32 protein-coding genes, 4 tRNA genes and 6 rRNA genes (1 of these 42 running past the window's edge) are annotated in these 57,671 nt (G+C 40.4%); 20 read left to right on the top strand and 22 right to left on the bottom strand.

All coding sequences use genetic code 11. The annotated features are described in order from the left end of the window. Positions 1-260: 260 nt before the first annotated feature. The 3 genes from P0077_RS12325 (at position 261) to P0077_RS12315 (ending at position 8,669) form a co-directional block, all read left to right on the top strand. Entirely contained in the window at positions 261-3,461 is a 3,201-nt protein-coding gene (locus tag P0077_RS12325; protein ID WP_276165539.1) for a PVC-type heme-binding CxxCH protein, read from the top strand. A gap of 508 nt (positions 3,462-3,969) precedes the next feature. Beyond that, positions 3,970-7,140: a SusC/RagA family TonB-linked outer membrane protein gene (locus tag P0077_RS12320; protein ID WP_276165538.1), complete on the top strand. Its 3,171-nt coding sequence runs from the start codon at positions 3,970-3,972 to the stop codon at positions 7,138-7,140. A gap of 20 nt (positions 7,141-7,160) precedes the next feature. Further along, on the top strand, positions 7,161-8,669 hold the full coding sequence (locus tag P0077_RS12315) for a RagB/SusD family nutrient uptake outer membrane protein (RefSeq protein ID WP_276165537.1): 1,509 nt from the start codon (positions 7,161-7,163) through the stop codon (positions 8,667-8,669). 393 nt (positions 8,670-9,062) lie between these two features. Here the strand turns inward: P0077_RS12315 and rrf (P0077_RS12310) are convergent. The 11 genes from rrf (P0077_RS12310) to P0077_RS12260 form a co-directional block, all read right to left on the bottom strand. Further along, positions 9,063-9,172: ribosomal RNA gene (rrf, locus tag P0077_RS12310) — 5S ribosomal RNA — on the bottom strand. A 138-nt stretch (positions 9,173-9,310) separates the two neighbouring features. Beyond that, positions 9,311-12,143: ribosomal RNA gene (locus P0077_RS12305) — 23S ribosomal RNA — on the bottom strand. Between the two features lie 205 nt (positions 12,144-12,348). Next, positions 12,349-12,425: transfer RNA gene (locus tag P0077_RS12300), tRNA-Ala, on the bottom strand. Positions 12,426-12,580: 155 nt separating this feature from the next. Further along, positions 12,581-12,654, bottom strand: a tRNA-Ile gene (locus tag P0077_RS12295). A gap of 142 nt (positions 12,655-12,796) precedes the next feature. Beyond that, positions 12,797-14,324, bottom strand: a 16S ribosomal RNA gene (locus P0077_RS12290). A 1,344-nt stretch (positions 14,325-15,668) separates the two neighbouring features. Beyond that, positions 15,669-15,778, bottom strand: a 5S ribosomal RNA gene (gene rrf / locus P0077_RS12285). Between the two features lie 138 nt (positions 15,779-15,916). Continuing rightward, positions 15,917-18,749 (bottom strand): 23S ribosomal RNA (locus P0077_RS12280). Between the two features lie 205 nt (positions 18,750-18,954). Beyond that, positions 18,955-19,031, bottom strand: a tRNA-Ala gene (locus P0077_RS12275). Positions 19,032-19,186: 155 nt separating this feature from the next. Further along, positions 19,187-19,260: transfer RNA gene (locus P0077_RS12270), tRNA-Ile, on the bottom strand. A gap of 142 nt (positions 19,261-19,402) precedes the next feature. Then, positions 19,403-20,930, bottom strand: a 16S ribosomal RNA gene (locus tag P0077_RS12265). The 16S, 23S and 5S rRNA genes sit together here with 4 tRNA genes alongside, the layout of an rRNA operon. A gap of 750 nt (positions 20,931-21,680) precedes the next feature. Then, positions 21,681-23,678 carry a putative porin gene (locus P0077_RS12260; protein WP_276165536.1) on the bottom strand — a complete coding sequence of 666 codons (1,998 nt, stop codon included), beginning with the start codon at positions 23,676-23,678 and terminating at the stop codon, positions 21,681-21,683. A 225-nt stretch (positions 23,679-23,903) separates the two neighbouring features. Here P0077_RS12260 and rnhB point away from each other — a divergent pair, with 225 nt between their 5' ends. The 5 genes from rnhB (at position 23,904) to P0077_RS12235 (ending at position 30,977) form a co-directional block, all read left to right on the top strand. Further along, entirely contained in the window at positions 23,904-24,503 is a 600-nt protein-coding gene (gene rnhB, locus P0077_RS12255) for a ribonuclease HII (protein WP_276165535.1), read from the top strand. A gap of 186 nt (positions 24,504-24,689) precedes the next feature. Beyond that, positions 24,690-26,033, top strand: coding sequence for an OmpA family protein (locus P0077_RS12250; RefSeq protein WP_276165534.1), 1,344 nt, complete (start codon positions 24,690-24,692; stop codon positions 26,031-26,033). A gap of 20 nt (positions 26,034-26,053) precedes the next feature. Next, positions 26,054-26,752, top strand: coding sequence for a TapB family protein (locus tag P0077_RS12245; protein WP_276165533.1), 699 nt, complete (start codon positions 26,054-26,056; stop codon positions 26,750-26,752). Positions 26,753-26,821: 69 nt separating this feature from the next. Continuing rightward, on the top strand, positions 26,822-28,129 hold the full coding sequence (locus P0077_RS12240) for a S8 family serine peptidase (RefSeq protein WP_276165532.1): 1,308 nt from the start codon (positions 26,822-26,824) through the stop codon (positions 28,127-28,129). A 115-nt stretch (positions 28,130-28,244) separates the two neighbouring features. Then, the gene (locus P0077_RS12235) at positions 28,245-30,977 is read left to right on the top strand and encodes a CHAT domain-containing protein (RefSeq protein ID WP_276165531.1); all 2,733 of its coding nucleotides are present in this window, start codon (positions 28,245-28,247) and stop codon (positions 30,975-30,977) included. An 11-nt stretch (positions 30,978-30,988) separates the two neighbouring features. Here the strand turns inward: P0077_RS12235 and P0077_RS12230 are convergent, their stop codons facing one another. Both P0077_RS12230 and P0077_RS12225 read right to left on the bottom strand, forming a co-directional pair. Beyond that, complete coding sequence (locus P0077_RS12230) at positions 30,989-31,729, bottom strand: tetratricopeptide repeat protein (RefSeq protein ID WP_276165529.1); 741 nt, start codon at positions 31,727-31,729, stop codon at positions 30,989-30,991. Between the two features lie 2 nt (positions 31,730-31,731). Continuing rightward, positions 31,732-32,301, bottom strand: a complete 570-nt coding sequence (locus P0077_RS12225) for an RNA polymerase sigma factor (RefSeq protein ID WP_276165528.1) — start codon at positions 32,299-32,301, stop codon at positions 31,732-31,734. Between the two features lie 606 nt (positions 32,302-32,907). Here P0077_RS12225 and P0077_RS12220 point away from each other — a divergent pair. From P0077_RS12220 to P0077_RS12195, 6 genes are all read left to right on the top strand, one after another. Further along, positions 32,908-34,005: a YncE family protein gene (locus tag P0077_RS12220; RefSeq protein ID WP_276165527.1), complete on the top strand. Its 1,098-nt coding sequence runs from the start codon at positions 32,908-32,910 to the stop codon at positions 34,003-34,005. A gap of 116 nt (positions 34,006-34,121) precedes the next feature. Next, entirely contained in the window at positions 34,122-35,306 is a 1,185-nt protein-coding gene (locus tag P0077_RS12215) for a PQQ-binding-like beta-propeller repeat protein (protein WP_276165526.1), read from the top strand. Between the two features lie 198 nt (positions 35,307-35,504). Beyond that, on the top strand, positions 35,505-36,827 hold the full coding sequence (locus P0077_RS12210; RefSeq protein WP_276165525.1) for a Kelch repeat-containing protein: 1,323 nt from the start codon (positions 35,505-35,507) through the stop codon (positions 36,825-36,827). Between the two features lie 122 nt (positions 36,828-36,949). Next, on the top strand, positions 36,950-37,588 hold the full coding sequence (locus P0077_RS12205) for a hypothetical protein (RefSeq protein ID WP_276165524.1): 639 nt from the start codon (positions 36,950-36,952) through the stop codon (positions 37,586-37,588). 106 nt (positions 37,589-37,694) lie between these two features. After that, entirely contained in the window at positions 37,695-38,060 is a 366-nt protein-coding gene (locus P0077_RS12200; RefSeq protein ID WP_276165523.1) for a hypothetical protein, read from the top strand. A gap of 253 nt (positions 38,061-38,313) precedes the next feature. Next, on the top strand, positions 38,314-38,874 hold the full coding sequence (locus P0077_RS12195) for a hypothetical protein (protein WP_276165522.1): 561 nt from the start codon (positions 38,314-38,316) through the stop codon (positions 38,872-38,874). 146 nt (positions 38,875-39,020) lie between these two features. Here the strand turns inward: P0077_RS12195 and P0077_RS12190 are convergent, their stop codons facing one another. The 9 genes from P0077_RS12190 to P0077_RS12150 form a co-directional block, all read right to left on the bottom strand. Then, on the bottom strand, positions 39,021-40,568 hold the full coding sequence (locus P0077_RS12190) for a carboxypeptidase-like regulatory domain-containing protein (protein WP_276165521.1): 1,548 nt from the start codon (positions 40,566-40,568) through the stop codon (positions 39,021-39,023). Next, positions 40,565-41,950 carry a CsgG/HfaB family protein gene (locus P0077_RS12185; RefSeq protein WP_276165520.1) on the bottom strand — a complete coding sequence of 462 codons (1,386 nt, stop codon included), beginning with the start codon at positions 41,948-41,950 and terminating at the stop codon, positions 40,565-40,567. Before P0077_RS12185 ends, P0077_RS12190 begins: the two co-directional genes overlap by 4 nt. Before the next feature lie 6 nt (positions 41,951-41,956). Beyond that, a complete protein-coding gene (locus tag P0077_RS12180) occupies positions 41,957-42,352 on the bottom strand; it encodes a curli assembly protein CsgF (protein ID WP_276165519.1) in 396 nt (131 codons plus the stop codon). Between the two features lies 1 nt (position 42,353). Then, entirely contained in the window at positions 42,354-43,121 is a 768-nt protein-coding gene (locus P0077_RS12175) for a CsgE family curli-type amyloid fiber assembly protein (protein ID WP_276165518.1), read from the bottom strand. Between the two features lie 16 nt (positions 43,122-43,137). Further along, the gene (locus P0077_RS12170) at positions 43,138-43,653 is read right to left on the bottom strand and encodes a hypothetical protein (RefSeq protein WP_276165517.1); all 516 of its coding nucleotides are present in this window, start codon (positions 43,651-43,653) and stop codon (positions 43,138-43,140) included. A 190-nt stretch (positions 43,654-43,843) separates the two neighbouring features. Continuing rightward, positions 43,844-45,382, bottom strand: coding sequence for a hypothetical protein (locus P0077_RS12165; protein ID WP_276165516.1), 1,539 nt, complete (start codon positions 45,380-45,382; stop codon positions 43,844-43,846). A gap of 476 nt (positions 45,383-45,858) precedes the next feature. Continuing rightward, positions 45,859-46,557, bottom strand: coding sequence for a lipoyl(octanoyl) transferase LipB (lipB, locus tag P0077_RS12160; RefSeq protein ID WP_276169200.1), 699 nt, complete (start codon positions 46,555-46,557; stop codon positions 45,859-45,861). Between the two features lie 26 nt (positions 46,558-46,583). Then, positions 46,584-47,321, bottom strand: a complete 738-nt coding sequence (locus P0077_RS12155; RefSeq protein WP_276165515.1) for a hypothetical protein — start codon at positions 47,319-47,321, stop codon at positions 46,584-46,586. 11 nt (positions 47,322-47,332) lie between these two features. Beyond that, positions 47,333-47,488: a YqaE/Pmp3 family membrane protein gene (locus tag P0077_RS12150; protein ID WP_194526048.1), complete on the bottom strand. Its 156-nt coding sequence runs from the start codon at positions 47,486-47,488 to the stop codon at positions 47,333-47,335. A gap of 218 nt (positions 47,489-47,706) precedes the next feature. Here P0077_RS12150 and lysS point away from each other — a divergent pair, with 218 nt between their 5' ends. From lysS to P0077_RS12120, 6 genes are all read left to right on the top strand, one after another. Continuing rightward, complete coding sequence (gene lysS / locus P0077_RS12145) at positions 47,707-49,398, top strand: lysine--tRNA ligase (protein WP_276165514.1); 1,692 nt, start codon at positions 47,707-47,709, stop codon at positions 49,396-49,398. A 424-nt stretch (positions 49,399-49,822) separates the two neighbouring features. After that, positions 49,823-52,561: a PSD1 and planctomycete cytochrome C domain-containing protein gene (locus P0077_RS12140; protein WP_276165513.1), complete on the top strand. Its 2,739-nt coding sequence runs from the start codon at positions 49,823-49,825 to the stop codon at positions 52,559-52,561. Between the two features lie 3 nt (positions 52,562-52,564). Beyond that, complete coding sequence (locus tag P0077_RS12135; RefSeq protein WP_276165512.1) at positions 52,565-54,076, top strand: DUF1501 domain-containing protein; 1,512 nt, start codon at positions 52,565-52,567, stop codon at positions 54,074-54,076. A 43-nt stretch (positions 54,077-54,119) separates the two neighbouring features. Beyond that, positions 54,120-54,992, top strand: coding sequence for a sugar phosphate isomerase/epimerase family protein (locus tag P0077_RS12130; RefSeq protein ID WP_276165511.1), 873 nt, complete (start codon positions 54,120-54,122; stop codon positions 54,990-54,992). A 4-nt stretch (positions 54,993-54,996) separates the two neighbouring features. Continuing rightward, entirely contained in the window at positions 54,997-56,388 is a 1,392-nt protein-coding gene (locus P0077_RS12125; protein ID WP_276165510.1) for a c-type cytochrome domain-containing protein, read from the top strand. Positions 56,389-56,438: 50 nt separating this feature from the next. Next, a protein-coding gene (locus P0077_RS12120; protein WP_276165509.1) for an SLC13 family permease crosses the window boundary here: on the top strand, positions 56,439-57,671 show its 5' portion. The gene runs 198 nt beyond the window's last position; the window shows 1,233 of its 1,431 coding nt (coding positions 1-1,233); the start codon lies at positions 56,439-56,441; its stop codon lies beyond the right edge, outside the window.

Genomic DNA, 57,671 nt, shown 5'->3' with positions numbered 1-57,671 from the left:
AAAAGTACCAACTTTTAGTAAGATACAGGATAATTTAATTCAAAATGTATCATAGTTTTGTCTACACTCGCACTAACATTCTAACTTTATTCGCATTTTTTTAAAAATAGCTCAGCTAATGTGGATACAAATTCCGATATTAACAAGTGTAAAAAGTACAATAATAACTTAAACTTATTAATTTCACAGCATTCAACCAAATATTACCATAAACCAAATCAACATTAACTCAATTCTCAAAACAATTTATTCAGCATATTATGAAAATAATTAAAAAATTAAGCATAGGGAGGCTCTTCACTACCTGTGCTGTTGCAATTTTCTTTTTGGCATGCAGCGAGAAGGAAAACAATACCCTTGCAATAGAAAAAAATTCCAGGATTGTTTTAGTTGGAAACAACTTAGGCTCAAGAATGATGGAATTTGGGCATTTTGAAACTGAGATGCAGCTAAGATACCCCAACGACTCATTATATATCAGAAATATGGCCGATGGTGGAAACACACCCGCTTTTAGACCTCATGCAGCAAGAAAATCGCCATGGGCTTTTCCCGGTGCAGACAAATTTGAGCATGACCCTGGAAGTAAAATACATTTTATTGAAGATGATGGGGGCCATCAATCCGGTAGTGTAGGTCACTTCCCCACTCCTGACGAATGGATTACCAGCTTAAAACCGGATATCATAATTGCATTTTTTGGTTATATAGAATCATTTGAAGGTCAAGAAGGATTATCAAATTATAAGGAAGAATTGCGTGCATTCATAAAACATACGTTGAGCACTAAGTATAACGGTCAAGCACCCCCTCAACTAGCAATTGTTTCTCCAATTGCCTTTGAAAATCTATCCGATAAGATGGATTTACCGGATGGTACTAAGGAAAATAAAAATTTAGCGCTATATACCCAGGCCATGAAAGAAGTATCTACCGAAGAGGGCGTTCTTTTTGTTAATGCTTTTGATGCTACTAAAAACTGGTACGAAACTGAAAGTGAAAATCTGACTCAAGAAGGATTTCAACTTACGGACTCAGGTTATAAAAAATTCGGAAAGCTATTGGCCGATGACATTTTTGGAAAGAAACAGGCAGATGAGACCAATCGGCAATTAGTACATGATGCGGTTCAAGAAAAGAACTGGTTCTGGCTCAACGATTTTAAAATACCTAATAGTGTACACGTATACGGAAGAAGGTACGACCCTTACGGCCCTGAAAACTACCCGTTTGAAATAGCCAAAATTCGTGAAATGACTGCCATTCGTGATACTGCTATTTGGAAAGCCAACCATGGCGAAAAAATGGATTTGGCCGCTGCCGATGCTAAAACTAAAAAACTTCCTGAAGTAAAAACCAATTATAAGGCGAGTGAAAAAAATGGAAATCCAGAATACCTCTATGGCGAAGAAGCACTGGCACAAATTAAAACAGCTCCGGGCTATAAAGTAGAACTTTTTGCTTCGGAGGAACAGTTTCCAGATTTGGCAAACCCAGTACAAATGTCCTTTGATAATGAAGGAAGACTTTGGGTTGCCGTGATGCCCAGCTATCCGCATTACAAAGCGGGCGACAGTAAACCAAATGACAAGCTTCTTATTTTTGAAGATACGGATGGTGATAACAAAGCCGACAAACAAACTGTTTTTGCAGATGGCCTTCATCTTACTATTGGTTTTGAATTTGCACCAGAGGGAGTTTATATGTCCCAAGGAACCAATCTCATATTATTAAAGGACACCGATGGTGACGACAAGGCAGACAAGAAAGAAATAATTTTAAGTGGTTTTGACGACCATGACACTCACCATGCCATTAGCGCCTTTACAACAGACCCATCAGGGGCTATATATATGGGTGAAGGAACTTTTCTTCATTCTAATGTGGAGACAGCTTATGGAAGTATTAGAGGTTCCAATGGAGGATTTTACAGATACAGCCCCCAAAGACATCACTTGGAACGCACCGCTCAATTAGCTATACCAAACCCTTGGGGAATTGCTTTTGACGATTGGGGCCAACCATTCTTTGAACATACTTCCGGACCTGCCGCTACTTGGATGATGCCAGGAACCATTGTTCCTCGTTACGGTGTAAGTTCACCTATACCCGCTAACCTTATCGAAAAAGAACATTTAGTGAGACCAACTTCCGGATTGGAATTTATTTCTAGCAGTCATTTCCCAGATAATGTGCAAGGGGATATGTTAATCAACAACACCATAGGTTTTAGAGGAACGAAACAACACAAAATGGTAGATGACCCAGAAACTGCAGGATATATAAGCGAGCACAGAAAAGACCTGATTTTTTCTGATGATAAAAACTTTAGACCGGTTGACATGGAGTTTGCCCCAGATGGTTCACTTTACTTTTTAGACTGGAGCAATGTATTGATCGGTCATATGCAACACAACGCACGTGATCCCTTAAGAGACCATGTACACGGTAGAATATATAGGGTTACTTATCCTTCAAGACCTTTGGTTAAACCTGCTAAAGTTGCGGACGCCACTATTGAAGAGTTATTGAATAACTTAAAACTACAAGAATACAGAACTCGCTATCGTACCAAAAGGGAACTTAGAGCACGTGATGCAGAAGAGGTTCTATCAAAATTAGACACGTGGGTCGCTAGTTTAGATAAAAACGACCCTCGTTATGAACATCATTTATTAGAAGGACTATGGGTTACTTGGGGATTAAACCAAATTGACAAGGACCTATTGACCCAACTATTGCAAGCTAAAGATTTTAGAGCACGTGCTGCTGCAGTAAACGTTCTTAGATATACCGGTCACCAAATAGATAATCAAGCTGATTTGTTGATGCAAGCCGCTAAAGATGACAACCCACGTGTGCGTTTGGAAGCATTGGTTGCAGCATCTAGACTTGGTAAAGACATTGGTATTCCAATCATTACAGAAGCTGGTAAAAAAGGTCTGGATAAATGGATGGAACGCCCTTACGAAGCTGCTCTTGCACATTTAAACGGACATAGAGCTGGTGAAAAAGCAAAAGATGTTATTGAAACAGATTTAAAAGGAAAAGATTTAGAACTTTTAATGGCAGGACAAGAAATTTATGAGCGTGATGGGTATTGCGCCACTTGTCACCAATCTGATGGAGAAGGATTAAGTGCTGCCGGTTTCCCTCCCCTAGCAGGATCTAAATGGGTAACGGGTAGTGAAGAAAGATTAATAAAGCTTACTACAAACGGAATCATGGGTCCTATTGAAGTAAAAGGCAAAAAATATCCCGGCCAAGTACCTATGACCCCATTTGGAAAATTATTGAATGAAGAGGAAACAGCCGCCGTATTAACTTATGTAAGAAATACATTCGGTAATAAAGCTTCCCCAATATCTGTTGAAAAAGTTAAAGAAGTACGTGAGCAAATTAAAGACAAGGAAGGTTTCTATTCTCCGGAAGAACTTCTACAGGAACATCCAATGAAATAAATCACATTTAATTTTTCTCTAAAAAAAAAGCTCATCCAATTAAATGGAAGAGCTTTTTTAGTTTTATTCAAATTCCTACTATTTTATCCTTTCTATCAAACACCTATTCTTGGAAAAATAATAGGTGTTTTATAAAATCACATCTATTCTAGATATAAAATAGAATACGTTTCTCTTGCTTAACATCAAGACTTAAATTAGTTACCCTTCTTTGTTATCTGCACTTCGCCTCTGTTATTTACAACGTTTTTTGATTAACATCCACAAACACAAAATTCATCTGAGGTCATAAAAAAATGAGTATTTAGTATTAAAATTTCCAAAACCATAATTAGCCGTATATAAATATGTGCTATTCCTAAAAAGGATAGCCGTAAAATATCAATGCCATACAAAATGACAAAAAAGTACCAATAATTGTATTTTTTCAGGTGTACCTGCATCAATCATACGATTACATTTGAAATAAAATCCCCCTAACTGATTCATCAACCTAAACAACTAGACTATGATCTCAACATCATCACCCTTTAAGATCAAACAACTTTGCTTCTTACTGGGTATTCAAATTGTATGTCTCCAGACTGCTTTTGGAGCAAGTTTATCTATCGATAATTTCGATAGATATTCAAATGAAAATGACATTCTTCGATATACTTTATCGAATGAACAGGACAACGTAATTACGGGTACAATTAATGACCAGGGCAATCAACCTTTACCCGGTGCAAGTATTATTGAAAAAGGTACAACAAACGGTGTCACCACAGATTTTGATGGGAATTTTTCCATTGAAGTCAGTAGCGAAAATGCCGTGCTTGTCATATCCTACATAGGATATACCACTACAGAAATACCGGTCAATGGCCAAAACAATATAACCGTTAGCCTGGAAGAAAGTGCAGCGGCCTTAGATGAAGTGGTTCTCATTGGTTATGGTACCCAGAAAAAAAGCGACCTTACCGGAGCGGTAGGCTCGGTAAAAGCTGAGGAATTGGCCGAAAGACCAGCGGCCTCAATGAACCAAGCTATAGCTGGTAAAGTTTCGGGGGTCAATATAACCTCTGGATCAGGTAGACCAGGAGGTAGAACAGTGGTAAGAATTAGAGGTAATACTTCGGTTAGTATTGCCAACACCCCTCTTTACGTAATTGACGGGGTTATTCTTAGTGCAGCCAATCTACCGAACGGAAGTACACCTATAGATTACATGAACCCTAATGATATTGAATCTATTGAGGTGCTTAAAGATGCTTCTGCAACAGCAATTTATGGAGCAAGAGGTGCTAATGGTGTTATTTTGGTAAGTACAAAAAGAGGAAATACCAGTGGAGGTGGTCGTCTTAATTACGATGTTGATTTTAGCATTGGAACACTTCCAAAAAAACTTGATCTTTTAAATTCCGAGGAATTTCTTCAAGTAGAAGAAACAGCATATGCAAACGCTGAAAAATTTGACCCAGACGGATGGGCCGGCGGCAGATACACAGACCCAAGACTAAAAAGAACCGATCCAAGACTTTTTGATTCTGAGGGTAATCCCCTATATGATACCGATTGGCAAGACGAAGCCATAAGAACATCTTTTACCCAAAACCATCAACTATCCTTTACCGGAGGAACTCAAAAAGGTAACTATGGTCTTTTTATGGGCTTCCGTGATGAGCAAGGTCTCATCATAGAATCTTGGCTAAAGCGATATTCCGCTAGATTCACAATGGACTCAGACATTACAGATTGGCTTAGAGTGGGCGGTAGTTTAGGCTACAATGATCAAAACGAAAAACAAGTAGACCAACTTGGTGGAGGTGGCATTACCACAATGCGCCAAGTATTTGAAGCGCTGCCTATAATTCCCGTAACCTATGAAGATGGGAGTTGGGGTTCTAACTTAGACTACCCTGGAATGGAAGGTGGTGGAAGCCCTGTTGCAGTGGCTAACGATAGAAGGTACTTTCTAAAAACACAAACCCTTTTGGGTAATTTTTATAGCAACATCGCCCTCCATAAGAACTTACAACTGCGAACTACTGTTGGCGCCAATGTAATCAATCAAAGAAACGATTATTATGGTGGTAAAGATTTACGATATATTGCTCAACCAGATGGTAATGCGTATGTTGAAAATGGGCGTTACAATTCCTGGCAATTTGAAAATTACCTAACATATACCAAAGATTTTGAGAATGAAAATTCATTGACCGCCATGGTAGGACTATCTTGGCAACATATAGATGAGTTTGAATCAAAAGCTGAGACAAGGGGGTTTGCAGATGATTTTTATGGCTTCAACAATCTTGCAGCTGGATCTAACCCGCAAACACCAACTTCTAGTCGCATAGCCTACGGACTAAACTCTTATTTTGGTCGGGTAAATTATAACCACCAAAATAAATACTTGTTAACCTTAACAGGGCGAGCAGATGGTTCATCAAAATTTGGTCCTGAGAATCAATTTGCTTTCTTCCCTTCGGCAGCACTGGCTTGGAGAGTTTCTAATGAAGACTTTTTATCCCAAAGTGAAACCATCTCTAATTTAAAAATTAGAGCCAGTTATGGAGCAACGGGAAATTCTGAAATTCCAGCATATAGATATTTAGCCGGACTAGAAAGCGGAACAGTAATATTTGCCGGTGACCGTGCATCTTTTAATATTCCGGAACGTATGGCCAATCCTGATTTAAAATGGGAAAAAACGGAACAAGTAGATGCAGGAATCGAAATAGGTCTTTTAAATAACCGAATTGCTCTTGAGATAGATGCATACCGTAAGTTAACTACAGACATGCTTCTTGAAGCGCCAGTTCCTTCCACTAGCGGTTTCACAAATGTATTCCAAAATGTAGGCAGTATGGAAAACAAGGGTATTGAAATCACCTTAAACACTACCAATGTTAATAATAAGATTTTTGGTTGGGATACTAATTTTAATATTTCAATCAACAAAAATAAGGTCGTAGCATTATCCGGAGGTTCGGATATTTTCTTAGGCTCAACTCTTATTCGTGAAGGAGAACCTGTTGGAACGTTCTTCGGGTATATTGATGAAGGTACATGGAACACTGATGAAGCTGCCGAAGCGGCAATCTATGACAGACTCCCCGGTGATATAAAATATAGAGATTTAAATGATGACGGAGCTATCAATAGTGATGACAGAGCAATCCTAGGAAAAGGGATAGCAGATGGGTTTGGAACTTTTTCTAACACTTTTAGATATGGCAACCTAGAACTACTTGTTGACCTTCAATTCCAATACGGAAACAGTGTAATGTATCGTGATGAACATTCGGCAGAAGATCGCCAGACTATAGCAAATAGTTTTTCAACAGTACTTAATGCATGGACACCGGACAATCAGGATACGGATATTGCACAAATAAGACCTATTGCTGCAGGTTACGATACTAATAATGACTCTGGTAAATTAAAAGATGCCTCTTTTCTAAGAGGACGTAACTTAATGCTTTCATACGTTTTTAAGCCAGAACTAGTAGAGCGTTTACACCTAAACAGGTTAAGAATTTACACTTCTGTACAGAACTTTTTTGTCTCAACCAAGTATCCTGGATACGACCCGGAAAGTTCTAATGGTAGTCAAGCCTTTGATCAAGGTTACTCACTATATGATTACCCAAGACCACGCACATTTATGATTGGCCTTAACGTTGGACTGTAATAATATAAAAAGATAAAAAAATGAAAACCTATAAAAATTTTATACGAACTGTTGTGGTCTTATCCGCTATATCACTTACATCTGCATGTAGTGATTTTTTAGACGAAGAAGACGAATCCAACTTTACTACTGACACTTATTTCACCAAAGCAGAACACGCCGAAAGTGCTGTTAATGGTATTTATGAACCGCTGGTTCCTATTACTAATAGTGGTTTTGGTGGCGGAACTTGGTTAATGCTAGAATTCGCTACCGGATTAGCCAATACCTCACTTGGCCAAGCCACCAATATCTATCTGGTTAAAGATTTAATCAACAATTCAGATAATGGATATGGAAATAGTTTCTGGACAGAATATTACACTGGTATATCTAGAGCGAATTTGGCCATTGAAAAAATTCCGGAAATCAATATGGATGAAACGGAAAAACAGAATTATTTGGCAGAGGCCAAATTCTTTAGAGCCTATTATTATTTTGGGTTGGTACGGATGTTCGGTAATATTCCAATAATAACCAATTCGGTAGATTTGGGCTCAGAACAACTTTATCCAGAGCAAGCTTCACCAGAGGCCGTTTACGACTTGATCATTAGTGATTTGACCGAAGCAGAAAGTTCAAGCTTACCATGGAGAGATGAGTCGGGTCGTGTATCATTAGGGGCCATAAAAACTTTATTGGCAGATGTATATTTGACCATGGCAGGTTATCCCCTTCAGAAAACAGAAAATTACCAGCTTGCAGCAAACAAAGCCAAAGAAGTGATTGATTCTGCTCAATATACCATATTTGACTCTTACGATGACCTGCATGACCCAGCAACCAAAAACACTGGTGAATACATTTTTATGACTCAGTTCGCGGCCAATATCCAGTCAGCTAACTGGCAACCGGCCATCTTACCTTACAACCTAGGTATATCAGCCTACTCCGCACAGACCGGGGGAATTTTCTCAACAAATGAGTTTGCCAATTCCTATGAAACAGATGATAAGCGAGCACAAGAAAAACAATTCTATTTTACGAGTTATTCGTTAGAAGCTGATAGAAGTGATAGTATCAATCTAGGCGCTCCTTATATATTCAAGCACTTTGATATACAAGCCAACGAAGAAAGTGCACAATCAGATTTAAACTGGTGTATTTATAGATATTCGGATGTTTTATTGATGTACGCAGAGGCCGCAAATGAAGCTGAAGGAACACCTTCAACCGAAGCTTACAATGCCATTAATCAAATTAGGCAGCGTGCTGAAATTCCAGATTTAACAGGCCTATCTCAAGATGAATTTAGAGAAGCGGTCCGCATAGAAAGGATACATGAACTAAGTTTTGAAAATAAAACTTGGTATGACATGGCCCGATGGAGAAAAGCGTACAATCCAGAAACAAATCAACTCGAAGATTTCGTCGGTCACAATTTCTCTTATTTACCTAATAAAGCATTGACGGAACGAGAACTTTTGTTTCCTATTCCTACGTCAGAAATGCAAAACAACCCTAATCTAGTCCAAAATTCGGGTTACTAATTTAAACGATACATTAAGATTATCTTTTTTTGATAGTTAGTTGATAGTGAAGATAGCCCTTGGTTTTACCAAGGGTTATTTTTTTATACCGATTAGAGCTATTTCCTATGAGTTAAGTCAACAAACACATCCTGAACTATACTGTGCACAATTAAACTCTTCAATCCATTTGGCACAAAACAGATTCTAATGAATGGCCCTAACATTAGAAGTATAACCTATATCATATTACCGCTTTAGAACCTATTAAATAAGGTAAAGGAAAATGTAAGGTCATTCTAAACATCTAGTGCGATGTATTTAATCAAAGACTTTGGTTCGGCTTCGTCACCCTCATTTCGTTATGGTCCAAAAAAAAAGGTCCCGACCAGTAAAACTGATCGGGACCTCGAAGCAAGGCGGCTTCCTACTCTCCCACCTATTGGCAGTACCATCGGCGCTGACGGGCTTAACTTCCCTGTTCGGAATGGAAAGGGGTGGGCCCCGCCGCCATGGCCACCTAAATTTTGAATATTATAATGACATAAAAATAATGGGACAGTTTAAGAAGAAAAAGAAGAACTATCGTTCCTTTTTAAGTGAAAAGGACGGATGTTATAGAGAAAAGGTTGTCGCCCTCCCCCGAAGGGAAGGGACTTACGTTGCGCAAGCCGTACGGACAATTAGTACTACTCGGCTACGGACATTACTGCCCTTGCACCTATAGCCTATCGACGTGGTCATCTCCCACGGTCCTTTAAAGAAATCTCATCTTGCGGTTGGTTTCGCGCTTATATGCTTTCAGCGCTTATCCAATCCCGACATAGCTACCCGGCAATGCCCCTGGCGGGACAACCGGTGCACCAGCGGTCGGTCCGGCCCGGTCCTCTCGTACTAGGGCCAGGTCCGCTCGAATTTCTAACGCCCGCAGTAGATAGAGACCGAACTGTCTCACGACGTTCTGAACCCAGCTCGCGTGCCACTTTAATGGGCGAACAGCCCAACCCTTGGGACCTTCTCCAGCCCCAGGATGTGACGAGCCGACATCGAGGTGCCAAACCCCCCCGTCGATATGAGCTCTTGGGGGAGATCAGCCTGTTATCCCCGGCGTACCTTTTATCCTTTGAGCGATGGCCCTTCCATGCGGAACCACCGGATCACTATGCTCTTGTTTCCAACCTGTTCGACCTGTATGTCTCACAGTCAAGCGCCCTTGTGCCATTGCACTCTACGTACGATTGCCGACCGTACTGAGGGCACCTTTAGAAGCCTCCGTTACTCTTTTGGAGGCGACCACCCCAGTCAAACTACCCACCACGCACTGTTCCCTCTTGGAGGGTTAGGCCCCGGACAAGCAAAGGCTGGTATTTCAACGGTGACTCCAACACACCTGGCGGTGCGCCTTCAAAGTCTCCCAGCTATCCTACACATTGCTTGACCAAGGTCAATACGAAGCTATAGTAAAGGTGCACGGGGTCTTTTCGTCCCACTGCGGGTAACCGGCATCTTCACCGATACTACAATTTCACCGAGCTCATGGCCGAGACAGTGTCCAGATCGTTGCACCATTCGTGCAGGTCGGAACTTACCCGACAAGGAATTTCGCTACCTTAGGACCGTTATAGTTACGGCCGCCGTTTACTGGGGCTTCAGTTCAATGCTTCCTCCCGAAGGATTCACATCTCCCCTTAACCTTCCAGCACCGGGCAGGTGTCAGGCCCTATACTTCATCTCTCGATTTTGCAGAGCCCTGTGTTTTTGATAAACAGTCGCCTGGACCTCTTCACTGCGGCCCATCTAAAAGATGGGCGACCCTTCTCCCGAAGTTACGGGTCTATTTTGCCTAGTTCCTTAGCCATGAATCTCTCGAGCGCCTTAGAATACTCATCCCAACCACCTGTGTCGGTTTACGGTACGGGCCGCACATCTCGCTTTTCTTGGAAGTCGATACATTGGATTATCACCTTGGCCGTAGCCTCGGTGTACTATCGGGGCGTTACCGCTCCCTTCAACGTGCAATTCCGTCTGCACGCACCAACTTCTCGCCTCCGTCGCTTTCAATGATGTGCGGGTAGCGGAATATTAACCGCTTGTCCATCCACTTCCCCCTTCGGGTCTGCGTTAGGTCCCGACTGACCCCCAGCTGATTAGCATAGCTGGGGAAACCTTGGTCTTTCGGCGTGCGGGTTTCTCGCCCGCATTATCGTTACTTATGCCTACATTTTCGTTTGTAGCTCCTCCAGCATCCCTCGCAGGTACACCTTCAACGGCACTACAATGCTCCCCTACCCCTTGTATAAATACAAAGCCATGGCTTCGGTAATATGCTTATGCCCGATCATTATCCATGCGGAACCGCTCGACCAGTGAGCTGTTACGCACTCTTTAAATGAATGGCTGCTTCCAAGCCAACATCCTGGCTGTCAATGCAGTTCCACCGCGTTTTTTCAACTTAGCATATATTTTGGGACCTTAGCCGATGGTCTGGGTTCTTTCCCTCTCGGACATGGACCTTAGCACCCATGCCCTCACTGCGCAGAAACGTTTTATAGCATTCGGAGTTTGTCAGGAATTGGTAGGCGGTGAAGCCCCCGCATCCAATCAGTAGCTCTACCTCTATAAAACTATCTACACGCTGCACCTAAATGCATTTCGGGGAGTACGAGCTATTTCCGAGCTTGATTGGCCTTTCACCCCTACCCACAGGTCATCCCAAGACTTTTCAACGTCAACGGGTTCGGTCCTCCACTATGTGTTACCACAGCTTCAACCTGCCCATGGGTAGATCGCACGGTTTCGCGTCTACTACTACTAACTATGGCGCCCTGTTCAGACTCGCTTTCGCTACGGCTCCGGACCTGAAGTCCTTAACCTTGCTAGTAAAAGTAACTCGTAGGCTCATTATGCAAAAGGCACGCCGTCACCCCGAAGGGCTCCGACCGCTTGTAAGCGTATGGTTTCAGGATCTTTTTCACTCCGTTGTTCACGGTTCTTTTCACCTTTCCCTCACGGTACTGGTTCACTATCGGTCTCTCAGGAGTATTTAGTCTTGGCGGATGGTCCCGCCGGTTTCACACAGGGTTTCACGTGCCCCGCGCTACTCAGGATACCACTATCTTGCAGGTCTTTACCTGTACCGGGCTATCACCGTCTATGGCCAAGCTTTCCAACTTGTTCCAGTTCATTACTGTTCGAATATCGTGGTCCTACAACCCCGCACATGCCGGAACATGTACGGTTTGGACTAATCCGGTTTCGCTCGCCGCTACTCCCGGAATCACTTTTGTTTTCTCCTCCTCCGGCTACTTAGATGTTTCAGTTCACCGGGTTTGCCTCCTTGCGGATACTATACCTTCAGTATAGTGGGTTGCCCCATTCGGATACCTGCGGATCATATTGTATGTGCCAATCCCCGCAGCTTTTCGCAGCTTATCGCGTCCTTCGTCGCCTCTGAGAGCCTAGGCATTCCCCATACGCCCTTATCTAGCTTGTCGCCAGACCTTTTGTTCTATTCGTATTCGTACTCTTTACTTAAAAAAATTCGTGTTTTTCTTTTTCTTCAGTCCACACACCCCTAAAGATGTATGTCCTGTCCCAATATGTCAATGAACTTGTGGCGAGCCGCCACGGACAATTAAAAATCACCCTGTGGCCACTCATGCAATACATGGGAACAAATCAATCGTCCCCGGGCATCGCCTGGTGGAGAATATCGGAGTCGAACCGATGACCTCCTGCGTGCAAGGCAGGCGCTCTAGCCAGCTGAGCTAATCCCCCATATACTAGTAGTTAGTATATAGTAGTCAGTAGTCAGTACTTCCAACTACTACTCAACTTCTAGAATTTCCTATTCAATATTATTCTCAATGAACGTTCCAAAGCCATTAAACCATAAAATATCACTACTCCATAATTTAACCGACCTTAGGTTGTAGTCCCAGGCAGACTCGAACTGCCGACCTCTACATTATCAGTGTAGCGCTCTAACCAGCTGAGCTATGGGACTGTCCCTACCACTCTTAGTACTCCGTACCAAAAGAAGTATTTATATTATTAATGTGGAGACTTTTCTTGTTGCACTACAGACCTAGATCATATTTAGAACGAGGTGTCGGGGCCTTTTGGAACTTTGGCGATCGACGCTCTAGAAAGGAGGTGTTCCAGCCGCACCTTCCGGTACGGCTACCTTGTTACGACTTAGCCCTAGTTACCGATCTTGCCCTAGGCCGCTCCTTGCGGTGACGGACTTCAGGCACTCCCGGCTTCCATGGCTTGACGGGCGGTGTGTACAAGGCCCGGGAACGTATTCACCGGATCATGGCTGATATCCGATTACTAGCGATTCCAGCTTCACGGGGTCGAGTTGCAGACCCCGATCCGAACTGTGACCGGTTTTGTGGATCCGCTCTGCGTTACCGCATGGCTTCCCGCTGTACCGGCCATTGTAGCACGTGTGTGGCCCAGGACGTAAGGGCCGTGATGATTTGACGTCGTCCCCACCTTCCTCACGGTTTGCACCGGCAGTCCCGTTAGAGTCCCCGACATGACTCGCTGGCAACTAACGGTAGGGGTTGCGCTCGTTATAGGACTTAACCTGACACCTCACGGCACGAGCTGACGACAACCATGCAGCACCTTGCAAATTGCCCGAAGGAAAAGGTATCTCTACCCCTGTCAATATGCATTTAAGCCCTGGTAAGGTTCCTCGCGTATCATCGAATTAAACCACATGCTCCACCGCTTGTGCGGGCCCCCGTCAATTCCTTTGAGTTTCATTCTTGCGAACGTACTCCCCAGGTGGGATACTTATCACTTTCGCTTGGCCGCCCAGGTCTCAAGGACCCGGACAGCTAGTATCCATCGTTTACGGCGTGGACTACCAGGGTATCTAATCCTGTTCGCTCCCCACGCTTTCGTCCATCAGCGTCAGTCGATAGTTAGTCAGCTGCCTTCGCAATCGGTGTTCTATGTAATATCTATGCATTTCACCGCTACACTACATATTCCGCCAACTTCACTATAACTCAAGACCGACAGTATCAAAGGCAGTTCTACCGTTGAGCGGCAGACTTTCACCCCTGACTTATCGGCCCGCCTACGGACCCTTTAAACCCAATAATTCCGGATAACGCTCGGACCCTCCGTATTACCGCGGCTGCTGGCACGGAGTTAGCCGGTCCTTATTCTTACGGTACCGTCAGTGGGCTACACGTAGCCCTTTTTCTTCCCGTATAAAAGCAGTTTACTACCCATAGGGCATTCTTCCTGCACGCGGCATGGCTGGATCAGGCTCCCGCCCATTGTCCAATATTCCTCACTGCTGCCTCCCGTAGGAGTCTGGTCCGTGTCTCAGTACCAGTGTGGGGGATCCCCCTCTCAGGGCCCCTACCCATCGCGGTCTTGGTGAGCCGTTACCTCGCCAACTAACTAATGGGACGCATACTCATCCCCTACCGTAACCTTTAACCATTAATACGATGCCGTAAAATGGTACCATGTGGTGTTAATCCAAATTTCTCTGGGCTATCCCACAGTAGGGGGCAGATTGTATACGCGTTGCGCACCCGTGCGCCGGTCGTCGGCAAAGGAGCAAGCTCCTTCCCGTTACCCCTCGACTTGCATGTGTTAGGCCTGCCGCTAGCGTTCATCCTGAGCCAGGATCAAACTCTTCATCGTTGTTTCATTATATGTTATAAGTCTATCAACCACCAAAAACCTTCCCGGCCCCGACTCTCATCCTAAAATAAAAATCTTAAACTCTAATCTGTATGTTGTCTTACGTAATTCGATCGGAACAGAAAAGTTTCCCTTTCCGCCCCTTCTTACGTTGTCTCCACAATATGTCAAATGAACTTCTATATCCTTCCCGGTCTCCCGGAACCCCTTGGAAAACATCTTACTGTTTGTCTAAGCGGCTGCAAATATACAACTGTTTTTCTAACCGGCAACTTTCTTTTGAAAAAAAATCGAAATCTTTTTCCCGTCCGGCAAAAACAACATTTACAAAGAACCTTTACTCTTTAATAACCCACGCTTAACAAACATCTTCATACCTGTTTTGCGGGCTGCAAATGTAAGACCCTTTTTCGTTTCAACAACAATTTTTTAAAGGAAATTTTTAGTTTTTTTTCCAGGAACGCACATTGACCTGATTCTCAACACGAAACGAAACGGACCTTTTTCAAGTCCTCTCCGCTTTCCCCGTTATTTACCGTAAAAACCAACACAGCCCTAAGACCGTCCTTACCTTTAGCATTGCCCCGCCCCTCCCCTTTAATCAAATTATAAAGATCTATCCATACCCAAATGTGACACCGGAACAAGAAAAAATAATTAAAATCAACGCAATCCTATTGGGTGCACCCAAATATCAATTTACATTTTCACTAAAAAAATTGTAAAAATCTAATAAAAACTCAAAATACGAAAAATCAGAAATTCAATATCCAGTCACCTTATAAGGATAACTTGACAGATTCACTCTTTAATATCAATTAAAAAAAACAAAAACTAGATATACCTCCCCCTCTGAATAAGATGTTTTAATCTGATTAAACATTATCACGTACACCCCATTGTACAATTCCTCATTATTCAAAAGATCCCATTTTGACCTAAATAACATACAGCAGCTCTGAGCGTATTCACTAGATGATTATAATACCATGATAAAAACCCTTACTCAAAAACTCATTTACTTTATAAAGAAGTATTAATGGATACTTAAACTTACAACAGGTATGGGTATGGGCACACATTTAAGACTACAAGCATTAAGTAGACCGTAAAACCACTTACCAGTAGACAAGGTAACCTCGAAAATGAGCATTAATTAAAATTTTCGATAACTTAAGTTACCTTGATAAGGAATTACAATTGTTAAATATACGGAAAGGAATGATTTGGACGATATCCGCTAACCCCCTAACCGCACCATGGATTCAGTGGAGTTTATCATCCTCATTTCGTTATGGTCCAAAAAAAAAGGTCCCGACCAGTAAAACTGATCGGGACCTCGAAGCAAGGCGGCTTCCTACTCTCCCACCTATTGGCAGTACCATCGGCGCTGACGGGCTTAACTTCCCTGTTCGGAATGGAAAGGGGTGGGCCCCGCCGCCATGGCCACCTAAATTTTGAATATTATAATGACATAAAAATAATGGGACAGTTTAAGAAGAAAAAGAAGAACTATCGTTCCTTTTTAAGTGAAAAGGACGGATGTTATAGAGAAAAGGTTGTCGCCCTCCCCCGAAGGGAAGGGACTTACGTTGCGCAAGCCGTACGGACAATTAGTACTACTCGGCTACGGACATTACTGCCCTTGCACCTATAGCCTATCGACGTGGTCATCTCCCACGGTCCTTTAAAGAAATCTCATCTTGCGGTTGGTTTCGCGCTTATATGCTTTCAGCGCTTATCCAATCCCGACATAGCTACCCGGCAATGCCCCTGGCGGGACAACCGGTGCACCAGCGGTCGGTCCGGCCCGGTCCTCTCGTACTAGGGCCAGGTCCGCTCGAATTTCTAACGCCCGCAGTAGATAGAGACCGAACTGTCTCACGACGTTCTGAACCCAGCTCGCGTGCCACTTTAATGGGCGAACAGCCCAACCCTTGGGACCTTCTCCAGCCCCAGGATGTGACGAGCCGACATCGAGGTGCCAAACCCCCCCGTCGATATGAGCTCTTGGGGGAGATCAGCCTGTTATCCCCGGCGTACCTTTTATCCTTTGAGCGATGGCCCTTCCATGCGGAACCACCGGATCACTATGCTCTTGTTTCCAACCTGTTCGACCTGTATGTCTCACAGTCAAGCGCCCTTGTGCCATTGCACTCTACGTACGATTGCCGACCGTACTGAGGGCACCTTTAGAAGCCTCCGTTACTCTTTTGGAGGCGACCACCCCAGTCAAACTACCCACCACGCACTGTTCCCTCTTGGAGGGTTAGGCCCCGGACAAGCAAAGGCTGGTATTTCAACGGTGACTCCAACACACCTGGCGGTGCGCCTTCAAAGTCTCCCAGCTATCCTACACATTGCTTGACCAAGGTCAATACGAAGCTATAGTAAAGGTGCACGGGGTCTTTTCGTCCCACTGCGGGTAACCGGCATCTTCACCGATACTACAATTTCACCGAGCTCATGGCCGAGACAGTGTCCAGATCGTTGCACCATTCGTGCAGGTCGGAACTTACCCGACAAGGAATTTCGCTACCTTAGGACCGTTATAGTTACGGCCGCCGTTTACTGGGGCTTCAGTTCAATGCTTCCTCCCGAAGGATTCACATCTCCCCTTAACCTTCCAGCACCGGGCAGGTGTCAGGCCCTATACTTCATCTCTCGATTTTGCAGAGCCCTGTGTTTTTGATAAACAGTCGCCTGGACCTCTTCACTGCGGCCCATCTAAAAGATGGGCGACCCTTCTCCCGAAGTTACGGGTCTATTTTGCCTAGTTCCTTAGCCATGAATCTCTCGAGCGCCTTAGAATACTCATCCCAACCACCTGTGTCGGTTTACGGTACGGGCCGCACATCTCGCTTTTCTTGGAAGTCGATACATTGGATTATCACCTTGGCCGTAGCCTCGGTGTACTATCGGGGCGTTACCGCTCCCTTCAACGTGCAATTCCGTCTGCACGCACCAACTTCTCGCCTCCGTCGCTTTCAATGATGTGCGGGTAGCGGAATATTAACCGCTTGTCCATCCACTTCCCCCTTCGGGTCTGCGTTAGGTCCCGACTGACCCCCAGCTGATTAGCATAGCTGGGGAAACCTTGGTCTTTCGGCGTGCGGGTTTCTCGCCCGCATTATCGTTACTTATGCCTACATTTTCGTTTGTAGCTCCTCCAGCATCCCTCGCAGGTACACCTTCAACGGCACTACAATGCTCCCCTACCCCTTGTATAAATACAAAGCCATGGCTTCGGTAATATGCTTATGCCCGATCATTATCCATGCGGAACCGCTCGACCAGTGAGCTGTTACGCACTCTTTAAATGAATGGCTGCTTCCAAGCCAACATCCTGGCTGTCAATGCAGTTCCACCGCGTTTTTTCAACTTAGCATATATTTTGGGACCTTAGCCGATGGTCTGGGTTCTTTCCCTCTCGGACATGGACCTTAGCACCCATGCCCTCACTGCGCAGAAACGTTTTATAGCATTCGGAGTTTGTCAGGAATTGGTAGGCGGTGAAGCCCCCGCATCCAATCAGTAGCTCTACCTCTATAAAACTATCTACACGCTGCACCTAAATGCATTTCGGGGAGTACGAGCTATTTCCGAGCTTGATTGGCCTTTCACCCCTACCCACAGGTCATCCCAAGACTTTTCAACGTCAACGGGTTCGGTCCTCCACTATGTGTTACCACAGCTTCAACCTGCCCATGGGTAGATCGCACGGTTTCGCGTCTACTACTACTAACTATGGCGCCCTGTTCAGACTCGCTTTCGCTACGGCTCCGGACCTGAAGTCCTTAACCTTGCTAGTAAAAGTAACTCGTAGGCTCATTATGCAAAAGGCACGCCGTCACCCCGAAGGGCTCCGACCGCTTGTAAGCGTATGGTTTCAGGATCTTTTTCACTCCGTTGTTCACGGTTCTTTTCACCTTTCCCTCACGGTACTGGTTCACTATCGGTCTCTCAGGAGTATTTAGTCTTGGCGGATGGTCCCGCCGGTTTCACACAGGGTTTCACGTGCCCCGCGCTACTCAGGATACCACTATCTTGCAGGTCTTTACCTGTACCGGGCTATCACCGTCTATGGCCAAGCTTTCCAACTTGTTCCAGTTCATTACTGTTCGAATATCGTGGTCCTACAACCCCGCACATGCCGGAACATGTACGGTTTGGACTAATCCGGTTTCGCTCGCCGCTACTCCCGGAATCACTTTTGTTTTCTCCTCCTCCGGCTACTTAGATGTTTCAGTTCACCGGGTTTGCCTCCTTGCGGATACTATACCTTCAGTATAGTGGGTTGCCCCATTCGGATACCTGCGGATCATATTGTATGTGCCAATCCCCGCAGCTTTTCGCAGCTTATCGCGTCCTTCGTCGCCTCTGAGAGCCTAGGCATTCCCCATACGCCCTTATCTAGCTTGTCGCCAGACCTTTTGTTCTATTCGTATTCGTACTCTTTACTTAAAAAAATTCGTGTTTTTCTTTTTCTTCAGTCCACACACCCCTAAAGATGTATGTCCTGTCCCAATATGTCAATGAACTTGTGGCGAGCCGCCACGGACAATTAAAAATCACCCTGTGGCCACTCATGCAATACATGGGAACAAATCAATCGTCCCCGGGCATCGCCTGGTGGAGAATATCGGAGTCGAACCGATGACCTCCTGCGTGCAAGGCAGGCGCTCTAGCCAGCTGAGCTAATCCCCCATATACTAGTAGTTAGTATATAGTAGTCAGTAGTCAGTACTTCCAACTACTACTCAACTTCTAGAATTTCCTATTCAATATTATTCTCAATGAACGTTCCAAAGCCATTAAACCATAAAATATCACTACTCCATAATTTAACCGACCTTAGGTTGTAGTCCCAGGCAGACTCGAACTGCCGACCTCTACATTATCAGTGTAGCGCTCTAACCAGCTGAGCTATGGGACTGTCCCTACCACTCTTAGTACTCCGTACCAAAAGAAGTATTTATATTATTAATGTGGAGACTTTTCTTGTTGCACTACAGACCTAGATCATATTTAGAACGAGGTGTCGGGGCCTTTTGGAACTTTGGCGATCGACGCTCTAGAAAGGAGGTGTTCCAGCCGCACCTTCCGGTACGGCTACCTTGTTACGACTTAGCCCTAGTTACCGATCTTGCCCTAGGCCGCTCCTTGCGGTGACGGACTTCAGGCACTCCCGGCTTCCATGGCTTGACGGGCGGTGTGTACAAGGCCCGGGAACGTATTCACCGGATCATGGCTGATATCCGATTACTAGCGATTCCAGCTTCACGGGGTCGAGTTGCAGACCCCGATCCGAACTGTGACCGGTTTTGTGGATCCGCTCTGCGTTACCGCATGGCTTCCCGCTGTACCGGCCATTGTAGCACGTGTGTGGCCCAGGACGTAAGGGCCGTGATGATTTGACGTCGTCCCCACCTTCCTCACGGTTTGCACCGGCAGTCCCGTTAGAGTCCCCGACATGACTCGCTGGCAACTAACGGTAGGGGTTGCGCTCGTTATAGGACTTAACCTGACACCTCACGGCACGAGCTGACGACAACCATGCAGCACCTTGCAAATTGCCCGAAGGAAAAGGTATCTCTACCCCTGTCAATATGCATTTAAGCCCTGGTAAGGTTCCTCGCGTATCATCGAATTAAACCACATGCTCCACCGCTTGTGCGGGCCCCCGTCAATTCCTTTGAGTTTCATTCTTGCGAACGTACTCCCCAGGTGGGATACTTATCACTTTCGCTTGGCCGCCCAGGTCTCAAGGACCCGGACAGCTAGTATCCATCGTTTACGGCGTGGACTACCAGGGTATCTAATCCTGTTCGCTCCCCACGCTTTCGTCCATCAGCGTCAGTCGATAGTTAGTCAGCTGCCTTCGCAATCGGTGTTCTATGTAATATCTATGCATTTCACCGCTACACTACATATTCCGCCAACTTCACTATAACTCAAGACCGACAGTATCAAAGGCAGTTCTACCGTTGAGCGGCAGACTTTCACCCCTGACTTATCGGCCCGCCTACGGACCCTTTAAACCCAATAATTCCGGATAACGCTCGGACCCTCCGTATTACCGCGGCTGCTGGCACGGAGTTAGCCGGTCCTTATTCTTACGGTACCGTCAGTGGGCTACACGTAGCCCTTTTTCTTCCCGTATAAAAGCAGTTTACTACCCATAGGGCATTCTTCCTGCACGCGGCATGGCTGGATCAGGCTCCCGCCCATTGTCCAATATTCCTCACTGCTGCCTCCCGTAGGAGTCTGGTCCGTGTCTCAGTACCAGTGTGGGGGATCCCCCTCTCAGGGCCCCTACCCATCGCGGTCTTGGTGAGCCGTTACCTCGCCAACTAACTAATGGGACGCATACTCATCCCCTACCGTAACCTTTAACCATTAATACGATGCCGTAAAATGGTACCATGTGGTGTTAATCCAAATTTCTCTGGGCTATCCCACAGTAGGGGGCAGATTGTATACGCGTTGCGCACCCGTGCGCCGGTCGTCGGCAAAGGAGCAAGCTCCTTCCCGTTACCCCTCGACTTGCATGTGTTAGGCCTGCCGCTAGCGTTCATCCTGAGCCAGGATCAAACTCTTCATCGTTGTTTCATTATATGTTATAAGTCTATCAACCACCAAAAACCTTCCCGGCCCCGACTCTCATCCTAAAATAAAAATCTTAAACTCTAATCTGTATGTTGTCTTACGTAATTCGATCGGAACAGAAAAGTTTCCCTTTCCGCCCCTTCTTACGTTGTCTCCACAATATGTCAAATGAACTTCTATATCCTTCCCGGTCTCCCGGAACCCCTTGGAAAACATCTTACTGTTTGTCTAAGCGGCTGCAAATATACAACTGTTTTTCTAACCGGCAACTTTCTTTTGAAAAAAAATCGAAATCTTTTTCCCGTCCGGCAAAAACAACATTTACAAAGAACCTTTACTCTTTAATAACCCACGCTTAACAAACATCTTCATACCTGTTTTGCGGGCTGCAAATGTAAGACCCTTTTTCGTTTCAACAACAATTTTTTAAAGGAAATTTTTAGTTTTTTTTCCAGGAACGCACATTGACCTGATTCTCAACACGAAACGAAACGGACCTTTTTCAAGTCCTCTCCGCTTTCCCCGTTATTTACCGTAAAAACCAACACAGCCCTGAGACCGTCCTTACCTTTAGCATTGCCCAGACCTCTCCCTTTAATCAAATTACAAAGATCTATCCATGACCAAATGTGACACCGGAACAAGAAAAAATAATTAAAATTAGGACCAAACCAACCTTCTTTTTCAATCAGTCTTTAAAACAATACCTGTATGGACATCCAAATAGTCCTTATATAAAGGAAAATATTACGAGAAGAAATTCCATACCAAGCCAAAACGAATTACAAAATCGCGATACGGATAGTTTGGTGCAGCGTAATAATTATCATTACTAAAAGAAGAATTAAAATGTTCTGCCTTTAAATAAATCCTAGTTTGCTGAATCTTTGCATTGATAAAGAAATCTAACATTGGGAAATTACCCAATTTCTCATCATTTTGAAGGTAGAACTCACCTAATAGCGAATTATACGCATCCATATTATAGGACGTAAAATACTTTAATGTAATTCCTGTCTGCAAAAACATGGCTTTCTTAAAAACATCCGAAGAAAAATACAGTGTGTTTCTAGTTACTACTTCGGGCACATTGAGCACTTGATTGGCCTGAGATACATTCTGGTACATTACCGTATTGTTCAATGCAAACTTTCCTAACTTAAACTCTTTGGCATATTTAATCTTGGTGTGGTTGAGCACATTGTTTTCCTGCAACGGACTTATATTGGCGTTCTCCATACCTTCCTCTATTGCCATGGACGGCGCCTGACCGAAATAGGTATAATTATCTACGGTAGAATAACTCACCATAAGGTTACCCCATAACTCAGATTCTAAATCAAAGCGTAACCCATAGGTCTGTTCTTTCTCAAAACTGTTTAGATTCATCCAATTGTAATTCCTATAATCACTTTGATAGAGCAAGAAATTAAAATCCGGCATTTTAGATGACCCAAAAGCAGATGCCGTTACCTTATGTTTATCGTTTAACATATAAGATGCAGAAGCGTTCATCTGGTTACCCCCAAGATTACCGGACAAATTATATTTTGCCGTTGCCTTTAATTGAAAGCCTTTAATCCGTTTTTCATATTCCGCACCAACAGCAATTTCTTCCCCTTTTAGCCTACTTGGTATTTCTACCCCGTTATCATCAATTAAAATACTATTGAAAAAATAATTGTAGTTGTAAATTGAAATATTACCCTGCAGCCTACCAAGCGTTGCATTATAAAACTCTGCATTGATTTGGTTGTACATGGTTTTTAAACTGGCTTTATCTTCAATTGGCGATATCAAATTATCTCCGTAATATGTATTTGGAGTGGTTTGATTAAAAGCATAGTACTTGGTTTCGTAATTAAACTGATGCCCTATTCCCAAGGAGGTTTTCTCTTGATGACTAGAATCCTTTTCTTTTCTTATCAACTTATACAAGTGGTCTAAAAAGTAGCGCTTACCCAATATTTTACTTGATGCATCACCAAAGCGTACATCTGCCTTGACCCTATCACTAAACTCTGGATCACCGGATTCAAACTGTGCCTCGGCACTTATAAGTCCGCCGTTTTCTTCATTCTCAATATCTTGTGCGGCTATATGGGCACGAAGACTGTATCTACCATTTTCCGTTACATAGTTTGTAGTGGTCCTAAAATTACCGGATTCAGATTGATTGTACTGGTACTTTCCTAAAGACCGAAAACCTTTATAGGCTATTGAAAAATTGAGTCTTCTTGATGTATTGAACGTTAAATTGGCATCTAACAACTGCCCCTGCTCAAACGTAGTTTTAAAAAACAGGTCAGACATTGGGGTGGCTACATTGTAGTATTTTATGTCCTCTTTCTCAAAATAGTTGCTATGAAGTGCATTTGCGCCAAGGGATGGGTATAAATTATTGGAATTAAAATCAACCCCTAATTTATTGTACGGCTTTCCAACATTGGCAAAAGGCATAAGTTCAAAATCGTCCTTTCTTAAATAGTTGTATTTGTACTCCTTTTGAATTGTTAGCGTGGTGTCTAAAAAAGTAGTATCCCTAGCGTAAGAAATGATTTTATAGTCCTTTATAGTAACTTCTTCGGGTTCGGGTTCTTTTTCTTTTTCCCTTGGTCCTAACCTTCTGGGCATTTTCCGTACAGCTGAAGTATCTATTTCTCTCTTAGGAGGAATAGAATCTTCTTGTGCGAAGAGTTGAATACATGAAAAGTGCATTAAAAAAATGAAGAGGAAATATTTCATTGAAGCTAATTACAGCGGTAAAGTTAATTTTTTTAGTTCGTAATTAAATGTGAAAATTTAATAATGCTATTCCAACGGTACCTTAAGTCCTAAATTTGATGGATATTCTAGACTTTATGTTGTTTCTCCCCATCATTACTTCACCAAATATCCAACATCATTTTTGTGGTTCAAAACTATTTACCGATATTTCAAAAATAAGTCGATTTATATGAAGACCAAGCCATGTTGAAGTTATATCATCAATTATCAGTAAACGAAGCCGGAACCGATGAAGCGGGAAGAGGTTGCTTGGCCGGTCCTGTTACTGCAGCTGCAGTAATCTTGCCCGAAGGTTTTACCAATAGTGTGCTAAATGACTCCAAATTACTAACGCATACCAAACGTGATTTGCTCAGGCCAATTATAGAGTCTGACTGCTCCGCCTTTGGGGTTGCCCATATTTTTCCTGAAAAAATTGATGAGATAAATATTTTAAACGCCTCCATACTTGCCATGCATAAGGCGATAGAACAACTTATAACTTCCCCTGAATTTATTATTGTGGACGGCAATAGATTTAAGCCTTATGGAGATATTCCACATGAATGTATTATAAAGGGTGACGGCAAATACATGAATATTGCCGCTGCATCCGTTTTAGCCAAAACATACCGTGATGCATACATGGAAAAACTTCACGAAGAGTTCCCCATGTACAACTGGAAAAAGAACAAGGGCTATCCTACTAAAGAACATCGCGAAGCTATTAAGAAATATGGCATCACTAAATATCATCGCAAGAGCTTTCGTTTGCTTCCGGAACAGTTAGAACTAGATTTGTAATACAACTTCCTACATTGAACCCACACTAACAAACAACGGTTCATACAAAAATCAATACCATTTACACATTGTTTACACGCCACAAGCACAAGATTGCTTTGGCAATTTTGCATATGCCCTAGTTTTGGTGTTAACCTTTTGGGGGTTATTGGCATAAAATAGAAAGAACGCTAAAACCATGCAATAATGAAACGTACCATATACACCGTACAAGCAACTTTAACAATACTACTCTTTTTTGCCATTGCCCCTACCGCAAATGCACAACTGCTTAAAAAACTTGGCAAAGTTGCCGAAAGGGCAGCAGAAAGGACTATTGAAAAAAGGGTTGATCAAGAAACTTCAGAAAAAACGGACCAAGCCTTGGATAGTATTCTTGAACCGGGCTCAGGTAGAAGCTCAAAAAAGAATCCGGTTCCACAGGGCGATAATCCACCAATTGAAAACGATGACTCTCAAATAAGTAGTGGAAATACTTCCGGAAATTCCAGTTTGCCAAATTCAACTGGGAATCAAAATATAAACATATACAGCAAGTTCGATTTTGTCCCGGGTGACACGCCCATTTTTGTTGATGATTTTTCAAATGAATTTATTGGCGATTTTCCGTCACGATGGAATAGCAATGGAAGCGGTGAACTGGTAACCTTAACGGAGCACCCCAACAAATGGCTGAAACTTTTACCTGGCTATAATACCGCCTATATTCCAGATGTTACTAATTTACCCGAAGAGTTTACTTTGGAGTTTGATGTACTTGCAACAGGACTGGACAAAAAAACCTCTTCTCAATCCTATATAGGTATTGTTATTAGTGATAACAATACTTTTAAAAAGGGAGCCAACTTTGGAAAAGTGGAATACTCCTTCTGCCAATTTATAGGACGTGGGGTGGTGGTAGAAAACAACATTGCTTCAAAAAGAGTAATTCGTAATGATGTGAGCGCGGATATCCGCAATATTGTGAATCAGAAACATCACGTATCCGTAGCCGTCAACAAAGAACGCTTTAGACTGTGGATCAATGAAAGCAAATATATAGACGTTCCCAGGTTGCTACCGGCAAACGTACAAATGCAAGGCATTAAATTTATACTACGCGGTACGGATACGGAAAAAGAGTCTGTTCTTATCGGTAATATAAAAATTGCCGAAGGAGGTGTTGACCTTAGAAGACAGTTGTTAGCAGATGGCAAAATATCTACAAACGGTATTCTGTTCGATAGTGGTTCGGCCAACATTCAACCGCAATCTATGGGTATCATTCGCCAGATTTATCAGGTACTTCAGCAAGACAGTTCCATACAGTTAAAAATTGTTGGTCACACAGATGCGGACGGAGATGATAATAAAAACATGCAACTATCGCAAAACAGAGCTGAATCCGTAAAAAGTGCCTTGACATCTATATACAACGTTTCTTCAAACAGATTAACTACTGAAGGCAAAGGAGAGACAGAGCCTGTTTCCGACAACAACACAGCAGATGGAAAAACCCAAAACAGACGTGTAGAATTTATCAAATTATAAAAGAATATAAAATGAAAATTATGAAAACCCCTTTAATGATTACCCTATTATGCTTCTTTACTACCAACGTCATTTTTGCTCAAGAAAGTTGTAGTAAATTCTATCCATTGGAAGAAGGAAGCTCATTTGAATACACCAATTATGATAAAAAAGGTAAAGTTGATGGTAGCGTAAACTACACTATTGCTGATGTTCGTGAAGAAGGTTCTGCCTCTGCCGCCACTTTTGACATGAAATTTAAAGACAAAAAAGGAAAAGATGTCTTTGAAAGCAGTTATTCCTTTACCTGTGAAAACGGAATGGTTACCGTTGATTACAAATCACTTTTCCCATCACAAATGATGCAACAATATTCTGAAATGGGTCTTGATATGGATATTTCCGGAACCGATATTGAACTGCCAAATGACCTCAGCGTAGGCCAACAATTAAATGACGCCAATGTAAAGATAGCAATGAGCATGTCCGGTATTAATATGAACATATCTGTTGACCAAACAGACAGAAAAGTAGAAAAAAAAGAGAGCATTACCACGTCTGCAGGCACTTTTGAATGCTATCTACTTACAGAAAACAGCACCACTAAAACAATGGGAGCTACTATAGAGATGGAATCTAAACTATGGCTTGCCGAAGGCGTGGGAATGATAAAACAAGAATCGTATAAAAAGAACGGAAACCTTGTTAGCCGATCAGAGCTTACTTCTTACAATAAATAAAACCGATTGTTAACCTTTACCTAGTTTAGAACATTAAGTAGCACTATTTAACCACTAAAACCCTCAATTATGAAAATGAAAATTACTCTTTTATTAACAACTGCACTTATATTAGCTTCCTGTACTAAACTAGAAGATTTTAGTGGGTCTGTTAAAAATGATTTAGGCAAAGGAAAAGACTTGTCCACAACAAACGGGTACTCTGACTCTCAGATAATAGTTAGGTTTGAAGACAATCTTTCCGAATCAGAAAAAAATGATATTCGAAAAGATTATGGTTCTGAAAATAATTACCAACCATGTTCATGTGGGGACCCCAATTTAGAGTTATGGGGTATTGATCCAAATAAAGAACCTGTTGAATTCGCGGTAGAACGATTACGCAGAAGACCAGATGCAGAAGGTGATTTCTTATTTGATATGACGATAGAGCCCATAAAAGGTTATGAAACAAAAGGTGCAGCCGGTCAAATTGAAGGGAATCTAATTTCTACAATAACTAAAGACCGTATAAATATAGCTATTATAGACAGTGGTATAGACTATGGGCAACCTTTTACCGACGATCCTTTTAAAAAGCCTTATTTATACGACACATCTAATTTGACTAATTGCGACAATAATATCACTGGTTGGAATTTCACTGATGAAGGAGCTCCTAATGATATACTTGATTTTAATGGGCATGGTTCATTGGTAACCAAAATTATTACGACACAATTAGATAACAAACAGTACGGTTATAGTATTCTACCTGTTAAAGCTTTCAAGAAAAATGGTGAAGGGTCATATTGGAATGTAGTTTGTGCTTTTGGATATATTCAAAAAGTACAAGCGAAAGGTGGTGCAATTGATATGGTAAACGCTAGTTTTGGCAAAAGTATCGACAAGATTCTTTTTGACCCAAACAGCCTTCTAAATACCATGATTGATGAATTAGGTCAAACAGGTGCACTTGTAGTAACTTCGGCCGGTAACGATGGTCTGGATACCGACTATGGCTCTAAAAAACATTTTCCATCCGGATTTGCCTCGGAGAATATCTTAAGTGTGGGAGGTTATAAATATAATACAAGCCCCTACGCCAGAATGCTTATCCATCCTGACTCAAATTTTGGAGACATTAGTACTGATGTCGCTGCTCCTTATGACGGTTGGTTAGTATCCTTTGGAAATACAAGCTACCGCGATATAGAGGGTACTTCTTTTAGTACTGCGTATGTAACAGGGGTATTGGGAGTAACATCTATCGAAAGAGGAAAGCCTAACCCCAGAGATTTAAAATACAATTTTCTTAACAACACCTACGGTATTGTTCATTACTCGAATAGTTTAATTTCATCTATAGCTAATGGCACATACGTAAAACTCCAATAATTTTTAACAATTAGAAGTACAACCTTCATTGATTTATCCACCTAATTTATATAGTTAGGTGGATTTTTTATATATTCCACTGAGCCACAATACCATGTGTTTCCCAATACGGTTTATGAAAAAAATAATAGCTCTTTATCTACTACTTTTAACAGGCTTCTGTTATTCGCAAGACGATGCCCTAATAAAAATTATACATTCCGATACTTCATTAAAAATTCGTCAAACACAAATTGATTCCTTAATTATAAAAATGGACTCGGAACAAGACAATAAAATCTTAGCTGAATTTTATCACGACGTTGCCGGGAAATGGTTCTATATCAATTGGTGGGAAAGCGGACATAATGATGATATGGAAAAAGCTATATTTTTTACTCAAAAGGCTTTTATTCTAAAAAAGAACATAAGGAGTTTAAACAATGGTTCCCTAGAAAAAACAATCTTTAATCTGGCCTATTATAACTATTTGATTGGAAAAATTTTTATCGCTGAAGATTACTATCAACTGCTTATAGATTCAGGAAAAGACAAACGGTTAGTCGAAAAAGGAAATAGATATCTAGGCATGCTCTATTTCAAAATGGGGGATTTTTATAAGGCATTAACGTATCTAAATCAAGCGGTTCTATTTTATGAAAAGTTACCGGAGCAAGAATACACATTAATAGAGATTCATTTAGATATAGCAACTATCTATTCTGAAATGGGCATTAAGGAGCATTCTTTACAAATTAAGGGCCATTTGCAAATTGCAGACTCAATATTACAAAAATCAGCTATTGATGATTTTTACTTGACAGATGATATTAACCATACAGAAGGAGATCGTTTATTGGAAACCGGCCAGTTTAGAGAAGCTATTACCTACCACCAAAAAGTATTAAAGGATTCCGCCAACCTCTATTCCTATGACATCAACTTAGTGCTAAACAGTCTTGCCAAATCCCATATCCGATTAAACGAATTCTCAATAGCAGATAAATACTTATCCAGAGCGGAATTATTTAACCCGGACAATTCTAGAACTTATGAAATTATAGGTGATTTGCATTATGCTCAGAATGATTTTAAAAAAGCACTATTTAATTACCAAAAAGCCATTGTTTGGGCAACGAACAAAAACAGAGAAATAAATAGCCGTAATCAATGCTCATCTGAAGACCTAGAACTTTCAACAACTAAACTCTATTTATTAAACCATTTGATTGCAAAGGCAAACTGCTGGCTTAATTATTATAAATATGACAACAACGCTAAGTACCTAGACTATTCGTTAACCACCTTTTCATTGGCAGATAAGTTAGTTGACATTATTCGTTCTGAAAGCACAGAGAATAAATCGAAACTTTTCTGGCGAGAAAAGGGAGCTTCGCTATATACAAAGGCTGTGGAAGTATGTTATCTCCTCAATAAACCACAAGATGCTTTTTATTTTATGGAGCGAAATAAAGCGCTACTATTACTAGAAGATATTACGGCTGAACAAGCAAAAGAAATTACTCGGCTACCAAAAGGAACCATACAACGGGAATACGAGTTGAAGCAGTCTATATTCTTAGCAGAAAGTAAATTGAAGAATAGTAACACGAAATCTCAAGACACGCTTTTAAATTTAAAATCCGTAATATATAATCATAAAAATACGTATTCCTCTTTTAAAGATTCTTTAAGCAGTGTATTTCCCGATTATGAAAAACTGAGCAAACAAGCGTCCATCCTCCCCTATTCCGAATTTAAAAAAAAGTTTATCTCTCAGGATGAAGTAGTGTTACAATATATCTTGAACGACGAACAAGGCTATGCCCTTTTAACCACTGTAGACGACACACAATTTTTCAAGCTGAAAAATGCAAAAGATCTGAATCAAGATATTATTCAGCTTTATAGGCAACTGACCAACTTGACTATAAACAGAGCGGCGCTTGCGGCATACAATCAACTTTCTAATCATGTTTTTCAACAATTGGTTCCTGAACAGGTTTATGAGCAAGTAAAAAACAAAAAGATAACAATTATATCTGACCATATTCTACAACAGATTCCCTTTGAAGCCTTTGTTGTAAATAACAATCCGGCAAGATATTTTATTGAGGACACGGAGGTTAGATATGCCTATTCTATGTCTTATTTAGAAGCTAAAACTCGTGTTTCTAGTTCACCCAGCAAAGAATTTTATGCAATTGCTCCAGTTCAATTTGCTAGCTTAGGACTTCCCAACTTGATGTTCAGCGGTTCCGAAATAGAAGAAGTTCAGAAGATATTCCCCGGAAATATAGACTTGAAGGACGAGGCTACAAAATCGGCTTTTGTCAATAATTTTGAGGATTACCGAATCGTACATTTATCTACCCATGCCGATGTTGGGCAAAGCGAAGACCCGTGGATTGCTTTTAACGATGATAAAATGTTCTTGAATGAAATTTATGCCACAAAAAACCAAGCCGAAATGGTTGTTTTGAGTGCATGCAACACCTCAATTGGAGAGCTTAAAAAAGGAGAGGGCGCGATGAGTTTGGCCAGGGGCTTTTTCCATTCCGGAGCAAAAAGTGTGGTGTCTTCATTATGGTCCACTTACGACAAGAGCAGTAAAGAATTGATTACCTCATTTTATACAGAACTTGACAAAGGTGCCACAAAATCTGCCGCTATGCGACAAGCAAAACTGGACTATATTCAAAAATATCGAGAGAGTGCCATTGCCCCGGCCTACTGGAGTGCCCTTATTGTAATTGGAGACAACAGCCCGATAACAAATCAAACTGGATTACTGTCATCTTGGGTTTGGGCCCTTCTTGGCATCTTATTGCTTATTGTGGCTTATCTGTTGTATAAAAGAAAGAAATAGAGAATTTAGAATTACTCAAGTTCATCTAAAAGTACCATTGCCTTATCCTTTTTATAGCGGCCATCTGCAATCAAAAGTTTTAAAGATGCTATAGCTTTGTCTTTCTGTTCTATCTTAACATAAGATAACGCAGCATACCACAATGCTTGCGGAGCAAATTCCCCGTCATTTTGTGCAACTTCTGCAAAGTAAGATATAGCTTCCGGTAACTGGTTGTTTTCTAAATAGGATTGCGCCAAATAAAAATTGACATTTTCAGAATCATAGGTTTCTTTCAATTCAGTAAAAAGTTGAATCGCTTTAGCATTATCGTTCGTTTCGTAGGCTACATATGCCTCGCGTTCTAGAGAACTATTGGTCTCAGTGCCACGCGTTATTGCATATACCGTGTTGGGGTATTCTTGAAAATTTTCATTGTACAATTCTTGATAATCGGTACCTGAAAAATTATTGTAACCCAACCAGCCAAGACCTACCAACAAAGCTATAGACGCCGCCATAGCCCACTTCCTATAATATGTTCGTGGCAATTTACGCACTGGGGTAGCACTTTCTATCTCCTTTTCAAAACCTTTTAGCTTAGCCTTTAGGTTTTCATTTTCTTTCTCTCTAATTACTCCCTTTAAGTTATTTTCAAAGTCGAATTGTTTCTTGAAATCGATATCCATTTTCAACAACTCTTCAAATTGATGCTGCTGTTCAACCGTCAATTGGTTCGAAAAATAATTATATAATAAAAGTTCTTTATCCATGATTAGTAGGTATTTGCTTGGATTTTTTCTCTAAGTGTTTTCATGCAACGTGATTTGGCCGCCTTTACCACATTCTCGCTGTTATAATTTTCAGCGTCCATAATTTCTTGTATGGTATAACCTCTGTAATAAAAAAGCGTCAACAATTGTTGGCATTTGGCTCCTAATCCACTAAAGTGTTTTTTTAGCAAGACCTGTTCTGCTGTTAGGTTAGGCGCTTCCATATCAAAAGTTTGCACTTCCACTTCGGTTTCTCCAACCTGTGATAAATCATAACTGCCGCTCACCACTTTTTTATTTTTTCGCATCCTTTCAAAAATTAAATATTTACCAATAGAAAACAGGTATGTAGAAATACTGCTGGTTAAGCTTTCTAATTTTCCGCTAATAACATTATCATAAAAAATGATATAAGCATCTTGATATACGTCTATGTTTTCTTCTTCCGAAAGGTTGTAGCGCCTCGCATAATTTAAAAACTTCATGCGGTTGGACTCATAAACCTTTTTTAATAGGATATCCGACCCTTTACGTAAATCTTCAAGCGTTATTTCTGCCTGTGTATTTTTCATTTAATGCATATCTAATGAGAAGGTTAACAGTGAACGCAACCAATTTAGCGTTTTTTGTTCGCCTACCCACAAAAACCTAAAACAATTTAAACTGTTTTAATAAAGCCTTTCAGGGAAGTAATAAACTTCCTACGGCATTAAAAAAGAACAAAATCTGATTCGTGAATGTTAACCTTATTCATTTCCCAAACATTAATGAACAGAACCTAAAAATAAAACTTATGGACACTTATGAAAAACTGGAACTGTTGAAAAGAATATTGATAACGGCCTTCGTTATTACTATGTCCTTACTTATGACAATACTTATTCATTACTAAAATATCATACAATTTCTATAAAGCATAAGTACCCACACCGGTGTATCAAATTCATATTCATTAACCTACTTAGCCCAAACTCCATAGCACTAAAGCACAGATAGTCCCCATTTGCTTAACGGACAATTTAATTTTTTCAAAAGGCACATTTATTCAAAGACCTGGAGCGCTAATTCTATAGCCTACCTGTAGGTTGTCTGCACGTTCTAAAAATAAATATTCCTAGATGTTAACCTTTCTTTTTAAACCACATTAAAGCTCAAACAATCATATAAACTTTTATATCATGAAAAAATTGATGAGCTGTATATCCGCCTTTGCCATAGTAATTAGCACTGTCTTTATATCGTGCACCAAAGAGGGTCCGCAAGGCGAACAAGGCATACAAGGAGAACCCGGGCTTAATGCCCAAACAGTAGAGCCAGCAGTCTTTGGCCAATGGGAAGTTTTAGAAGGTACTTTTGGTTTGGAAAATTCCAAATACGTCTATATTAACAATGATAATACCATAACAATTTTATCAGAAGACGCTATGGGGTTTAAAAATGATTACATCAGCAATGTTATGGTAACCGAAGACCAAATAACGATGAATGCATCCTATTATGGTAATACTATCAATAATTATTCCCTAGAAAATAACGAACTAACAATTTTAAGTCCAGAATCTACCTCTCCTATTATTTTACAGAAAATTGAAAACGGACCGGCTCCTTCTGAATGGATAAAATCCCTTAACATTCTTAACGAAGGGCCGGCACAATGGGAGGATTCGGACGTAGATATAGCATTTGATGGTGATTATCTTTTGGGATGGGATAAAGAAAATAGCATATTACAAATAGACCCAAATACTCTTTCCGTTATAGGAAGCATACCCACTGCGCAGTCTGCCTATGCTATAGAAATCGAAAAATCAGATGACCCATCTAGACAATTTTTTCAAAGTAATAATGGTTCCTCTAATTTTTATTCTTATACCTATACCTCTAATACTTTGAATTATACATCTGAGAGCATAGCTAGTTGGATCAAAGGCATTGCATCAATCGAACCTGGTATTCTCTGGGTTTCAAGCTCAAGCGATGATGCATTGTACCGTTATAAATATGATGCATCCGTTCCTTCAGCAGAAATCTTAGAAACCATAGCATTGGATTTTCAACCAGGGGGAATGGACTTTAGAAACGGTTATCTATACTTTACCAATGGCACCTTATTATATAAATGTCAAACCACCCCTGAATTTAGTGTTGTAGAAACTTATAAAATTGACGGACACTATATAAGTGGTGTAACTTTTGACGGAACCAACTTTTGGCTAACTGCACAGGAAAGGGGCAGTTATACAATGAAGATTATAAAAACCGATTTAACTATCTAACGGCATTATTAAAAATTTTGAGACGAAAAACCGAGGTATAAACCTCGGTTTTTTTATGTTCCTATGTTAACCTTGACATTTCTGTTACATAAAAGGGCAAACAAATTCTACATATTATGAAATCCTATAAATTGTTCTTTAGTCTACTTCTAATGTTCATTGTTATTGCAAGTTGCAAAAAAGACGATGACAGCAATTTTGAAGAAATAGAAGCACCTGTAGAAAATATCGTAGGCAGTCTTTGGATAAGCAGCAGCAACCTTTTTACGGAATTGGACTTAAAAGACAATCGGCAAATCAACTCCCTTACTACGCTAGATTCTTTTAACTGTAATGAATTTGATGGTGTTTTTATTTGTACTCAAGGGGAACATTCCGGAACAAAAACGGTAATGCGCAAGGGCACTTTTAATGGTGAGCTGATGTGGTCTAAAGACTATGTAAAAGACAGTAACAAGTTTTATGAAATTGGCGCCACTTTAGTATATAAAAGTACGGTTTTTGTAAGTTATATGACCATTAATACCACAACCTTTAATACGACCCATTATCTTGATGCACTAAATATTGAGACGGGCGAAGTTTATTGGACTATTGAGCTTAATAATGAGGTAAAAAGAATGACCCTTTACCAAGACAAAATAATAACCGAACTGAGCTTAGGCTCAAGTACCCAAGAAATTTTGAGTATTGACCCGGTTGGTGGTAATATTGATAAAAGAATACCTTTCACGGACAGGGTGTCAAAATTGGTCGGGGGTTCCTCCTCGATAATCATAATGACTTGGAGTAATAATGTTGTTTCTATGGATGCCGATTTGAATGAAAATTGGACATTCAATACCGGAAGCCCCAATATTCTTGGGGGTTATGAATCTGGCAATCAATTCATTTTTTACTCTCGTGACGAAAAAGTTTATAGTATAAATAAAGACAACGGAGAGCTTATTTGGGAACATAGTTATTCCGGAAAATACCCATCGGCCATAGACGTATCGAACGACATAGTTTTTATTAGCTATAAAGAAGAGCGTACGGCAATTGTAACCAAAACCCTTGATATTTTTAGTGGGGAAGAACTAGATTCTTTTACATACCCCATTACTGAAGAATGGAATGCCTCATCAACAAAGTCATATTTCTTTGATGACCACCTATTACTTTTCAACATCGTACCTGCCAACAACAAAGCGAATATTGTTTTGATGAACATCCCTGCCAAGACATTGGTATGGGAACTAGAACTAGATCAAATAGCTTACCCTCATTTAATTATCACTCCTTCAGATTTTTATCAATAAGGCATCGATTATACAAAGGCTGCATTAGGTTAAATTTCACCTTTCCTTACGGGTTACATTCAAGAGAAACATTATCTAAAATTATATTAAGATAACAGTCCCAACAAAAACCGAGGCTACACCTCGGTTTTTTTTACATCTAAATGTTAACCTTTCATACCGCCAACCATTAATAGGTAACAAAATAAAACCACTTGTATGAAAAATTTAATCCCAATATTCGCAATTTTTTTATTCAGTACAATGCTTCTATGCTCCTGCTCAAATGACGATGGGCCATCAACACCCGATCCCGTGGCCGAGGAAGAAACCACTGAGGAAGAGGCAACAGAAGAAGAAGAAGAAGAAGAAGAAGAACTCGCCAACAATGCACCCGAGCCATTTAATTTGATCGGGGTAACGGATGGTGCCGTGGGCGTAGATGTATACCCTACTTTTAGCTGGCAGGCCGCTACAGACCCTGATGATGATGCCGTAAGTTATGACCTATATTTAGGATTGGCAGAAGACCCTACAGAAGTCTATGCAGAAAACCTAAGTGACACGAGATTTGAAGTAATAAACCGTTTAAACACATATGACACTTATTATTGGAAAGTAGTTGCTAAGGACACTGAAAATGCTACGATAAATAGCGAAACCAACGAATTTACCATTAGGGGCTTAAACTTACCAACTGAACCCGTCTCTTCCGAAGCGGCTTTCTCAGGAAGAAGTCGACATACCTCCGTGGTTTTTGATGACAAACTTTGGGTCATTGGTGGATATGATTCCAGTGGTCCTAAAAACGATGTTTGGTTCAGTACGGATGGGAATACTTGGACGGAAGCTACTGCCAATGCGCCTTTTTCTCCCAGATATGCTCATACCTCCGTAATTTTTGATAACAAACTTTGGGTCATTGGTGGACGGGCCGACGGTGGTCGTAAAAACGATGTTTGGTTTAGTACCGATGGGAATACTTGGACGGAAGCTACTGCCAATGCCCCTTTTTCTCCCAGATATGCTCATACCTCCGTAATTTTTGACAACAAACTTTGGGTCATTGGTGGTTATGATTCTAATAACAAAAACGATGTTTGGTTCAGTACGGATGGGCATACTTGGACGGAAGCTACTGCCAATGCTCCTTTTTCTCCCAGAGAATCCCATACCTCCGTAATTTTTGACAACAAACTTTGGGTCATTGGTGGATATGATTCCAGTGGTCCTAAAAACGATGTTTGGTTCAGTACGGATGGGCATACGTGGACGGAAGCTACTGCCAGTGCGCCTTTTTCTCCCAGATATGCTCATACCTCCGTAATTTTTGATAACAAACTTTGGGTCGTTGGTGGTTTTGACGGTAGTCGTAAAAACGATGTCTGGTTCAGTACGGATGGGCACACGTGGACGGAAGCCACTGCCAATGCGCCTTTTTCCCCCAGAAATGCACATACCTCCGCAATATTTGATAATGAACTTTGGGTTATTGGGGGATATGACGGTAATCTTAAGAACGATATTTGGGCGTTTGATTAGGTTTTGAAAAAGCATTAAAACTTTAATTACAAAAAACCGAGGCTAATCTCGGTTTTTTTATGCCCAATGTTAACCTTTTTTCAATTTGAACATAAAAGTGAAACTTCTTTAAAACTATAATTATGAAAACTACTTTTAAACTTACGAGAGGCATATTCTTCTTAATTTTCTTGGTTTTATCTTCCTGTACAAAAGAAGGACCGGAAGGACCTATGGGAGCTACAGGCCCAGCAGGGCCACAAGGTGAGCAAGGTATTGCCGGACAAGACGGTGCTAACGGACAGGATGGTATTGATGGAGAACCCGGTGTTGACGGCCGCAATGGTGTTGATGGGCAAGATGCAGAATTTAATCCAATATATTTTAAGGTTGCAGGAAGTGGGTTTGCTGTTAAGGACTTAAACGGAGGTACAACTATAGAAGCGGATATTTGGGAAATCATAGGTTATGATTCTGCAAATGGCTTTAACAGATCTACTAAACGATATGTGGTTCAAGAAACCGGTTACTATTTTTTGCAAGCCTATATCCGACAATCGAATAATGTTACAAATGCTTTTTTTAGACTTCATTTTAACATAGATGTAAATGCAAGATTTAACCAAATTGTTGATGGAGACGATACAAAAATTAACGTAAGTGGAATTTTTTACTTAACCGAAGGCCAGGAAGTGTTTTTGTATCTACGCAACTATTCTTCTGATATCGATGTACGCGTAGATGGCACCGGAAGTTGGTTTGAAGGATATAAAATTAATTAGAACATCTAGCGAACAAAAAACCTCGGCTTACACTGAGGTTTTTTTATGCGCAATGTTAACCTTGGCTTAACTCCTGCATTAAAGAAAAACAAACAAAGTTATAATTATGAAAACCATTACCACAGCACTTACGATAGTTGCATTTAGCTTGGTTACTTTTTCCCAAGCTCAGCAAACCAAAAACAAATCGCAAATAGATACCACTAAACAAATGAATCTTCTAGACGAGCAGACAAAGGTTCTAGGTCAAACATTTGATTTGATGGGAGCGGGAGCAGAAAACCCGGTAGGTGACGCAACCAACTATCTTGAATTGATAGAAAATATGGATATGTCAGATGAAATGAAGCAAGCCCTTACTGAACAGTATGAGATCATTGATCTAGGCAATGACCCCACGAAGAAAGAAGAACTTAAAATAAAAATTAACAAAATGTTGGGCGAAGTTAAAACAGAAGATGCCAAAAACTGACCCAAGCAACAGAAACAACCTTATTTTTAATTAAAAGAAAAACCATGTTAACCTATTCCACATATTGCACACAAAGTACTGAACATAAAAATGAAGATTAGAACACTTATGAAAAATTAGAACTGATAAAACGAATTTTGATTCTTGCATTTACGATTATTCTGTCCCTCCTTTTTAAAATTCTTTTCTAATAAAGATCACTGACCCTTTTTGAAATCTCAAAATATATTATAAAAATTAAACACTATTAATTATGAAAACTTGTAAAACCACCTTCAAAAAAACACTTCAACAAGCTGCGGCAATATTCCTCGTAACAACAATTGTCAGCTGTGAAACTGAAATACCTGCAACCGATGATGTAGACCCAAATTTCTCGATACGGATTTATGGAAACGATTTTGACCATACCTTTGACCAAGGTGATGATTTTGATAATTTTCAATTACTACTACGGGAAGATGATGAATATAACTTTGTACTTACTGGAAGTGATGCAGGAGGATTACAAAGATTAGAAATGGTTTTTCAGCCCCTTTTTCTTGAATTTAACGCTACAATAACCAGTCCTTGGCAACGCACTAATTTTTCCACCCAAAGCGACCTTATATCTTGGACAGGTGACTCATCAGCGCCATTAACGGGAACTATTCTTCAAGGTACTTTTATAGCTAAAGGAAGTCCAACAGGAGGCACCCCTATAAGCATAAGTGCCCGTGATTATGGCGGTAGCAGTATTTATCAGAATCTTTCTGGAGGAACTATAGACACTTATGTGCGTGAAGGAGGACAAGCAGCAGTAATAAATCATTAATACATCCCCAGGAAACTCTTTAAAACAAAAAAACCGAGGTTTATACCTCGATTTTTTGCTTTATCAATTCAGCCTCAAAAAGAATCTCAAAATGTTTTTGTAATTCTTTTTAAGGCTGACCCACATTAATCTCTTTTTATTAATATCTACTCCCAATTGGGCATAAATGCATCGTAAAACAAAGTTTGTTTTCTATTATTATCACTGGGAACTACTCTGTAGATTTTGTTTTCAGATACCCCATCATTAGACGTATTTACAAAAATTATTGCTCCGTCATTAGGTGCATATTGGGCATCAAAATCGTTAGTTCCATCTTCCTTTGATGTGTCTATTTCCGTAGTTACGTCAGTTGCAATAACATATTCAAAGATGCGAGAATCAAATTGTCTATATTCTGTATTCTCTGCACCTGAGACATCTCTAGTAAATATGATTCTTAATCCATCCGAAGAAAAATCCAATCCTCCAATAGCTCCAGGTTCTCCTGAAATAATTATTTGCTCTTCCGTATCCGTATTCACGTCTATCAATGAGATTTTAGCACTATACCCTTCTAGGTCATTCGTTTTTATGGCCACTAGGTCATTTGCCGAGCTTGTGGTTATATCTGTAATAAAAATTGAAGCATCGGTCTGATAAACCAGTTCTAGACCTGAACCATCTTGATTCATAGCATATAGTTTATTAAAATTTGCAAAGTAGAATTTAGCTCCTCCGTCATACCAAGAAAACCCTAATTGGTCTTCTCTAAACCCCGCAAGGGGAACCGCCTTGGTTACCTGTAACAAATTAGAGCCATCTAAATTCATGGTAAAAAGGTGTGTTTCTGCCCCTACATTTCTCAAAAAAGCAACTTTATTGACCGTATTGTTCTTAACGGGCTTATAACTGCTAAAAATAGACTTTGTTAATTGTAATTCGTTTTGGTTTAAACCAGCAGCGGTACTGCCTATAGGTTCTGACCCAGAAAAGAGAACGTTATTACCATCAATATTCCTCACATATAGAAAACGATTTAACGCATTACCTTTTGTTGCAAAGCCACCAAGAGTACTTTTTACGGGAAGGCCATTACCATCTGTGGCAGAAATTTGCCAGAAATAATTGCTGCCAATAGTTAAGTTCTCTACTACCAAAAGGGTATCTTTTATTTCGTTGTAAATAGTTACTTCGTTAGATGCACCATTTCGCAATTCGAGCATATAATTTATTTCATCATCATCATTCTTAGAAGAGGACCACTGAAAAGTTACCTTAGTACCTAAAGTATCAGTATTTTCTTCTGGAAATATCAAGTTGGGTGCTAATGGCGCTTTATTTTCAATACTGGTTGAGTCAAGCTCAAAAACTATATTTGTTGCTCTTCCCTCCAAGACATTTGCCGGCTCAAAAGATGTTTGAAAATCTAAGAGATCTGCCTGAACAGAGTATTCTCCACTTTGAATATCACTCAAAATAAAATTGCCCTCATTATCTGTAAAGACCGTATTAGAAACGGGACTTGTACTTATCTTAACATTCTTAAGTGGCGTATTATCTCCTTTAGATACAACATTGCCCGTTAAGGTTCCAAAATCCAAATCGTTTATGGTTTCTTCAGAACAACCGAAGATCCAAAAAATACCAACGAACAATACCCTACAAAAAAGGTGGCGATATTCTATTTCCTTAAAATCTATTATTGTTTTCATTTGTATCCTTTTCCCAATTTATACTTTAACGAAACTCCAAAATTGTAATAAAAGTCGTCTCTTTTACCATTTACCAAGTCGTCTATGGTGTCACTAAAAACTATATTATTTTCCGCAAACAGACGCAAATCAAATCTTTGTGTCAAGTAAACATCTACGCCTAATCCAAATTGCACTTTAGGGGCAGTACTATTATCCTTTAGCTCTTCTAAACTATCATGTAAATCAAATGCCATACCCACACCTCCATACAAAAACGGACCTACCGTATCGTAAGGTAAAATCATGTATTCGAGATTAAGATTAGCATTCATATATTCTTTAAAAAAATCATTACCTCCAGTAAAGTATAGATACCCCATACTAAGATTTGCGTTTAACTTGGGGGTAAATGATTTAGAAAACCCTATCCCCCCTCCTATACCTAAGGACTTCTCTGAGAAATCTGCATTTAGTAAAGGTGAGGCCGCCGTAAACTGTAGGGTATTTCTATGAACAATAGGCTTTTGTCTACGATCATACAGAAGTTTGGACTCGTCCATTTGTTTTTCCTTTTGATATTCGTTAACCAAAAAATTATCCATTCTCTTACCTTGTGCCGTACCCCAAAGTCCATCATCAATACCTTCTATAATCATACCCTCAACCGCTTTTTCAATAGCATCTTTTAATGCTAATTGCACCGGCTCATTTCTGGTTATTCCGGTTTCGGCTTCCAAGATTCGTTGAAAACTAACGTAACGAAATAGGCTTGCGTCTATAGATTGTGATAGAATGGTTTTAGACACATAAACGGTCTTTAAGATTTTACCGTTTGAGGTGGATACTGCTCTTAGGTATACCGTTAGTCGATCCTGTCTATATTGCGTAGATCCACCCACCCCAAAGTAACGTGCCCCAGCTCCTCCTGTTATTATATTTGTATCATAAGAAACAATCCCTCCTTCCAATAAAACCCCAGCAAACAATAAAGGTGTTAAACTTGGAACGTCTTTGGTATTTGATTTTCTATGTTCATCACGAGTTGAACGGATTATATTTCTCTCATTCAATAAATTCCCTAAGTTCTCTCTTTCTATGGGAGTAAACCATTTAGAATCTTCCAAAGCCTTTATGAGAATTGTGGTTGCTCCTTGTGGAATTGCCGTACTAAACGTACTACCCGCTTCTACACTTTTATATTGGCCAGTTTGATCTTTAAAATTATATACCCCAACCACTACGGGTTCCTTTGGCAAGGGAAAGTCCTTTAGAGTTTTGGTATAAGTTGATACCTCACCCACTCTAGAAGGCGTTACAGTGGTTGGCTGGTTAAAATAAGTTCCACAACCATAATTGATTGCAAAAATCAATAAAACCAATATTTTTTCTTTTATTTTCATATCAAGTTAATTGGGGATGATAACTTGGGACTGTTCCCCTGTAGTGGTATTCAGAATATTGATAACCAAACCCTCCAAAGAATCGTAAATCTCTACTGCTAGATCCCCAACAGTAAATGTGCCCTCTGTTAATTCGTCTCCCAATTGCGTATTTAGGACAGATTTGGAAATTTGGCTAAGTACCTGCCGGTTAAGATTTTCATTGAAGCTTTCCAACTCGGTTTGTTCATTTCCCAAACCTGGGTCCTTGAACGAATTCTGTGCAGCCGCAGAAGCCATTAATTGCTGGTAGTTAAAGGTGTCACCTCCAAACATGGGATTAATTGGCTTATATGACAATTGTTGACCACTTACCCCCTGTAAGCCTAATGTGAGAAAAAGAATCAGAAAACTATATTTCATATCAATATCTTTTAATTTGTTCCTTATTTTTCCGTAACCTCAAGAAATAATTGTTCACAGCATACACTGACTTTTGAGCCATTTCTTTTAAAAAATCACTTCTGGGATTTACATAAAACTGCGTGACCACATCATTCTCTGCTATAACACTAATTCTGGTGGTACTGGCCAAAGCAAAATCTTCTTTAATTTTTACTATTTTGTCCCCCCCGATACCGTTGGCCAAATAATTGGAATAGAAGTATCGATAAAAATCATTTCCTGGCTTGGTTTTGGTATCCTCTATTACCATTCCTTTAGAAAACACTCCATCTGCATTATTGTTTTGAACATCTTCTTTATCAAACAATCTGTTGTCCGAAGAAACATTTACATCTCCTAATTCGTTCAGTCCATCAAAAACTTTTCTATCCTTTCCTATAAGTTGGTCTTCCGAGTAAATTAGAAGTAAGATTATTGTTCTATCATCTTCAATAATATTAACCGTTGTAGTTGACAATTCTTTCTTTTCGCCAGGCTGTAAAACCAGCCTTCCCTGCTGGTCATTTTTAGTATTATTTCCATTGACACCTGATTTTATAACCGAAAGTACATAGCGAAGACTTTTGTTGGTTTCTGTAATATTATAAGCAGTACCAGTAATAATAACCACCTTGTCTTCTTGGACATTCAGTTTAATCTTAGCTTCGACTTCCTTATTATAAGTTTGCCCTATAGCCGGCACTGGAAAAAAAATCGTTATCGTAAGGATGCATAGAAAATATTTCATTTTAACGGCGTTCAGGTTAATTAAAATTTCTAACGGTAACCATTTCCGAATTACCCTGTACATTCAATACCATATTCTTGGTTAATGAGTTGCTTCCAAAAATGACAACATTTTGATTATCCCCATTCTGAAAAATTGTTCGTTGTAGATTTAAGTGTGGTCCATTTCCATAGTCTAATAAAATATTTCCGTCTCCGTTCTGGACCATATTATAATCTAGGCTTCTTGATGACAACTGAATACCGGCCTTATTGAAGTTTCCATTTTGAAGTAAGTTGACATTGCTATCTGCTCCACTTACTCTTATTGAACTTTCATTATTGGCTCCTATTTGATAGATATAAGCAGAATCAGTAGAAGAATGCACAGGTATATCTTGATTGGCCCTTATACTCAAATTATTCTGTTCCAATATTGTTTTAGCGGAAAGTACTGCCTCTTCACCTACATCTTGTGCACTTATGTAAACAAAGCCTAATAGAATAAAGGCGTACGGAATAATTTTTTTTAGAAATATTTCTAAGTACATCATTGTATTTATTATTTAGATTTTAAAATAAGGGAAACTTTTTAGTGATTAAATGATCCGCTCTTAATAACCCGTCCCTATTTATCTAGATTATTCTGATTGTATTTCTTTGTAGGTTCTTACTGTGAAATACCTTCTGATAAAAGGGATGATGAACAATTTCACCATCCCATTTTATTAGTATTCTATCATATTAGTTTTGGATGATATCAATATGATTGCCTGACCCATTCTGAATAAAACTGCTGGACTGGTTATTACCGGTTTGGGTTACTGTGGCTGTATTATCGGTGCCACCAAACTGACCAAAATAGCTATAATGATCATTACCTGTTTGGCTAACAATTACAGAACCATCATCCGCCCCCTGCTCAATTTCACTGTAGTTATCATTACCTGTTTGTGTGGCACTAGCAACATTACCATTCCCATATTGGTCAATGTAACTATAGTTATCATACCCGCTTTGTGTTACCGTAGCATCATTGTCATCGCCATCTTGGTAAATATCGCTATGGTTATCATCGCCTATAAGTTGTGTAACTGCTGCTGAGTTATCGTTACCTGACTGATCTATGTAACTATAATTATCTTCATCACCTTGTGCTACTGTAGCATCATTGCCATCTCCATCTTGGTAAATATCACTATCGTTATCCTCTCCACTTTGTGTTACCATTGCTATGTTATCATTACCATCTTGGTCTATATAACTATAATTATCCTCCCCGCTTTGATTAACTATGGCACTATTGTCGTCGCCATCTTGCTCTATTTCACTATAATTGTATTCACCAGAAAGTTGCATAACCGTTGCGTCATTATCATTACCATCTTGGTCTATATAACTGTCGTTAGCATAACCAGCTTGATCAACCGTAGCCTCGTTATCATCACCATCTTGATGTAAATCACTGTAAGCAAACTCACCTTCTTGGCTTACATTGGCATAATTATCATCTCCACTTTGTTCTGTGTGGCTATATGACTGATCACCATCTTGAAAAACCCAAGCTTCGTTGTCGTCACCATATTGATCAACGTAAATCTCTCCAGAATCATTACTGTTCCACTGCTCTGTATCGGCAAAGTTTCCATCGCCTGACTGGTAGACCTCTGTAATGTCATACGAACCATCTTGATCTACGATAGCTTCGTTACCATCTCCTAGAACCTCTATGGTTGCATAGTTTTCATAAGCATTGTAATGTTGACGGATTTCAGCGTAGTTATCGTAAGCTTTATCATCAGTTGGGTAATCCCCGATTTTTACAAAACCTTCATTAAGATCACCATGTTGCTCAATCCAAACACTGTTATCATCACCTCTAATATCAATGCCTAAAGGGTCACCACCTACCTCACTACCTGAACTTGGTCCATTATTGTTTTCATTTCCGGTCTGTTGTATGATAGCGGAATTAGCTTGCCCTACTACGCGAACCGTAGCATTGTTATTTTCACCGGTCGCCAATTGTTCGACTACGACCGTATTATCATGAGAACCCAATACGCCAATACGTACCCATGCATTTTGATCTCCATTTTCTTCTTGTATTACGGTGGTTGTATTATCATCACCAATAATCTCAACATCGGATAGATGACCGTCCCCAGTCTGATTAACAGTTGAAGTATTACCATTACCGGTATGACTACCGATATTGACGTTTTGGGCCTGTACGTAAACCCCCATTGTAAGTGCCAAGGCACTAAAAATAAACTTTCTCATAATCTAAAAAATTTAAGGTTAATATTACTTGTTAAAAATTCAGTGTTCTACCAACACAACATATATTGGCGCAGCCTATCTATTGTAAATTATGGACGGGAACAAAAAACAAATAACCGGGGGTGATGGGGGAGAGTAATTAACTACAATTAAAAGACTTAAATAATTGGGGGAGAAAAAATGGGAGAATTTACTCTACTATTAAATGAAGGGAACAGTACTAAAATCTATTCTTGATTTTTTGCACACACCAAACGTAGAAAAGAATTTTTAAACTACAAAAATGCAGAATTCATATGCGTCTAATTTTATTGACATAGCAAGATTCTACATTGACAATTGGAAGGAAATAATGTATAAACGGTTAGAATTTTCTTATAACTAACTTAAACTCTTAAAGTGTTAATATTAAGTTAAAAACTGCTATTTCATCATTTTGTAGTACAAAGACTACGAAATTAAAAAATAAAGCCACCTTATTTTAGAGTTGCCTTAAAAAGAGTCTCAAAATGTTTCTGAAGTTTTTGCTTTACCTCATCCAAATCAACCTCTTGCTGTCCCAGCTCCACATTTAACGATGTAACCGCCTTATCCTTTATACCACACGGGATCATCAAATCAAAATACCCCAGATCGGCATTTACGTTCAATGCAAAACCGTGCATGGTTACCCATCGGCTGGCACGTACGCCCATAGCGCATATTTTTCTGGCAAACGGCGTGCCCACATCCAACCAAACTCCGGTTTCACCTTCAGACCGTTCCGCTTTTAGCCCATATTCGGCCAAAGTAAGAATGACCATTTCCTCTAAAAAACGAAGGTATTTATGAATATCGGTAAAGAAGTTATCCAAATCTAAAATGGGGTACCCTACTATCTGCCCAGGACCGTGATAAGTAATATCCCCACCTCGATTTATCTTATAAAATTTTGCGTTTTTGGCCGTAAGTTCTTCTTCAGTTATTAAAAGATTGGCAAAATCACCACTCTTACCCAAAGTATAAACATGGGGGTGTTCTACAAACAAAAAGTGATTTGGTGTTGGTTCATTAGCTTGCCCCCTACGATTCTTAATTTTTAAATCTACCGTTTGTTTGAAAAGCTCTTCTTGGTAATCCCAAGTTTCTTTATAGTCTTTCAATCCCAAATCCTGTACAAGCACTTTTTTGTTCATCATGCAAAGATACAAAACGCACAGGTCTATTTCTCTAACTCAACCTCGATCATAATGGATTCTGGATTCTTGAGCATATCTAGAAAATTAACCTCGTACACCATTGTTTTTCCATCCATGGAAAAAGTAGCTTCTTCCACGTTGGTAGATTTCACCCGTTTTGGAAAGTGATATTTAAATGTATAGCTAGAGCTGGACAAGAACATTTCTGCCGTTTCAAGACTGTCTATACTTTGCTGAAACAACTCTTTGTCTTTTATAATTGCCTCTCGCCTAAATTTATTTTTCTTAAAAGAATAACTAACCTCAGTTGCCTCATTAGCAGAATTTTTCGGCATCGGTTTACTACCCGCAGAAGGTCCAATAGTACTTGCACTCTGAAAAGCATTAAAAGCATCGTTCACTTCGGATACATCTTTAAAGTCCGTAAACATATCAAAATTCATAATCCCCTTTTCGGCATCCATCATCATATGAAGACTAAAAGGTTCCAGCTTTTTCAATTCCGCTTGTTGCTTTTGAGATAACTGGGCAATACTATCTTTATTTTCCCGTATCAAATCTTTAAAAACAATTGTAGAGTCGATTACCTCTTCTAATTGGGTAGAATCTGATGGCGGTAACATTTGTAGCATTTCACCACCATCAAAACCAATGTTCATCTTCCCAGTTCCATCTTCATTAAAATGGATTTCTTCGGTAAAATTACAGGCAACAAAAAAAACGGCAATTAAGACTATGGAAAATACTTGGGCTAATTTCATAAAACGGGGCTCTAATTTGGGTTGTTCAATATGACCAATGCAGCAATAACGCCAGGCACCCAGCCACAGAAAGTCAAAAGTAGAACAATTAAGAACGACCCACAACCTTTTCCGATAACCGCCAGGGGAGGAAAAAGAATAGCCAATAATACTCGAAAAAAACTCATTTTAATATGATTTAGATTGATTGATGATGCACCTGTATGACGAGACAAACCCAAAATTGTTACATATTTCTACCAAAAAATATAGTGAACCTAACATCATTTTATCCTATTCGCTTATAACAATTACATAAACAAAGTGTCAAGCTTATAATTTCATATTATATGATGCATAGAGTGTTGCGCCATTAGTTTATATTTGCAGCCTTAAATAGTAAAAAATGCAACTTTCGGAACAAGAAATTATTAGAAGAGAAAAACTGACCAAATTGCGCGAACTGGGCATTGACCCCTACCCGGCTGCATTATACCCTGTTGATGCTACGTCAAAAGGCATTAAATCGGATTACGAAGAAGGTAAAAAAGTGGTCATTTCAGGTAGATTAATGTCCCGAAGAATTCAGGGTAAAGCTTCTTTTGCGGAGTTGCAGGATAGTGAAGGCCGTATTCAGGTTTATTTTAACCGCGATGAAATCTGTACCGGTGAGGACAAAAGTCTTTACAATGATGTGTACAAGAAATTATTGGATATAGGCGATATCATTGGTATTGAAGGAGAATTGTTCACTACTCAAGTGGGCGAAAAAACTGTAATGGTGAAGAACTTTTCGCTTTTAAGCAAATCGTTACGCCCGTTACCATTACCAAAAAAAGATTCCGAAGGGAATGTTTTTGACGAATTCAACGACCCGGAAATGAGGTACCGCCAGCGCTATGTAGATTTGGTGGTCAACCCTAAAGTAAAAGAAACGTTTATTAAGCGTACCAAGATTACGAACAGTATTCGTGAATTTTATAATGCCGCAGGATATTTAGAGGTGGAGACCCCTATTCTACAACCTATACCAGGTGGTGCCGCTGCAAGGCCGTTCTTAACGCACCACAATGCATTAAATATTCCTTTATACTTGCGTATTGCCAACGAGCTGTACCTAAAAAGACTGATTGTTGGCGGGTTTGATGGTGTTTACGAATTTTCCAAAGATTTCCGTAACGAAGGAATGGACCGTACCCACAACCCTGAGTTTACCGTAATGGAACTCTATGTAGCCTATAAGGATTACAACTGGATGATGGATACCACCGAAAAGCTTCTTGAGAAAATTGCTCTTGATGCCAACGGCACTTCTAAAATTACAGTAGGTGAAAACGAAATTGAGTTTAAAGCACCTTATGCCCGAGTGCCGATTCTTGAAGCGATAAAAATTCATACCGGTAAAGACGTTGCCGGAATGGGCGAAGTAGAACTTCGTGAAACTGCAAAAAAACTTGGTCTTGAAGTAGACGATACTATGGGTGTTGGCAAACTGATAGATGAGATTTTTGGCGAAAAATGTGAGCATCATTATATACAACCAACTTTCATAACGGACTACCCAAAAGAGATGAGTCCGCTTACGAAAGAGCATAGAGACAACCCAGCACTTACCGAGCGTTTTGAATTGATGGTAAACGGTAAGGAATTAGCAAACGCCTATTCTGAGCTTAATGACCCTATTGACCAACGCGAGCGTTTTGAAGAACAGCTAAAACTTTCCGAAAAAGGAGATGACGAAGCAATGTTCATTGATCAGGATTTCTTGCGCGCCCTTGAATATGGTATGCCTCCTACATCAGGTATTGGTATTGGTATAGACCGTTTGGTCATGTTAATGACCAACAACTCTTCCATCCAAGAAGTATTGTTCTTCCCGCAAATGAGACCGGAGAAAAAAGCGGTTGAGCTTACGGATGAGGAAAAAGCTATTGTTGATCTATTGAAACCAACTGGCGAAATGGATTTGGGAGAACTAAAGACCAAAGCTGGTCTAAGTGGCAAGAAATGGGACAAATCCATGAAAGGTTTGGCAAAACATGGCCTTACCTCTGTTGTTGTTGACGGTGATTCTAAAACCGTACAGCTAAAGCAATAAGTTATATTTTAATTTGATATTTAACGAGCCCAATTCATTAAATGAATTGGGCTTTTTTTCGTTGCACTTCATTAAAAATGGTCAAAGAAGAGTGTACCTAAATACTCTGATATAAATTTATTCTCAAAAACAATCATTTTTCCCATTTGTCATTTTGCCGTAAATTTTAGCCAAATAGCGCAAATAACTTACTCTTTATTGCAAAATTTTATATTTTAATAACTCAATTAGAATATAAATATCAAATTATCAAAACAAACTGGTTTAACCGTCGCAATACAGTATTCTCTATCCTTAGGGGTTTTCTTAATGAACAGCCTAGTACTTATATACTAAAAGTTGCACAGGTTGCGCAAATATCAGGCGCATTCACAACTTAAGTTTTCTATATTTAAGATTGATTTTAGCAAAAACGGACCTAAAAATGAAAAAGAATATAACGGATAATATCTACTGGTTTCTTTTTCTTCCTTTGGAAATATTGTTATTAGGAGCCTGCCAATCCTCCCCTCCCGTTGATTTCAGCACACAAATAAAACCTATACTTAACAACAAATGTATTACTTGTCATGGCGGTGTAAAAAAGAATGGCGGTTTTAGTCTTTTATTTGAAGATGAAGCTTTTGCCAAAACGGAATCGGGCATTGCGGCCATCATACCAGGTAATGCTGCGGGTAGTGAAATGATAAAAAGGTTGCATGAAGAAAATCCCGAGCTTCGCATGCCCTATGAGAAACCCAAACTTACGGATAAAGAGATTGACCTGTTGACCCGTTGGATAGACGAAGGCGCCAAATGGGGGCAACATTGGGCATATTCACTTCCTAAAAAAGTAGCAGTGCCCCATGTTCATATGGAAGCTGGTCTTACTCCCCGAAATAATTCAGATTTTATAAAAAATGAGATTGACCATTTTATCCTTTCTCGATTAAATGAAAAAGAATTACAGCCCAATCCATCCGCAGAAAAAAATATAATCGCCAGACGCTTGTCTCTTGATATTGTAGGGTTGCCACCCAACCGAGAATTACTACAAAGTTTTGAAAATGATGAACTATCCTATGAAGATTTTGTAGACACCTTGTTAACTCAAAAAACCTATGGCGAAAAATGGGCTACGTGGTGGTTAGACCTTGCCCGTTATGCTGATTCTAAAGGATACGAAAAAGACTTAGGAAGAAGCATTTGGCGTTATCGTGATTGGGTTATTGATGCATTTAACCGAGACCTACCGTATAATCAATTTACCATTGAGCAATTGGCGGGCGACCTATTACCCAACCCTTCACCGGACCAATTAATTGCAACCGCTTTCCATAGAAATACAATGAATAATGATGAGGGTGGAACCGATGATGAAGAGTATCGTGTAGCTACCGTTATTGACCGCCTGAACACAACTTTTGAGGTCTGGCAAAGCACTACCATGGGTTGCGTACAATGCCACAGTCACCCATACGACCCTTTTAAGTACGAGGAATATTATAAGTTGATGGCTTTCTTCAATAATTCAAGGGATGAAGATACCCCAGGCGAATCTCCGGTTTTAAAATTTTACTCGCCCCCACAGCAAAAGAGTGTTGATAGGATCTTGAATTGGGCAAAGAAATATGGTGATGAGCAGACCTTTGCTACCTACAAGAACTTTTTACAATTTACAGAGCCTGTTTATAAATCACACTTTTACAAAGAAATTAATAATGGTTCGTATGATGACCATGCCTCCGTAGTTTTATGGGATAAAGGAAACTGCATCATAGAAAACGGTTATACCAACAATGCCAGTTTTGTCTATCTCAACTTTCGCTCCCACTATGATGGAACAAAAATGATAATCCGTGAAAAAGATGCCGAGGGGCCTATTATTGGGGAATTCACTATTAATAAACAAAAAAAGAATACAACGGCACGCTTTCCTATAAAAAGAACAGACCGCCAGGGAGATATTTATATAGAGACCCATAATGTTAGCGCTAAAAAAGAGGCTAACCTTATGAATCTGTATTGGGTATCATTCATTCCTGATTTGCCGAATAAAAATGAAGCTGGGTGGAACGAAATCAACGCCAGTTTTCTAGAGGCCCTAAATGCGGAGACGCCAACGGTGCCCATTATGGTTGAAAATCCGAATTACATGAAGCGCACAACACAGTTGTTTGATCGTGGCAGTTGGATGTCAAAAACAGATACCGTAGAACCAGGCACTCCGGAGAGCTTAAATGCTTGGAATACAAGTTGGCCTGCCAACCGTTTAGGTCTTGCCCAATGGATCGTAGACAAGAAAAACCCCCTAACCGCTCGTACTCTTGTTAACAGGGTCTGGCACCAAATCTACGGCCGAGGACTTGTATCTACCGTTGAAGATATTGGCTCTCAATCAGACGCACCATCACATCCGGCTATGCTAGATTGGTTATCGTTACGCTTTATGAACGAACATGAATGGAGCGTAAAAAAACTGATAAAAGAAATTGTTATGTCGGGTACATATCGGCAAAGCTCGGAAAGCAATCCAAAAATGTATGAAATTGACCCTGAGAATGAACTTTACGCACGCGGACCTAGAATACGTTTAGGAGCGGAACAGATAAGGGATCAGGCATTGGCCGTTGCAGGGTTGCTCAGTGAAAAGATGTACGGACCTGGGGTTATGCCACCCCAACCTGATGGCGTTTGGCAAACTGTTTATAGTGATGCCCAGTGGGTAGAAAGTAAAGGAGAAGACCGTTACCGAAGAGGTGTATATACCTTTTTAAAAAGAACAAGTCCCTACCCTTCTTTCTTAACTTTTGATGCGGGTAGTAGAGAAGTGGCCACAATACGGAGAACGGTAACCAACACCCCCCTTCAGGCTTTGGTTACGTTGAACGATCCCGTTTATTTGGAAACTGCTTACCATTTGGCGAAAAATAACCGTGTACCCAATGACGTAGAGAAAAGTATCGCGCAGAGCTATAAAAATGCAACGTTCAAAGAGCTAAGCCCCAATAGGCTAAAAGCCTTAAAAACACTTTACAACACCTCATTGGCAGAATTCAACAAAAATAGCGAGGCCCCAAAACTATTTATTCAGTTTGAAGAGCAACCTACACCAGAACTTGGCGCGCTGACTATTGTAGCCAATGCCATTATGAACTTAGATGAATTTTTAACGAAAGTATAGGCCATGAAAGACCAAATTGAAAGACTTGTTCAAGAACACTTGGCTAGAGAAGCGCAGGAAAAGACCCGAAGACACTTTATAAAAAGTTGCGCCCAAGGACTGGGCGGATTAGCACTAAGTTCCATTTTTATGGGATGTGACCCAATATCCAAGCAGAACAAAAAATCAGCTTCCACTTTTTCAGAACGTGACCTTAACCCATTGGCTACTTTAGCCCCCCATTACGGCCCTAAGGTTAAATCGGTTATTTATTTGCACATGGCGGGTGCACCCTCGCAATTGGAAATGTTCGATTATAAACCAAAACTTCACAAATTAGATGGTCAAGATTGTCCGCAGTCGCTATTGGCAGGAAAAAAATTCGCCTTTATAAAAGGAACTCCAAAATTGATGGGCCCGCAGGCCGACTTTCAGCAAGAAGGGGAATCCGGCAACTGGGTTTCGAACTTTATGCCTCATTTTAAAAAAGTAGTAGACGATGTAGCTTTTCTAAAGGCCGTGCATACGGATCAGTTCAACCATGGCCCTGCCCAACTTTTCATGCATACTGGCAGTGCCCGTTTGGGACGCCCCAGTATTGGCGCATGGGCGACATATGGCCTGGGTTCAGAAAACCAAAATTTACCCGGATTTGTGGTACTTACATCTGGCGGAAACACACCGGATGCCGGAAAAAGTGTCTGGGGAAGCGGATTTCTACCCTCGGTATACCAAGGCGTACAATGCCGTTCTAAAGGTGACCCGGTACTTTATCTTGACGACCCGGATGGAGTTTCAAGAGATTTAAAGAAAAGTACAATAGATGCTATCACTCAAATCAACAAAGAAGAATATGCCAAATATGCCGACCCGGAAATTCTGGCTCGAATCAACCAATACGAAATGGCCTATCGCATGCAAATAGCGGTCCCGGAAGTCATGAACATCAATAACGAGCCTGAACATATTAAAGAAATGTACGGTGTGGAACCGGGTAAGGAATCGTTTGCCAACAATTGCCTACTTGCTAGAAAATTGGTGGAGGACGGGGTACGTTTCGTTCAATTGTTCGATTGGGGATGGGATAGCCACGGTGTAGTTCGCTCAGGGTCAATTGACAAAGGACTCCGTAATAAATGCACTCAAATAGATCGACCTATAACCGCCTTGATTTTGGATTTGAAACAACGCGGACTCCTAGACGACACCCTGATCGTATGGGGCGGCGAATTTGGTAGAACGCCCATGCAAGAAAACAGGGGGAACAAAAAAATGCCCTATAAAGGGCGTGACCACCATGGCGACGCCTTTACTATGTGGATGGCCGGGGGTGGCATTAAAAAAGGAGCTTCCCACGGACAAACAGACGATATTGGTTTTTCTGGCGTAGAAGGTCGTGTATCCGTTCACGATGTTCACGCTACTATTTTACACCTACTCGGTTTTGATCATGAAGAATATACTTATGAGTTTCAAGGTAGACCGTTCCGGTTAACCGATGTAGAAGGCCATATTATCAAAGAAATTCTATCCTAAACAACCTCCGCTCAACCACACTAAGCACCAAACCAAATTATCCATGAAAATACCGTTAACGCTAGTAGTGCTCTTTTTTTACTTCTTAGGATTTCCCCAACAAAAACAATTGGAATTTTATCAAACAGATTGGGGCAGGAACATATCTTGGGATGCTTTTTGTGAAAAAACAAAAGCCGCAGGCTATGATGGAATTGAAACATGGTTTCCAAAAGATGAAAAAAGTCAGAACGAATTAAAAATCGCTTTAAAAAAACACAACTTAAAAGTCGGTTTTCTAAATGGTACCAACAAATCTGTTCCCTTTAAAGAAAGTTTAAAAGCATACACTGAACATTTCAAAACCCTCATCGCCTGGAAACCGGCTTACATCAACTGTCATACTGGTAGCGATTTTTTCACTTTTGAGCAGAACAAAGCCTTTATTGGGGCTGCCAATGCCTTTGCAAAAGAGAACAACGTACGCATTTACCATGAAACACACCGGGGTCGTTTCAGTTATAACCTACCGGACACCCAAATCTACCTTTCGGCTATTCCTGAATTAAAACTGACTTTAGACATTAGTCATTGGATGGTTGTTCACGAATCGCTTCTACAAAGCCAAGATGAAGAATTGGAGGAAATCATAAACCGTTCGCATCATATTCATGCCCGGGTAGGTCATGCTGAAGGCCCACAAGTAAACAACCCGGAAGCACCTGAATGGAAAAAAGCGGTTGACCGCCATATGAATATTTGGGAGACAGTAATCCGTAAACAATGGCAAGCCAAAGATGTTTTTACTATTACAACAGAATTTGGTCCAGCGGATTATATGCCGACTTTACCCTACACCCAATTGCCGGTTGCCGACCAATGGAAAGCCAATGTATATATGATGAAGCTTTTAAAAGAACGATTCGACCTAAAATAATAGTATGGACGTTCTTAAACAGCTTCTTGGAAGGCTACATCCGCTTGTTGTACATCTGCCCATTGGTTTCATTATGATGGGACTGCTTTTGCAGTGGTACGATAGAAAGAAGAAAAAATACAACACCGTTATATCGCTTATCTACTTATGGGCGGGTATTACGGCTACCCTAGCCTGTATTACAGGTTACCTGCAATATCTTGGAGAAGGCTATGCTTTTGACACGGTAAAGTGGCACTTGTGGTCTGGTATCGCTACAGCTTTATTTTCCTTTTTGATGTACGCCAAACTAAAAGGTATTCTAACTCTAAGTTTTCTCCTGAAACTACCCATGCTCGGTTTATCCATTTTCTTTTTTATGCTGATTTCCTTTACGGGTCACCAAGGGGGAAATATTACCCATGGAGAAGAATATTTAATAGAACCGTTGCCAAATGCACTGAAATCTGCTTTAGGTTTTGAAACTTTTGAAGAGAAAAAAATCGACTTAAATGAAGATAATTGGCAAGAAGCGCTACTCTATGAAGATGTAATCAAACCCATACTTAACAACAAATGCGCTAGCTGCCACAATCCTAAGAAAACAAAGGGAGAATTGCTTCTCACTACTCAAGCAGGCATTCTTAACGGAGGTGAAAACGGAGCTATCATAGAAGATTCCAAAGCTTCGGAAAGTGAATTATACACTAGACTTGTTCTTCCTGTGGATGATGATGACCATATGCCTCCAGAAGGAAAAACCCAACTCTTAAAAGAAGAAATTCAACTTGTAATGGCCTGGATTGATGCTGGAAATCCATTTGACAAAACCATTTCGGAATCGGGATTGGAAAAGTCCCTTTTTCTTTCTTTCTTCCCAAAAAAAGAAGGTTTTGACCACCCGAATATTGAGATTGAAGCTGCTTCTAAAACTCAAATAAAAACAATAGAAGCTTCTGGCATTCATATTGATCAAATTAGTAACGCTTCTAATTTCTTAAGTGCCTCTTGCATCAACAAACCAGGTTTTACGGATTCGGATTTTGATATGCTGATGCCCATAAAAAATCAGATTTCAAGACTTGACCTTGGCAATACCAAAATTACCGACGCCGTTTTCTATAAACTAGCAGAACTTCCTAATCTAACAATCTTACTTCTGGACAACACTGCTATCACCGGAAAAAATCTTCAATCTTTAGTAGGATTAGAACATCTAAAATCCATTAATCTAACAAGTACTACTCTAAAAGCAGCGTATTTAAAGGCCTTTAACGACTTCAAAAACCTACAATTTCTCTATCTGCACGGCACAAATGCGACCCCTCAGAATGTAAAAATCAACAATAACAACATACACATTGATTTTGGAAACTATACGCTTCCTACAATTCCATCGGACACAATTGTATATTAATTTTCAAAAGAAAAAGAAAAAACATAGCTTAGGAGCTCTAATTCAATGCCATGGAACTCAGTAAAAAAGCCGGACTCTTTGTAGGCCCTCTTCTTTTTTTTATAATTCGCTTTTTACCTTTTGATTTGGTCTCCGAAAAAGGAGATGCCGTAATTGCCGTAGCGGTTTGGATGGTTATCTGGTGGATTACGGAAGCTGTATCCATTTCTGTTACCGCTCTTTTGCCATTGCTACTATTCCCTTTTCTAAAAATCATGGATATTGGAGATGTGGGAGCCAATTATGGGAGCCCCATCATATTTCTATTCTTTGGAGGCTTTGTTCTTGCCCTGGCACTTGAAAAAGTGAATCTCCACAAACGCATTGCCCTAAATATTATAAAAATTACAGGCACCACACCCAACAAAGTAGTACTAGGTTTTATGATAGCAACAGCCTCTTTGAGTATGTGGATCAGTAATACAGCTACAACGGTGGTCATGTTGCCTATTGCCATGTCGGTTATCGGGCTTCTGGTCAATGATGAAGACGGATTTACCAAAAGTGATCGGAATTTTGCTCTTTCCGTGATGCTTGGAATTGCTTTTTCGGCAAATGCGGGAGGTGTGGCTACAGTAATCGGTACGCCACCTAACTCGGTAATGATCGGCCTTCTCGAAAATGAATACAATATTGAAATCTCCTTTTTAAAGTGGATGGTATTGGGCGTTCCTTTTTCGGCATTAATGATATGGATCAGCTATTTGGTCTTGGTAAAATGGATGTACCCAAATCGGGACTTGGTATTTTCGGCTTCAAAAGACGTTATACATGACGAGCTTAAAAAATTAGGCCCCATGAGCGGAAAGGAAAAAATGGTGCTTGCTATTTTTGGTGTTACCGTGTTCCTATGGATTTTCAGAACGGTCATAAACGGCGTATTCCCGGCATTGAAATTAAACGATACCATGATCAGTATTATGGCAGCGATAGCCATGTTCTCTATTCCATACAATATGAAAAAAGGAGATTTTATAATTGTATGGAAAGACACCCAAAAATTGGCCTGGGGCATTTTAATTCTTTTTGGTGGAGGCTTGGCCTTGGCCAAAGGCATGTCCGTTAGTGGAATTGTAGATATAGTTTCAGCAGCCATTGGCGATAGTCAAGTCAGCATACTGTTTACCGCCGTTCTTCTAATCACTCTTATGCTATTTATGACCGAACTCATGAGCAACGTGGCCTTGATAGCTGTACTGGCACCAGTAGTAGCAGGTATCGCCATAGGTTTGAACATTCCCATT

The organism is Zobellia alginiliquefaciens, from assembly GCF_029323795.1.
Classification (GTDB): Bacteria; Bacteroidota; Bacteroidia; order Flavobacteriales; family Flavobacteriaceae; genus Zobellia; species Zobellia alginiliquefaciens.
The sequence above is the reverse complement of the archived record's forward strand: the minus strand, read 5'-3'. Positions and strand labels throughout refer to the sequence as shown.

Coding starts and splice junctions, on each gene's coding strand:
- P0077_RS12325 (WP_276165539.1), top strand. CDS start 261: ATGAAAATAATTAAAAAATTAAGCATAGGGAGGCTCTTCACTACCTGT.
- P0077_RS12125 (WP_276165510.1), top strand. CDS start 54,997: ATGGACGTTCTTAAACAGCTTCTTGGAAGGCTACATCCGCTTGTTGTA.
- P0077_RS12320 (WP_276165538.1), top strand. CDS start 3,970: ATGATCTCAACATCATCACCCTTTAAGATCAAACAACTTTGCTTCTTA.
- P0077_RS12175 (WP_276165518.1), bottom strand. CDS start 43,121: ATGAAATATTTTCTATGCATCCTTACGATAACGATTTTTTTTCCAGTG.
- P0077_RS12220 (WP_276165527.1), top strand. CDS start 32,908: ATGAAAAAATTGATGAGCTGTATATCCGCCTTTGCCATAGTAATTAGC.
- lipB (WP_276169200.1), bottom strand. CDS start 46,557: ATGAACAAAAAAGTGCTTGTACAGGATTTGGGATTGAAAGACTATAAA.
- P0077_RS12185 (WP_276165520.1), bottom strand. CDS start 41,950: ATGAAAATAAAAGAAAAAATATTGGTTTTATTGATTTTTGCAATCAAT.
- P0077_RS12150 (WP_194526048.1), bottom strand. CDS start 47,488: ATGAGTTTTTTTCGAGTATTATTGGCTATTCTTTTTCCTCCCCTGGCG.
- P0077_RS12140 (WP_276165513.1), top strand. CDS start 49,823: ATGAAAAAGAATATAACGGATAATATCTACTGGTTTCTTTTTCTTCCT.
- rnhB (WP_276165535.1), top strand. CDS start 23,904: ATGTTGAAGTTATATCATCAATTATCAGTAAACGAAGCCGGAACCGAT.
- P0077_RS12170 (WP_276165517.1), bottom strand. CDS start 43,653: ATGATGTACTTAGAAATATTTCTAAAAAAAATTATTCCGTACGCCTTT.
- P0077_RS12240 (WP_276165532.1), top strand. CDS start 26,822: ATGAAAATGAAAATTACTCTTTTATTAACAACTGCACTTATATTAGCT.
- P0077_RS12315 (WP_276165537.1), top strand. CDS start 7,161: ATGAAAACCTATAAAAATTTTATACGAACTGTTGTGGTCTTATCCGCT.
- P0077_RS12180 (WP_276165519.1), bottom strand. CDS start 42,352: ATGAAATATAGTTTTCTGATTCTTTTTCTCACATTAGGCTTACAGGGG.
- P0077_RS12210 (WP_276165525.1), top strand. CDS start 35,505: ATGAAAAATTTAATCCCAATATTCGCAATTTTTTTATTCAGTACAATG.
- P0077_RS12155 (WP_276165515.1), bottom strand. CDS start 47,321: ATGAAATTAGCCCAAGTATTTTCCATAGTCTTAATTGCCGTTTTTTTT.
- P0077_RS12260 (WP_276165536.1), bottom strand. CDS start 23,678: ATGAAATATTTCCTCTTCATTTTTTTAATGCACTTTTCATGTATTCAA.
- P0077_RS12235 (WP_276165531.1), top strand. CDS start 28,245: ATGAAAAAAATAATAGCTCTTTATCTACTACTTTTAACAGGCTTCTGT.
- P0077_RS12190 (WP_276165521.1), bottom strand. CDS start 40,568: ATGAAAACAATAATAGATTTTAAGGAAATAGAATATCGCCACCTTTTT.
- P0077_RS12165 (WP_276165516.1), bottom strand. CDS start 45,382: ATGAGAAAGTTTATTTTTAGTGCCTTGGCACTTACAATGGGGGTTTAC.
- P0077_RS12205 (WP_276165524.1), top strand. CDS start 36,950: ATGAAAACTACTTTTAAACTTACGAGAGGCATATTCTTCTTAATTTTC.
- P0077_RS12135 (WP_276165512.1), top strand. CDS start 52,565: ATGAAAGACCAAATTGAAAGACTTGTTCAAGAACACTTGGCTAGAGAA.
- P0077_RS12225 (WP_276165528.1), bottom strand. CDS start 32,301: ATGAAAAATACACAGGCAGAAATAACGCTTGAAGATTTACGTAAAGGG.
- P0077_RS12195 (WP_276165522.1), top strand. CDS start 38,314: ATGAAAACTTGTAAAACCACCTTCAAAAAAACACTTCAACAAGCTGCG.
- P0077_RS12215 (WP_276165526.1), top strand. CDS start 34,122: ATGAAATCCTATAAATTGTTCTTTAGTCTACTTCTAATGTTCATTGTT.
- P0077_RS12245 (WP_276165533.1), top strand. CDS start 26,054: ATGAAAACCCCTTTAATGATTACCCTATTATGCTTCTTTACTACCAAC.
- lysS (WP_276165514.1), top strand. CDS start 47,707: ATGCAACTTTCGGAACAAGAAATTATTAGAAGAGAAAAACTGACCAAA.
- P0077_RS12200 (WP_276165523.1), top strand. CDS start 37,695: ATGAAAACCATTACCACAGCACTTACGATAGTTGCATTTAGCTTGGTT.
- P0077_RS12130 (WP_276165511.1), top strand. CDS start 54,120: ATGAAAATACCGTTAACGCTAGTAGTGCTCTTTTTTTACTTCTTAGGA.
- P0077_RS12250 (WP_276165534.1), top strand. CDS start 24,690: ATGAAACGTACCATATACACCGTACAAGCAACTTTAACAATACTACTC.
- P0077_RS12230 (WP_276165529.1), bottom strand. CDS start 31,729: ATGGATAAAGAACTTTTATTATATAATTATTTTTCGAACCAATTGACG.